The organism is Salmonella sp. 2018103 (assembly GCF_026247685.1).
In the GTDB taxonomy this organism is placed as follows: Bacteria; Pseudomonadota; Gammaproteobacteria; order Enterobacterales; family Enterobacteriaceae; genus Salmonella; species Salmonella enterica.
Map to the genome: position 1 here is coordinate 1,031,410 of NZ_CP111029.1, position 56,188 is coordinate 1,087,597.

At 53.6% G+C, this 56,188-nt stretch carries 58 protein-coding genes and 5 tRNA genes (2 of these 63 running past the window's edge); 30 read left to right on the forward strand and 33 right to left on the reverse strand.

The window, feature by feature from the left end; translation table 11 throughout:
• From hycE to hypF, 8 genes are all read left to right on the forward strand, one after another.
• Positions 1-1,336, forward strand: the 3' portion of a protein-coding gene (gene hycE, locus OLG56_RS04945) for a formate hydrogenlyase subunit HycE (protein WP_001288155.1). It extends 374 nt beyond the left edge of the window; only the last 1,336 of its 1,710 coding nucleotides appear in the window; the start codon falls outside the window, past its left edge; its stop codon occupies positions 1,334-1,336.
• Between the two features lie 9 nt (positions 1,337-1,345).
• The gene (gene hycF, locus OLG56_RS04950; protein WP_000493767.1) at positions 1,346-1,888 is read left to right on the forward strand and encodes a formate hydrogenlyase subunit HycF; all 543 of its coding nucleotides are present in this window, start codon (positions 1,346-1,348) and stop codon (positions 1,886-1,888) included.
• Positions 1,888-2,655 (forward strand): formate hydrogenlyase subunit HycG, encoded by a 768-nt coding sequence (hycG, locus tag OLG56_RS04955; RefSeq protein WP_000067419.1) that lies wholly within the window; start codon positions 1,888-1,890, stop codon positions 2,653-2,655. Before hycF ends, hycG begins: the two co-directional genes overlap by 1 nt.
• Positions 2,652-3,062, forward strand: coding sequence for a formate hydrogenlyase maturation HycH family protein (locus tag OLG56_RS04960; RefSeq protein WP_000003725.1), 411 nt, complete (start codon positions 2,652-2,654; stop codon positions 3,060-3,062). Before hycG ends, OLG56_RS04960 begins: the two co-directional genes overlap by 4 nt.
• Entirely contained in the window at positions 3,055-3,525 is a 471-nt protein-coding gene (gene hycI, locus OLG56_RS04965; protein WP_000132984.1) for a hydrogenase maturation peptidase HycI, read from the forward strand. The genes OLG56_RS04960 and hycI overlap by 8 nt, the downstream gene beginning before the upstream one ends.
• Positions 3,526-3,551: 26 nt before the next feature.
• The gene (locus tag OLG56_RS04970) at positions 3,552-4,361 is read left to right on the forward strand and encodes a hypothetical protein (RefSeq protein WP_061377567.1); all 810 of its coding nucleotides are present in this window, start codon (positions 3,552-3,554) and stop codon (positions 4,359-4,361) included.
• A 200-nt stretch (positions 4,362-4,561) separates the two neighbouring features.
• Positions 4,562-5,107 carry an electron transport protein HydN gene (hydN, locus tag OLG56_RS04975; RefSeq protein WP_001078791.1) on the forward strand — a complete coding sequence of 182 codons (546 nt, stop codon included), beginning with the start codon at positions 4,562-4,564 and terminating at the stop codon, positions 5,105-5,107.
• A 145-nt stretch (positions 5,108-5,252) separates the two neighbouring features.
• Entirely contained in the window at positions 5,253-7,493 is a 2,241-nt protein-coding gene (gene hypF / locus OLG56_RS04980) for a carbamoyltransferase HypF (RefSeq protein WP_207011545.1), read from the forward strand.
• 96 nt (positions 7,494-7,589) lie between these two features.
• Here the strand turns inward: hypF and norW are convergent, their stop codons facing one another.
• Positions 7,590-8,723 carry an NADH:flavorubredoxin reductase NorW gene (gene norW / locus OLG56_RS04985; RefSeq protein WP_061377565.1) on the reverse strand — a complete coding sequence of 378 codons (1,134 nt, stop codon included), beginning with the start codon at positions 8,721-8,723 and terminating at the stop codon, positions 7,590-7,592.
• Entirely contained in the window at positions 8,720-10,159 is a 1,440-nt protein-coding gene (gene norV, locus OLG56_RS04990) for an anaerobic nitric oxide reductase flavorubredoxin (protein ID WP_000026004.1), read from the reverse strand. The genes norW and norV overlap by 4 nt, the downstream gene beginning before the upstream one ends.
• 185 nt (positions 10,160-10,344) lie before the next feature.
• Between norV and norR the strand changes: the two genes are divergently transcribed.
• A complete protein-coding gene (gene norR / locus OLG56_RS04995) occupies positions 10,345-11,865 on the forward strand; it encodes a nitric oxide reductase transcriptional regulator NorR (RefSeq protein ID WP_000010808.1) in 1,521 nt (506 codons plus the stop codon).
• Here the strand turns inward: norR and gutQ are convergent.
• From gutQ to srlA, 7 genes are all read right to left on the reverse strand, one after another.
• The gene (gutQ, locus tag OLG56_RS05000; protein ID WP_001278204.1) at positions 11,862-12,827 is read right to left on the reverse strand and encodes an arabinose-5-phosphate isomerase GutQ; all 966 of its coding nucleotides are present in this window, start codon (positions 12,825-12,827) and stop codon (positions 11,862-11,864) included. The genes norR and gutQ overlap by 4 nt on opposite strands.
• Entirely contained in the window at positions 12,820-13,593 is a 774-nt protein-coding gene (srlR, locus tag OLG56_RS05005; RefSeq protein ID WP_000804536.1) for a glucitol operon DNA-binding transcriptional repressor SrlR, read from the reverse strand. Before srlR ends, gutQ begins: the two co-directional genes overlap by 8 nt.
• Positions 13,594-13,790: 197 nt before the next feature.
• On the reverse strand, positions 13,791-14,150 hold the full coding sequence (gene gutM, locus OLG56_RS05010; RefSeq protein ID WP_000255198.1) for a transcriptional regulator GutM: 360 nt from the start codon (positions 14,148-14,150) through the stop codon (positions 13,791-13,793).
• Between the two features lie 76 nt (positions 14,151-14,226).
• The gene (gene srlD / locus OLG56_RS05015) at positions 14,227-15,006 is read right to left on the reverse strand and encodes a sorbitol-6-phosphate dehydrogenase (protein WP_001077372.1); all 780 of its coding nucleotides are present in this window, start codon (positions 15,004-15,006) and stop codon (positions 14,227-14,229) included.
• A gap of 11 nt (positions 15,007-15,017) precedes the next feature.
• Positions 15,018-15,380, reverse strand: coding sequence for a PTS glucitol/sorbitol transporter subunit IIA (gene srlB, locus OLG56_RS05020; RefSeq protein WP_000111553.1), 363 nt, complete (start codon positions 15,378-15,380; stop codon positions 15,018-15,020).
• An 11-nt stretch (positions 15,381-15,391) separates the two neighbouring features.
• The gene (gene srlE, locus OLG56_RS05025; protein ID WP_023214345.1) at positions 15,392-16,363 is read right to left on the reverse strand and encodes a PTS glucitol/sorbitol transporter subunit IIB; all 972 of its coding nucleotides are present in this window, start codon (positions 16,361-16,363) and stop codon (positions 15,392-15,394) included.
• On the reverse strand, positions 16,360-16,923 hold the full coding sequence (gene srlA / locus OLG56_RS05030) for a PTS glucitol/sorbitol transporter subunit IIC (RefSeq protein ID WP_000573333.1): 564 nt from the start codon (positions 16,921-16,923) through the stop codon (positions 16,360-16,362). The genes srlE and srlA overlap by 4 nt, the downstream gene beginning before the upstream one ends.
• A gap of 252 nt (positions 16,924-17,175) precedes the next feature.
• Here srlA and mltB point away from each other — a divergent pair, with 252 nt between their 5' ends.
• Positions 17,176-18,255 carry a lytic murein transglycosylase B gene (mltB, locus tag OLG56_RS05035; protein ID WP_000476811.1) on the forward strand — a complete coding sequence of 360 codons (1,080 nt, stop codon included), beginning with the start codon at positions 17,176-17,178 and terminating at the stop codon, positions 18,253-18,255.
• 37 nt (positions 18,256-18,292) lie between these two features.
• Here the strand turns inward: mltB and OLG56_RS05040 are convergent, their stop codons facing one another.
• Positions 18,293-18,538, reverse strand: a complete 246-nt coding sequence (locus OLG56_RS05040; RefSeq protein ID WP_001519391.1) for a hypothetical protein — start codon at positions 18,536-18,538, stop codon at positions 18,293-18,295.
• A 194-nt stretch (positions 18,539-18,732) separates the two neighbouring features.
• Between OLG56_RS05040 and pncC the strand changes: the two genes are divergently transcribed.
• The 10 genes from pncC (at position 18,733) to OLG56_RS05090 (ending at position 25,303) form a co-directional block, all read left to right on the forward strand.
• The gene (gene pncC / locus OLG56_RS05045; RefSeq protein ID WP_000132239.1) at positions 18,733-19,230 is read left to right on the forward strand and encodes a nicotinamide-nucleotide amidase; all 498 of its coding nucleotides are present in this window, start codon (positions 18,733-18,735) and stop codon (positions 19,228-19,230) included.
• Between the two features lie 84 nt (positions 19,231-19,314).
• Complete coding sequence (gene recA / locus OLG56_RS05050; protein ID WP_000963150.1) at positions 19,315-20,376, forward strand: recombinase RecA; 1,062 nt, start codon at positions 19,315-19,317, stop codon at positions 20,374-20,376.
• A 116-nt stretch (positions 20,377-20,492) separates the two neighbouring features.
• Positions 20,493-20,993, forward strand: coding sequence for a recombination regulator RecX (gene recX, locus OLG56_RS05055; protein ID WP_001294862.1), 501 nt, complete (start codon positions 20,493-20,495; stop codon positions 20,991-20,993).
• A gap of 235 nt (positions 20,994-21,228) precedes the next feature.
• Positions 21,229-23,859: an alanine--tRNA ligase gene (gene alaS / locus OLG56_RS05060; protein ID WP_207011544.1), complete on the forward strand. Its 2,631-nt coding sequence runs from the start codon at positions 21,229-21,231 to the stop codon at positions 23,857-23,859.
• A 234-nt stretch (positions 23,860-24,093) separates the two neighbouring features.
• Complete coding sequence (gene csrA / locus OLG56_RS05065; protein WP_000906486.1) at positions 24,094-24,279, forward strand: carbon storage regulator CsrA; 186 nt, start codon at positions 24,094-24,096, stop codon at positions 24,277-24,279.
• 303 nt (positions 24,280-24,582) lie between these two features.
• Positions 24,583-24,675: transfer RNA gene (locus OLG56_RS05070), tRNA-Ser, on the forward strand.
• 3 nt (positions 24,676-24,678) lie between these two features.
• Positions 24,679-24,755 (forward strand) — tRNA-Arg (locus tag OLG56_RS05075).
• Positions 24,756-24,816: 61 nt separating this feature from the next.
• Positions 24,817-24,893: transfer RNA gene (locus OLG56_RS05080), tRNA-Arg, on the forward strand.
• Positions 24,894-24,955: 62 nt separating this feature from the next.
• Positions 24,956-25,032 (forward strand) — tRNA-Arg (locus tag OLG56_RS05085).
• Between the two features lie 194 nt (positions 25,033-25,226).
• Positions 25,227-25,303: transfer RNA gene (locus OLG56_RS05090), tRNA-Arg, on the forward strand.
• 6 nt (positions 25,304-25,309) lie between these two features.
• Here OLG56_RS05090 and OLG56_RS05095 read toward each other — a convergent pair.
• Positions 25,310-25,447, reverse strand: a complete 138-nt coding sequence (locus OLG56_RS05095) for a hypothetical protein (RefSeq protein WP_153260283.1) — start codon at positions 25,445-25,447, stop codon at positions 25,310-25,312.
• Positions 25,448-25,686: 239 nt separating this feature from the next.
• Between OLG56_RS05095 and yqaB the strand changes: the two genes are divergently transcribed.
• The 5 genes from yqaB (at position 25,687) to OLG56_RS05120 (ending at position 30,689) form a co-directional block, all read left to right on the forward strand.
• A complete protein-coding gene (gene yqaB / locus OLG56_RS05100) occupies positions 25,687-26,253 on the forward strand; it encodes a fructose-1-phosphate/6-phosphogluconate phosphatase (protein ID WP_001528554.1) in 567 nt (188 codons plus the stop codon).
• A complete protein-coding gene (locus OLG56_RS05105; protein WP_023212479.1) occupies positions 26,250-26,675 on the forward strand; it encodes a YqaA family protein in 426 nt (141 codons plus the stop codon). The genes yqaB and OLG56_RS05105 overlap by 4 nt, the downstream gene beginning before the upstream one ends.
• Positions 26,676-26,751: 76 nt before the next feature.
• Positions 26,752-28,308, forward strand: a complete 1,557-nt coding sequence (gene gshA / locus OLG56_RS05110; RefSeq protein ID WP_061377564.1) for a glutamate--cysteine ligase — start codon at positions 26,752-26,754, stop codon at positions 28,306-28,308.
• Positions 28,309-28,457: 149 nt separating this feature from the next.
• Positions 28,458-28,973 (forward strand): S-ribosylhomocysteine lyase, encoded by a 516-nt coding sequence (luxS, locus tag OLG56_RS05115; protein ID WP_001130194.1) that lies wholly within the window; start codon positions 28,458-28,460, stop codon positions 28,971-28,973.
• Between the two features lie 345 nt (positions 28,974-29,318).
• Complete coding sequence (locus OLG56_RS05120; protein ID WP_000645133.1) at positions 29,319-30,689, forward strand: carbohydrate porin; 1,371 nt, start codon at positions 29,319-29,321, stop codon at positions 30,687-30,689.
• 48 nt (positions 30,690-30,737) lie between these two features.
• Here OLG56_RS05120 and emrB read toward each other — a convergent pair whose 3' ends face one another.
• From emrB to OLG56_RS05180, 12 genes are all read right to left on the reverse strand, one after another.
• Positions 30,738-32,276, reverse strand: a complete 1,539-nt coding sequence (emrB, locus tag OLG56_RS05125; protein ID WP_001187298.1) for a multidrug efflux MFS transporter permease subunit EmrB — start codon at positions 32,274-32,276, stop codon at positions 30,738-30,740.
• A gap of 16 nt (positions 32,277-32,292) precedes the next feature.
• Positions 32,293-33,465 (reverse strand): multidrug efflux MFS transporter periplasmic adaptor subunit EmrA, encoded by a 1,173-nt coding sequence (emrA, locus tag OLG56_RS05130; protein WP_001275603.1) that lies wholly within the window; start codon positions 33,463-33,465, stop codon positions 32,293-32,295.
• A gap of 126 nt (positions 33,466-33,591) precedes the next feature.
• The gene (gene mprA, locus OLG56_RS05135) at positions 33,592-34,122 is read right to left on the reverse strand and encodes a transcriptional repressor MprA (RefSeq protein WP_000378431.1); all 531 of its coding nucleotides are present in this window, start codon (positions 34,120-34,122) and stop codon (positions 33,592-33,594) included.
• 496 nt (positions 34,123-34,618) lie between these two features.
• On the reverse strand, positions 34,619-35,803 hold the full coding sequence (locus OLG56_RS05140) for an MFS transporter (RefSeq protein ID WP_000165775.1): 1,185 nt from the start codon (positions 35,801-35,803) through the stop codon (positions 34,619-34,621).
• A gap of 164 nt (positions 35,804-35,967) precedes the next feature.
• On the reverse strand, positions 35,968-36,963 hold the full coding sequence (proX, locus tag OLG56_RS05145; RefSeq protein WP_001216613.1) for a glycine betaine/L-proline ABC transporter substrate-binding protein ProX: 996 nt from the start codon (positions 36,961-36,963) through the stop codon (positions 35,968-35,970).
• A gap of 69 nt (positions 36,964-37,032) precedes the next feature.
• Positions 37,033-38,097 (reverse strand): glycine betaine/L-proline ABC transporter permease ProW, encoded by a 1,065-nt coding sequence (proW, locus tag OLG56_RS05150; RefSeq protein ID WP_000775021.1) that lies wholly within the window; start codon positions 38,095-38,097, stop codon positions 37,033-37,035.
• Entirely contained in the window at positions 38,090-39,292 is a 1,203-nt protein-coding gene (gene proV, locus OLG56_RS05155) for a glycine betaine/L-proline ABC transporter ATP-binding protein ProV (RefSeq protein WP_000985529.1), read from the reverse strand. The genes proW and proV overlap by 8 nt, the downstream gene beginning before the upstream one ends.
• A gap of 354 nt (positions 39,293-39,646) precedes the next feature.
• Positions 39,647-40,606 carry a class 1b ribonucleoside-diphosphate reductase subunit beta gene (nrdF, locus tag OLG56_RS05160; RefSeq protein WP_000777903.1) on the reverse strand — a complete coding sequence of 320 codons (960 nt, stop codon included), beginning with the start codon at positions 40,604-40,606 and terminating at the stop codon, positions 39,647-39,649.
• A gap of 10 nt (positions 40,607-40,616) precedes the next feature.
• Positions 40,617-42,734, reverse strand: a complete 2,118-nt coding sequence (gene nrdE / locus OLG56_RS05165; protein WP_001543279.1) for a class 1b ribonucleoside-diphosphate reductase subunit alpha — start codon at positions 42,732-42,734, stop codon at positions 40,617-40,619.
• Complete coding sequence (nrdI, locus tag OLG56_RS05170; protein ID WP_001275402.1) at positions 42,734-43,144, reverse strand: class Ib ribonucleoside-diphosphate reductase assembly flavoprotein NrdI; 411 nt, start codon at positions 43,142-43,144, stop codon at positions 42,734-42,736. The genes nrdE and nrdI overlap by 1 nt, the downstream gene beginning before the upstream one ends.
• On the reverse strand, positions 43,141-43,386 hold the full coding sequence (gene nrdH, locus OLG56_RS05175) for a glutaredoxin-like protein NrdH (RefSeq protein ID WP_052942959.1): 246 nt from the start codon (positions 43,384-43,386) through the stop codon (positions 43,141-43,143). Before nrdH ends, nrdI begins: the two co-directional genes overlap by 4 nt.
• A 271-nt stretch (positions 43,387-43,657) precedes the next feature.
• Positions 43,658-44,089 carry a carboxymuconolactone decarboxylase family protein gene (locus OLG56_RS05180; RefSeq protein ID WP_000209816.1) on the reverse strand — a complete coding sequence of 144 codons (432 nt, stop codon included), beginning with the start codon at positions 44,087-44,089 and terminating at the stop codon, positions 43,658-43,660.
• Between the two features lie 88 nt (positions 44,090-44,177).
• On the opposite strand from OLG56_RS05180, the gene pdxR reads away from it, so the two are divergent.
• Positions 44,178-45,512: a MocR-like pyridoxine biosynthesis transcription factor PdxR gene (gene pdxR / locus OLG56_RS05185; protein WP_001138466.1), complete on the forward strand. Its 1,335-nt coding sequence runs from the start codon at positions 44,178-44,180 to the stop codon at positions 45,510-45,512.
• An 83-nt stretch (positions 45,513-45,595) separates the two neighbouring features.
• Here pdxR and OLG56_RS05190 read toward each other — a convergent pair whose 3' ends face one another.
• Positions 45,596-45,922 (reverse strand): ElaB/YgaM/YqjD family protein, encoded by a 327-nt coding sequence (locus tag OLG56_RS05190; RefSeq protein WP_057393284.1) that lies wholly within the window; start codon positions 45,920-45,922, stop codon positions 45,596-45,598.
• 161 nt (positions 45,923-46,083) lie between these two features.
• Between OLG56_RS05190 and OLG56_RS05195 the strand changes: the two genes are divergently transcribed.
• Positions 46,084-46,434 (forward strand): DUF2002 family protein, encoded by a 351-nt coding sequence (locus OLG56_RS05195; protein WP_000281304.1) that lies wholly within the window; start codon positions 46,084-46,086, stop codon positions 46,432-46,434.
• A 34-nt stretch (positions 46,435-46,468) separates the two neighbouring features.
• On the opposite strand, the gene alaE is transcribed toward OLG56_RS05195, so the two are convergent.
• Positions 46,469-46,918, reverse strand: coding sequence for an L-alanine exporter AlaE (alaE, locus tag OLG56_RS05200; RefSeq protein WP_000492669.1), 450 nt, complete (start codon positions 46,916-46,918; stop codon positions 46,469-46,471).
• 899 nt (positions 46,919-47,817) lie between these two features.
• Here alaE and stpA point away from each other — a divergent pair.
• The gene (stpA, locus tag OLG56_RS05205; RefSeq protein WP_001051100.1) at positions 47,818-48,219 is read left to right on the forward strand and encodes a DNA-binding protein StpA; all 402 of its coding nucleotides are present in this window, start codon (positions 47,818-47,820) and stop codon (positions 48,217-48,219) included.
• An 89-nt stretch (positions 48,220-48,308) separates the two neighbouring features.
• Here stpA and OLG56_RS05210 read toward each other — a convergent pair whose 3' ends face one another.
• The 3 genes from OLG56_RS05210 to OLG56_RS05220 form a co-directional block, all read right to left on the reverse strand.
• Entirely contained in the window at positions 48,309-48,488 is a 180-nt protein-coding gene (locus tag OLG56_RS05210) for a GDFGVC terminal motif YodC-like protein (protein ID WP_000494935.1), read from the reverse strand.
• A 78-nt stretch (positions 48,489-48,566) separates the two neighbouring features.
• Positions 48,567-49,094 carry a rhodanese family protein gene (locus OLG56_RS05215; RefSeq protein ID WP_000022011.1) on the reverse strand — a complete coding sequence of 176 codons (528 nt, stop codon included), beginning with the start codon at positions 49,092-49,094 and terminating at the stop codon, positions 48,567-48,569.
• Positions 49,095-49,103: 9 nt separating this feature from the next.
• A complete protein-coding gene (locus OLG56_RS05220; protein WP_000137434.1) occupies positions 49,104-49,403 on the reverse strand; it encodes an ArsR/SmtB family transcription factor in 300 nt (99 codons plus the stop codon).
• A gap of 182 nt (positions 49,404-49,585) precedes the next feature.
• On the opposite strand from OLG56_RS05220, the gene OLG56_RS05225 reads away from it, so the two are divergent.
• Both OLG56_RS05225 and lysM read left to right on the forward strand, forming a co-directional pair.
• Positions 49,586-49,744: a YqaE/Pmp3 family membrane protein gene (locus tag OLG56_RS05225; protein WP_000508175.1), complete on the forward strand. Its 159-nt coding sequence runs from the start codon at positions 49,586-49,588 to the stop codon at positions 49,742-49,744.
• A 99-nt stretch (positions 49,745-49,843) separates the two neighbouring features.
• Entirely contained in the window at positions 49,844-50,293 is a 450-nt protein-coding gene (lysM, locus tag OLG56_RS05230) for a peptidoglycan-binding protein LysM (protein ID WP_000522406.1), read from the forward strand.
• A 21-nt stretch (positions 50,294-50,314) separates the two neighbouring features.
• Here the strand turns inward: lysM and csiR are convergent, their stop codons facing one another.
• The 5 genes from csiR to lhgD form a co-directional block, all read right to left on the reverse strand.
• Positions 50,315-50,992, reverse strand: coding sequence for a DNA-binding transcriptional regulator CsiR (gene csiR, locus OLG56_RS05235; RefSeq protein ID WP_000126152.1), 678 nt, complete (start codon positions 50,990-50,992; stop codon positions 50,315-50,317).
• A 41-nt stretch (positions 50,993-51,033) separates the two neighbouring features.
• Positions 51,034-52,434 (reverse strand): GABA permease, encoded by a 1,401-nt coding sequence (gabP, locus tag OLG56_RS05240; RefSeq protein ID WP_000531288.1) that lies wholly within the window; start codon positions 52,432-52,434, stop codon positions 51,034-51,036.
• 133 nt (positions 52,435-52,567) lie between these two features.
• A complete protein-coding gene (gene gabT / locus OLG56_RS05245) occupies positions 52,568-53,851 on the reverse strand; it encodes a 4-aminobutyrate--2-oxoglutarate transaminase (protein WP_079900279.1) in 1,284 nt (427 codons plus the stop codon).
• Between the two features lie 14 nt (positions 53,852-53,865).
• Positions 53,866-55,314: an NADP-dependent succinate-semialdehyde dehydrogenase gene (gene gabD, locus OLG56_RS05250; RefSeq protein ID WP_001176532.1), complete on the reverse strand. Its 1,449-nt coding sequence runs from the start codon at positions 55,312-55,314 to the stop codon at positions 53,866-53,868.
• Between the two features lie 21 nt (positions 55,315-55,335).
• Positions 55,336-56,188, reverse strand: the 3' portion of a protein-coding gene (gene lhgD, locus OLG56_RS05255; protein ID WP_023212485.1) for an L-2-hydroxyglutarate dehydrogenase. The gene runs 416 nt beyond the window's last position; only the last 853 of its 1,269 coding nucleotides appear in the window; its start codon lies off the right edge, out of view; its stop codon occupies positions 55,336-55,338.

A 56,188-nucleotide genomic window follows, 5' to 3' on the forward strand; every position in this document is an offset into this window, starting at 1 on the left:
CCCGGTCGGTCTGCCGGACGAGCGCCGTCTGGTGCTGCCGGACGACTGGCCGGATGAACTCTATCCGCTGCGTAAAGACAGCATGGATTATCGTCAGCGCCCGGCGCCGACCACCGATGCGGAAACCTACGAGTTCATTAACGAGCTGGGTGACAAGAAAAATAACGTGGTGCCGATTGGCCCGCTGCATGTTACTTCCGATGAGCCGGGCCACTTCCGTCTGTTCGTCGATGGTGAAAACATTATCGACGCCGACTACCGCCTGTTCTACGTCCACCGTGGTATGGAAAAACTGGCGGAAACCCGCATGGGTTATAACGAAGTCACCTTCCTGTCGGATCGCGTGTGTGGTATCTGCGGCTTCGCGCACAGCACCGCCTACACCACTTCCGTGGAAAACGCGATGGGCATTCAGGTGCCGGAACGTGCGCAAATGATCCGCGCTATTCTGCTGGAAGTGGAACGCCTGCACTCGCATCTGCTCAATCTCGGCCTGGCCTGCCACTTTACCGGCTTTGACTCCGGCTTTATGCAGTTCTTCCGCGTGCGTGAAACCTCCATGAAGATGGCGGAAATCCTGACCGGGGCGCGCAAAACTTACGGTCTGAACCTGATCGGCGGGATTCGCCGCGATCTGCTCAAAGAGGACATGATCCAGACCCGTCAACTGGCGCAGCAGATGCGTCGTGACGTGCAGGAGCTGGTGGACATGCTGCTGAGCACGCCGAATATGGAACAGCGTACCGTGGGTATCGGCCGTCTGGACCCGGAAATTGCCCGTGACTTCAGTAATGTCGGCCCGATGGTGCGCGCCAGCGGTCACGCCCGCGACACCCGCGCCGACCACCCGTTTGTCGGTTACGGTCTGCTGCCGATGGAAGTACATAGCGAGCAGGGCTGCGATGTGATTTCTCGTCTGAAAGTCCGTATCAACGAAGTTTACACCTCGCTGAATATGATCGATTTCGGTCTGGATAATCTGCCGGGCGGCCCGCTGATGGTGGAAGGCTTTACCTATATTCCGCACCGTTTTGCGCTCGGCTTTGCCGAAGCGCCGCGTGGTGACGATATCCACTGGAGCATGACCGGCGACAACCAAAAGCTTTACCGCTGGCGCTGTCGTGCGGCGACCTACGCCAACTGGCCGACGCTGCGCTATATGCTGCGCGGCAACACCGTCTCCGACGCGCCGCTGATTATCGGCAGCCTCGACCCGTGCTACTCCTGTACCGACCGGATGACCGTGGTCGATGTGCGTAAGAAGAAGAGCAAAGTCGTGCCGTACAAAGAACTTGAGCGCTACAGCATTGAGCGTAAAAACTCGCCGCTGAAATAAGGAATCGCCATGTTTACCTTTATCAAAAAAGTTATCAAAACCGGCACGGCGACCTCGTCTTATCCGCTGGAGCCGATTGCGGTTGATAAAAACTTCCGCGGCAAGCCGGAACATAATCCGCAGCAGTGCATCGGCTGCGCCGCCTGCGTTAATGCCTGCCCGTCGAACGCGCTGACGGTGGAAACCGATCTCGCGACCAATGAGCTGGCGTGGCAGTTCAATCTTGGCCGCTGCATCTTCTGCGGTCGCTGCGAAGAGGTGTGCCCGACGGCGGCGATTAAACTGTCGCAAGAGTACGAACTGGCGGTGTGGAAGAAAGAAGATTTCCTGCAACAGTCCCGCTTTGCGCTGTGCAACTGCCGCGTGTGCAATCGTCCTTTCGCGGTACAGAAAGAGATCGACTACGCCATTGCGCTGCTTGCGCACAACGGCGACAGCCGCGCGGAAAACCACCGCGAAAGCTTTGAGACCTGCCCGGACTGTAAGCGTCAGAAATGCCTGGTGCCGTCCGACCGTATTGAACTGACTCGCCATATGAAAGAGGTCAGCTAATGAGCAATTTATTAGGCCCGCGTGACGCCAACGGCATTCCGGTACCGATGACGGTGGATGAATCCATCGCCAGCATGAAGGCGTCTCTACTGAAAAATATTAAGCGTTCGGCATACGTTTACCGCGTGGACTGCGGCGGCTGTAACGGCTGTGAAATCGAAATCTTTGCGACGCTGTCGCCGCTGTTTGATGCTGAGCGTTTCGGCATCAAAGTAGTACCGTCGCCGCGTCATGCCGATATTCTGCTGTTTACCGGCGCGGTGACCCGCGCCATGCGCTCTCCGGCGCTGCGCGCCTGGCAGTCGGCGCCGGACCCGAAAATTTGTATCTCTTACGGCGCCTGTGGCAACAGCGGCGGCATCTTCCATGATCTGTACTGCGTCTGGGGCGGTACGGATAAAATCGTCCCGGTAGATGTCTACATTCCAGGCTGCCCGCCAACGCCTGCCGCCACGCTGTATGGCTTTGCGATGGCGCTTGGCCTGCTGGAGCAGAAAATCCACGCCCGCGCGCCGGGTGAGCTGGACGATCAGCCCGCAGAGATCCTGCATCCGGATATGGTGCAGCCGCTGCGCGTGAAGGTGGATCGCGCGGCGCGCCGGCTGGCGGGTTATCGCTATGGTCGTCAGATCGCCGATGATTACCTGACACAGTTGGGGCAGGGCGAGCAGCAAGTGGCGCGTTGGCTGGAAGCGGAAAACGATCCGCGTTTAACCGAAATTGTCACCCATCTCAATCATGTTGTTGAAGAGGCGCGTATCCGATGAGCGAACAGGTGGTGTTCAGTCAACTGAGCCGTAAGTTTATTGATGAGAACGATGCGACGCCCGCCGAGGCGCAGCAGGTTGTCTATTACAGCCTGGCGATTGGTCACCACCTGGGGGTTATCGATTGCCTGGAGGCCGCGCTCACCTGCCCATGGGATGAGTATCTGGCGTGGATCGCCACCCTGGAAGCCGGTAGCGATGCCCGGCGTAAAATGGAAGGCGTGCCGAAGTATGGCGAGATCGTCATCGATTTCAACCATGTGCAAATGCTGGCGCGCGCGTTTGATGAGGCGCGCGCCGCGCAGACCCCGCAGCAGCAAGAATGGAGCAAACTGATGCTCAGTATGCTGCATGACATTCATCAGGAAAGCGCCATCTACCTGATGGTGAGGAGGCTTCGTGACTGACGTTTTACTCTGTGTCGGCAACAGCATGATGGGCGACGACGGCGCAGGCCCATTACTGGCGGAAATGTGCGCGGCGCAGCCGAAGGGGAATTGGGTGGTGATTGATGGCGGCAGCGCGCCGGAAAACGACATTGTGGCGATTCGCGAACTGCGCCCGCAGCGTCTGTTGATTGTCGACGCCACCGACATGGGACTTAATCCGGGCGAGATCCGCATCATCGATCCGGATGATATCGCCGAAATGTTTATGATGACCACCCACAATATGCCGCTCAACTACCTTATCGATCAGCTGAAAGAGGATGTCGGCGAGGTGATTTTTGTTGGTATCCAGCCGGATATCGTCGGGTTTTATTATCCGATGACTCAACCGATTAAGGACGCGGTAAACATCGTCTATCAGCGCCTGGAAGGCTGGCAGGGAAACGGCGGATTTGCCGCGCTGGAAGCGCCGGAGGCGTAAAATGCGCACATATTTAGGGAGAATTTGTGTTACACGGCAAAGGTTGTAAGAAGGACGTGAAGATTATCGTATGGAGCGGACTGCTATTTTTCTGCATCGCCGCGCGCGCACTGGCCACCGATTTTGTCGGTTACCTGCCGATGAGCGACGGTGAATATGCGCAAAAGCGTGCGCTGAAGCCGCTGTTGACCCTGCCTTATTCTGTATCGCCCGACCAGACCTGGCATTTTCGCCAGGTCGGAGTCAGTGGCGTGACGCTACTGCCGGAGCCGAAAAAAGATAACGAATGGCGGATTAGCGGAAAAGACAGAGCCGGTAATTCGTGGGTTGTCCCGGTGGGAAGGCTGATTAATTTGGCGGGTAATGCGCAATTTTATCGCGCTGACCTCGATCGTAACGGCATTCAGGATCTGGTTATCTGGTTGGGCAATCCTGGGTTGGGCCTGGCGCCGAGCGCGCAATACATCATTTTCACCTTTCTCAATAATGGCCGCCCCTGCGTCTTTGAACCGTGGGGGTTTTATACCGCCACCGATACTGGCGTCGATGATTTGCTTGATTTACAGGGCAATGGGCGTACGCAACTGTTGGATATGCAGTTTGACTCAGGCTACTGGATAACCAATTTATATCAGGTGAAGGACGCCCGCTGGCAGCGCGTACACGGCTGGTTTGGCCGGTTGAGTTATCCGGCGCTGACCCGTTTTAATCACTATCCTGGCCGTAAATTAATTATCAAACCTATTGCCGGAAGGAATCCGCAAACGGACGATCTTTCCCTTACGCAGCGCTGTTTAATACGCGGTAACGTATTGCCAGGCGTTAATCAGGATTGATGCCAGTTGCGGTGCAGAGTTGGCTGGCTATCACTGCAAATCTTGACCACCACTGGCGACATTACGTGTCATCGACACTTGTGACGATGACACGTAAATGCTCACGAAAATAGAAATAATATTCTTAAATAACAATGAAATAAAAATTGGCACGATTCGTGTATATATCGGCACATCATCTGTTATTGCTGGAGAATTTGATGAACCGTTTCATCATTGCAGACGCGAGTAAGTGCATTGGTTGCCGTACCTGTGAAGTGGCTTGCGTCGTATCCCATCAGGAAAATCAGGATTGCGCATCGCTGACCCCTGAAACCTTTTTACCTCGTATCCATGTCATCAAAGGCGTGAACGTTTCCACGGCAACGCTGTGTCGCCAGTGTGAAGACGCGCCGTGCGCCAACGTTTGCCCGAATGGCGCCATCAGCCGTGACAAAGGCTTTGTTCATGTGATGCAGGAACGCTGCATTGGCTGTAAAACTTGCGTAGTGGCATGTCCTTACGGCGCCATGGAAGTGGTGGTACGTCCGGTGGTTCGCAATAGCGGCGCGGGGCTGAACGTGCGTGCCGAAAAAGCCGAAGCCAACAAGTGCGATCTATGTCACCACCGTGAAGCTGGTCCAGCCTGTATGGCCGCTTGCCCAACGCACGCCCTCATCTGCGTTGACCGCAATAAGCTTGAACAGCTGAGCGCGGAAAAACGCCGTCGTGCGGCGCTGGATTCAACGGCATCGCTGCTTTTCTGATTTCTGCGATTGCGCGTAGAATACGCCACAAAGCATTGCCGGATGGCGGTATCAATGCCTTATCCGGTCTACGGTCCGTGCGGTTGTAGGCCTGATAAGCGTCGCGCCATCAGGCATCCGGGTTCGATGATGGCGGGAAAATAAGATGGCGATAGACACACCTTCCGGCGTACAGCTACGCATTCGGGGCAAAGTACAGGGCGTCGGTTTTCGTCCTTTTGTCTGGCAGCTGGCGCAGCAGTTGCGATTACATGGCGACGTGTGTAATGACGGCGACGGCGTCGTCGTTCGGTTACTGGAAGAGCCGTCGCAATTTATTGCCGCGCTTTATCAGGATTGCCCGCCGCTGGCGCGCATTGACAGCGTTGAACACGCGTCGTTGATATGGGAGCGCGCACCGACGGATTTCGCCATTCGTCAGAGCGCAGGCGGTTCGATGAACACGCAAATCGTGCCGGATGCGGCGACCTGCCCGGCATGTCTTGCCGAGATGAATACCCCAGGCGAGCGGCGCTACCGTTATCCTTTCATCAATTGCACCCACTGCGGACCACGCTTCACCATTATTCGCGCTATGCCCTATGACCGGCCATTTACGGTGATGGCGGCGTTTCCCTTGTGTCCGGAATGCGACAACGAATACCGCGATCCGTACGATCGCCGTTTTCATGCCCAACCCGTTGCCTGTCCGTCATGCGGGCCGCATCTTGAGTGGCGGAGCCAACATGAACGAGCGGAAAAAGAGGCGGCTTTGCAGGCGGCGGTCGCCCAACTGAACGCCGGAGGCATTATTGCCGTTAAAGGGCTGGGTGGTTTTCATCTGGCCTGCGATGCGCGCAACGATAACGCAGTGGCGATGCTGCGGGCGCGTAAACATCGCCCGGCGAAACCATTGGCGGTGATGTTGCCCACGGCGCAAACGCTGCCGAGCGCGGCGCGTTCGCTGCTGACCACGCCAGCGGCCCCGATTGTACTGGTGGATAAGCAGTATGTACCTTCGCTGAGTGAGGGCATCGCGCCAGGGCTTACGGAGGTGGGCGTGATGCTGCCAGCCAACCCGTTGCAACATCTCTTGTTGCAGGCGCTCAATTACCCGCTGGTGATGACATCCGGCAACCTGAGCGGCAAACCGCCCGCCATCACCAACGAACAGGCGCTGGACGATTTACACGATATTGCCGATGGTTTTTTGTTGCACAATCGCGACATTGTTCAGCGCATGGACGACTCTGTCGTGCGCGACAGCGGCGAAATGCTGCGTCGTTCGCGGGGATACGTGCCGGACGCGATTGCGTTGCCGCCCGGATTTCGCGATGTGCCGCCGATACTTTGTCTGGGCGCGGATCTGAAAAACACGTTCTGTCTGGTACGCGGCGAACAGGCGGTTGTCAGCCAACATTTGGGCGATCTCAGCGATGACGGTATCCAGGCGCAGTGGCGCGAGGCATTGCGTTTGATCCAGTCAATCTACGATTTTACGCCAGAGCGTATCGTCTGTGATGCGCATCCGGGCTATGTTTCCAGTCAGTGGGCCAGTGAGATGCGTCTGCCGACAGAGACGGTGTTACACCATCATGCCCATGCGGCGGCTTGCCTGGCCGAGCATGGTTGGCCGCTGGACGGCGGAGAGGTGATTGCCCTGACGGTAGACGGTATCGGCATGGGTGAGAATGGCGCGCTATGGGGCGGAGAATGTTTGCGGGTCAATTATCGCGAATGCGAACATTTAGGTGGTTTACCCGCCGTGGCGCTGCCGGGAGGCGATCTGGCTGCCAAACAGCCGTGGCGTAATCTGTTAGCGCAGTGCCTGCGCTTTGTGCCGGACTGGCAGGATTACCCGGAGACAGCGGGGCTGCAACAGCAAAACTGGAGTGTCCTGGCGCGTGCCATTGAGCGCGGCGTCAATGCCCCGTTGGCCTCTTCCTGCGGGAGGTTGTTTGACGCGGTGGCTGCCGCGCTTCGCTGCGCGCCAGCATCGCTTAGCTATGAGGGCGAGGCCGCCTGCGCGCTGGAGGCGCTGGCCTCTCAATGCGCTAACGTTGAGCATCCGGTAACGATGCCGCTTAACGGCGCTCAACTGGACGTCGCTGTTTTCTGGCGGCAATGGTTGAACTGGCAGGCCACGCCCGCGCAACGCGCCTGGGCTTTTCATGATGCGCTGGCGTGCGGGTTTGCCACGCTAATGCGCCAGCAGACTACGGCGCGGGGGATAACCACTCTGGTCTTCAGCGGCGGGGTGATACACAACCGCTTACTGCGCGCGCGTCTTGCCTTTTATCTTTCTGATTTTAAATTGTTATTTCCGCAGCGGTTACCAGCGGGCGACGGCGGGCTGTCGTTTGGACAGGGCGTGATTGCCGCAGCGCGAGCATTAAGGGAAGTGTAGGGCACCGGATGGCGGCTGCGCCTTATCTGGCCTGTAAACAGATGCTCACTCGTAGGCCGGATAAGACGCGAAGCGGCGCCATCCGGCATCACAGGCTTATACGGACAACGTTTTCAGCAGTGCAAAGGCCTCTTTCATGCGGTCTTCACTCACCACAAAGGCGCGTAGCTGGCCTTCTCCACTCATGCCTTTGGCAATCATACCGTCAGATTCTGCGGTAATCTGCCAGCTTAAATCGCGGCGCTGAGTTTCTCCCGCCAGATGCAGCGGCAGTTCCGGCGTTTTGACTTTGACCAGCATCGCCGGTAGCTTCAGCGGCGCGTTGCCGCCGAGCAGATTTTTCGCCAGGTACATCGCGCTTAACTGGATCGGTTGCAGGAAGGGCAGCACCTGACCATTGATTTCCGCGCAATCGCCGATCGCATAAATATCCGGGTGACTGGTCTGTAGATAGCTATCCACGCAGACGCCGCGGTTGACGACTACCCCGGCGCGGCGCGCCAGAGCGGTTTCCGGGCGTAAGCCGGTGGCGGCAATCACCGCATCGACCTCAATACTACGCTGGCTTACCAGCGTAGCGCGGATACCGGCTTCGGTTTTCTCCAGTTTTTGCAACTGCGATTTCAGCAGCAGATGCACCCCCATATCGGTCAGGTGATGCTGTAAGCGACTGCTCACTTCCGGTGGCATCAGTGAGGCGAGAAGGCTGGCGGCGTTATCCATCAGAGTTACCGTTTTCCCGGCGCGGCAGAAATCCATCGCTAATTCACTGCCAATGAGACCGCCGCCGACAATCAGCACTCGCTGCGCGTCGCGCAGTTGTGTCTCACAGGCGCGGTACTCCTGCTGGCTATTCAAAGTAAGCATTAACTCACGTCCTGCAATCGGCGGCACAAAGGCTGTCGCCCCGGTCGCCAGTACCAGCTTGTCGTACTGCCACTGCTTATCCTGACTTTTCACCACATGGGCATCGGCATCAATGTCAGCAACCCAGGTATGCGGGAACAGTCGCAGATTAAACTGTTCAGCAAATTCCCCCGCTAACTGGCGGGTGAGATCATCGGCGCGCTGCGACTGGCTGATAACGTGGCTGAGATCGGGCTTGTTGTACTCATCCATACTGTCCGCCGCAATCAGGGTTAACGGCACATGCGCATCTTGTTTACGGATATTTTTGACGAGCTGGCGGGCGGCGAAGCCCGATCCAATAATGATGATCCCCCGACTCATTTTGCCTCCGTCGCCAGTACGTCGAACACGTCTTTACCTAATGAACATTCCGGGCACAGGAAGTTATCTGGCACGTCGCTCCACGGCGTACCCGGCGCGACATCCTGCAACGGCTCGCCCAGCGCAGGGTCGTAAATCCACTGGCATACGCTGCATTGCATTTTAGGGCCGAGGTCTGCGGCGGCGCAGGTTGTGGTTTCTTCGGCTGGCGTGGTTTTCTGTGTGATTTCCGGCAGCGGAGCAAGCGCCCACTGACGCGCGATGTCGCGACCGTGCTGACGGCACAACTCCAGCGCATCCAGATCCGGACGCCATTTCGCTTTCAGGCTCAGGGACATTTCAAAACCGGCATCCTGTAAGCGCGTGGACAGTCGATCCACCGCGCCGCCGCTCCAGCCATGAGAACCGAAGGCGCTGGCGCGTTTGTTGCGAAAGCGCAGGCCGGTCATCTCTTCCACCAGACCAGCGATTTTCGGCATCATCACGTTGTTCATGGTAGAAGTGCCGACCAGCACGCCTTTCGAACGGAAGACGTTGGTCAATATTTCATTTTTATCGCTGCGGGCGACGTTAAAGATTTTGACCGCCACGTTGGGGTCCACTTCATTGATACCCTGTGCGATGGCATCCGCCATCATGCGAGTATTGTTCGACATGGTATCGTAGAAAATAGTGATACGATCTTCCTGATAATCTGCCGCCCATTTCAGATACAGTTCCACGATTTGCGTTGGGTTGTCGCGCCATACCACGCCGTGTGATGTGGCAATCATATCCACCGGCAGGTTGAAGCCGAGGATTTCGGTAATTTTTGGCGTTACCAGACGGCTGAACGGCGTCAGGATATTGGCGTAGTAGCGCTGGCATTGTTCAAACAGTTCGGTTTGGTCCACTTCATCATTGAACAGACGCTCGTCGCAGTAGTGCTGACCAAAGGCGTCGTTGCTGAATAACACCGCGTCGCCGGTCATATAGGTCATCATGCTGTCCGGCCAGTGCAGCATCGGCGTTTCCACGAAGATCAACTGCTTGCCGTTGCCGATATCCAGCGTATCGCCGGTTTTCACCACCTTAAAATTCCATTCCGGGTGATGGTGATGGCCGTTGATAGAATCAATGGCGTTGGCGGTACAGTAGATAGGCGTGTCCGGGATCTGCGCCATCAGTTCGGTCAGCGCGCCCGCATGGTCTTCTTCGGCATGGTTAATGATGATGTAGTCGATGTCCGCGAGGTCGATTTCACTGCGCAGATTTTGCACAAACTCACGGCTAAACTTATGATCGACGGTATCGATCAGCACATTCTTTTCTTCACGAATGAGATAGCTGTTATAGCTGCTGCCGCGCAGAGTTTTGTATTCAGTGCCGTGAAAATCACGAACTTCCCAGTCGCGCTGGCCAACCCAATGAATATTATTTTTAACCAGGATAGACATAACCACCTCAATTCATTCAACGTTTGCAAAAAGTTGTTTTGCTTATTGCAGGTAGTGTGCCAACTTTGCATCTGATTGATTTATATGAAATTATAATAATTTTGTATTTTTGATATAGTCAAAAAGACTATAAATGATGCTGTCAATATGACACTATAGGTTGTCAAAATGACAATGAGGTAACCATGAGTTTTTCCGTGGAGGTATTGGCGGGCATCGCCATTGAGTTACAACGCGGCATTGGGCATCAGGATCGTTTTCAGCGGCTGATTACTACGCTGCGTCAGGTGCTGGCGTGCGACGCCTCGGCGCTGTTGCGTTATGAATCACGACAATTTATTCCACTGGCGATTGATGGCCTGGCGCAGGACGTCCTCGGCAGACGTTTTACCCTGGAAGGGCATCCGCGCCTGGAAGCCATCGCCCGCGCGGGGGACGTGGTGCGTTTTCCGGCTGATAGCGATTTACCCGATCCGTATGACGGGTTAATTCCCGGACAGGAAAGCCTGAAAGTCCACGCCTGTGTTGGTCTGCCGCTGTTTGCCGGACAGAACCTCATCGGTGCGCTGACCCTTGATGCTATGACGCCGGAGCAGTTCGAGGTATTTAGCGATGAAGAACTACGGCTTGTCGCCGCGCTGGCCGCCGGGGCATTGAGTAATGCGCTGTTAATTGAACAACTGGAAAGCCAGAACATGCTGCCGGGGTCGTCAGGCGTGTTTGAACCGATAAAAGAGACGCACATGATCGGCCTGTCGCCTGCGATGACGCAGTTGAAAAAAGAGATCGAGATTGTGGCGGGCTCCGATCTTAACGTGCTGATCGGCGGTGAAACGGGGACCGGTAAAGAGCTGGTGGCGAAAGCTATTCACCAGGGCTCCCCCAGAGCGGTCAATCCGCTGGTCTATCTCAACTGCGCCGCGCTGCCGGAAAGCGTGGCGGAGAGCGAGTTGTTTGGTCATGTAAAAGGGGCTTTTACCGGGGCTATCAGTAATCGTAGCGGTAAGTTCGAAATGGCGGATAACGGTACGCTGTTTCTGGATGAGATTGGCGAACTGTCGCTGGCGCTACAGGCCAAGCTGCTTCGCGTGTTGCAGTATGGCGATATTCAGCGCGTCGGCGACGATCGTAGCCTGCGCGTGGATGTGCGGGTGTTGGCGGCGACCAACCGTGACCTGCGTGAAGAGGTGCTGGCGGGGCGTTTTCGCGCCGATCTGTTCCATCGCCTGAGCGTTTTTCCGCTCTTTGTGCCGCCGCTGCGCGAGCGTGGCGATGATGTGGTGCTGCTGGCGGGCTATTTTTGCGAGCAGTGCCGACTGCGGCTGGGGCTGTCCCGCGTGGTGCTGAGTCCCGACGCGCGCCGCCATTTGCTCAACTATGGCTGGCCGGGCAACGTCCGGGAGCTGGAACATGCCATTCACCGTGCGGTTGTGCTGGCGAGAGCGACTCGGGCAGGGGATGAGGTGATACTGGAGGCGCAGCATTTTGCCTTGTCAGAGGACGTTTTACCCGCGCCGCCTGCGGAAAGCTTTCTGGCGCTGCCAACCTGCCGCAATTTGCGCGAATCGACGGAGAACTTCCAGCGAGAGATGATTCGCCAGGCGCTGGCGCAAAATAATCATAACTGGGCGGCCAGCGCGCGGGCGCTGGAAACCGACGTCGCCAACCTGCATCGGCTGGCGAAGCGTCTGGGACTGAAGGATTAGATAATCCCTGCCTGGTAGAAATCCTGCAGGTTAATGGCGCCGGTGAGTTTGCCGTTTTCATCGACCACTGGCGCGGCGGTAATTTTGCGTTTCATCAGGATCTCTTTGGCGTCAATGGCGCGGCTTTGCGCCTGGAGCGTAATACCGTTGGGCGTCATGGCTTCGCTTACCGGCGTGGTGAGCGCGCCGCCGCCCACCAGCCAGCGACGCAGGTCGCCGTCGGTAAAGACGCCTTTCACAACATGTTGCTCATCGCAAACCGCCACCAGCCCCAGCCCGGTACGGCTAAGTTCCAGCATGGCATCCATCACGCTGGTGGCAAGCATCACCTGCGGTATTGCATCGCCCTGGCGCATCAGGTGATGCACATTATTGAGCAAACGCGCGCCCAGTGCGCCAGCCGGATGCGAACGGGCGAAATCTTCTTCGTTAAAACCGCGCGCCTGCATGACCGCCATCGCCAGCGCATCGCCCATCATTAGCGTATTGACGGTACTGGACGTCGGCGCCAGATGCATCGGACAGGCTTCACGCTCGACGGAAATATCCAGAACGGCTTTTGCCGCTCGCCCCAGCGGAGAGTGAGGTTTACCGGTCATCGCCAGCAGCGCGACGGATTTATCTTCCAGACGCGGGATGATGAGGTCGAGTTCTTTTGCGCCGCCGGAATAGGAGATAAATAACATCACGTCGCGGCTTTCAATCATCCCCAGATCGCCATGCAGTGCTTCCGCCGGATGAACAAAAAAAGCGGGAGTACCGGTACTGGCAAGCGTCGCGGCGATTTTTTTACCAATATGACCTGATTTACCAATACCGGAAACGATCACTTTGCCTTCACAGTGAATAATGATATTGGCGGCGCGGACAAAATCATCGCCCAGACGCTCCGGCAGACGGCTGGCTTCTTGTAGCTCCAGCATTAAGGTCTGACGGCCCGCGTTTAGTAGTGCATCACTCATTGCTTTCTCCGGTTATGATTACTTCAATCCCTTTTGCTTCCAGCGCCTGACGAAATGCCGGATCGATCCCCGCGTCCGTGATCAGTTTGTCGACGGTTTCCAGACTGCACACCACATTGGGGCTTTTACGACCAAATTTTGAGGAGTCCGCCATCAGAATCACCTCGCGTGCTGCATTGCACATTGCGTTACTGACGGTGTAAACCTCATTGAACGTGGTCACACCGACGTTCAGGTCAATACCGTCAGTTCCCATGAAAAGTTTATCAAAGCTGAATTGCTCAAAGGCGTTTTCCGCCAGTTGACCGTGAAACGACGCCGATTTTTTACGGAAGGTGCCGCCGGGCATCAGGATAGTTTGTTCGTTGTCCAGTTCCGATAGCGCGTTAACAATATGGAGGCTGTTGGTCATCACCGTGATGTTGCTAAAACGCGAAAGCAACGGCACCATCTGTAACACGGTACTTCCGGCGTCCAGAATAATGGAATCGCCATCATGGATATATTTCACAGCGGCTGCGGCTATCAGCGCTTTTTTGTGGGTGTTGATAAGCGTTTTGTGATCAATAGGCGGATCGGACTCTTCTTTATTCAACACCACGCCGCCATAGGTGCGGATGACGGTTCCGGCATTTTCCAGAATGACCAGATCTTTACGGATAGTGGTGCCTGTCGTGTCAAAGTACTGGGCCAGTTCTTCAACCGAGCATTTTCCCTGTTTTTGCAGGTGCTCCAGAATCGCGGCCTGACGCTGACGAGGTTTCATAGGCGTGATTACCCTGACTTATGTATTTACCCGTCATACTTCACGCTGCATGTGCGTTGGCTTTCCTCGCTCACCCCGGTCACGTACTGATGTACGCTCCTGGGATTCACTGCGTCGCCGCCTTCCTGCAACTCGAATTATTTAGGGTATTGGTTGCAAAATGATAATTTCGCAAGCTATACGCATTCACAACGAAATTACCCATGTTTCAGTTTAAGCGCCAATGATAGTGCATTCTGCGCGAGCGAATCATGGGGAAAGATCACATCAGGCTGTAATTCATGCAAATGTTTTCCTTGCATTGCGGCAATTTTAACCGGTCTGGCGAATACCGTAAGGCCTTTCATCAATAAAGTGTCCGTCACCCGCTGCTGTTCGTCCAGCGCCACGGCAACCACCACCCGGGGCTTAAAACGCCCGCCGGAGCGTCCGACGCCGACCCGTCCCTGTTGGCTAAGTTTATCGAAAGCCCGATTAAAGCGGGAAATCTGCCAGCCGCCCAGCGCCAGTTGCGCACACCAGGCGATAACGGCGACGGTAATCAGAGTGGAAACCATAATGTGCTCCTGTTGTTTTGCCTGATGGCGGCGTAACCGTCTTATCCGGCCTACGGCGCCATCCGGCAATTCACGGTCAGAACATCACTTGACCGCCGGTTACGTTGATCGACTGCCCGGTGCAATAAGACGCTTTCGGGCTGGCATAAAATAGCAGCATGTTCAGCACATCCTGATAATCACACCCGCGTTTGAGCGGTACCTTATCAATGTAATACTGCTCCACCTCGTCGGGCTTAATGCCCAGTTTAGTGGCGTATTGCGGCAGCAGTGACTGGAACATCGGCGATTTCAACAGGTTGCCGAGCATCAACGAGTGTACGGTAATGCCGTATTCCGCCAGATCCAGCGCCAGAGACTGGGTTAACCCCACGCCGCCGAATTTCGCCGCGCTGTAGCCGGAGTTGTGTTTACTGCCCACTTTGCCGGATTTAGAGTTAATCTGAATAATGCGCCCCTGAATGCCGTCGCGGATCATCAGGCGGGAAAACTCCCGGGCGCAGAGGAAATAGCCCACCAGATTCACCTGTAGCGAGCGGTCAAAATCGCCCAGCTGGAAATCGCTGATAAACGCCGCTTTGGCGATACCCGCGCTGTAAACCAGCAGATCGACGCGCCCGAAAATCTCGTCTACGCCGCGGGACAGCGCCAGCACGCTCTGCTCGCTGGTAGCGTCAGCGCCAAAACCGTACGCCATACCTTCGCCAAAATCGGCGTTAATTTCCTGGGCGACATTCGCGGCTTTATCGCTTTGAATATCAACGACCGCCACGCGGTATCCTTCTTCTGCAAGCCCACGGCAAAGGAATGCCCCCAGGGTCTGGCCTCCGCCAATGACAACGGCAACTTGATTCATGTTTTTTCTCCTTAAGCGACAAACGTCAAAATACAGCCCGGCGCGATATCGTCCGGTACAGGCCCCGCAACGTGTACGGTGCCGGGAAATTCCGCTTCACGCAGACCATCGAAGCGCAAAGTGATATGCCCCAGTTCACGCAGGTTTTGCTCGGCTACGCTGCCGACCGCCGTGACCGGATAGCAATGTTGGCCCAATTCACACCGCGCGCCAGGCTGCAGCGCGCCGGTCAGTTCGCCATGACAATGGATGAAGCAAAATTCTTCGATATCCGCCGGCGCGCCTTCCCGAAACGTAATCAGCATCTGTTCGCCGAGCGCCTCCTTCGCGCTCTGGCCGATACGGGTGATGGTGGTTTGATAAATCACGCTCATGTCTGAACCTCTTATTGATAGATAAAGCCGGAAACAAACCAGGCGATAAGTACCGTGGGCGCGCCAGTCAGGAAGCGTCCGACCAGCACGGAAGGTACGCCGACGCGAACGGTGTCTTGTTTCGCTTCCGCCAGTGACAGGCCGACCGGGATAAAGTCGCAGGCCGCCTGCGCGTTAATCGCGAACAGGGCGGGAAGCGCCAGATGCGGGGGGATATTGCCCAGGCCTATCTGAACGCCGATCAGGACGCCAATGACCTGAGCGATAACCGCGCCAGGGCCGAGAAAGGGCGACAGCAGTGGGAAAGAGCAGATCAATGCCAGCGTCACCAGCCCCAGTGGATGGCTGGCTAATGGCGCCAGACCGTGGGCGATCCAGTCGCCAAGACCTGAGGCCATAATGATGCCGATCAGCGCCGAAACGAACGCCATAAACGGCAGGATTGTTTTCAGGACCGTATCAATGGTGTCGCGACCGGACTGGAACAGTACCGCCACGGCGGAGCCCATTCCCATACCGACTTTTGCCAGCAGCCCGTCGCTCTGCTCGGTGATTTTTTTGCTGGTGTCGTAGTCACGTCCTATTGTCGTTTTGGCAGGCTGAGGACTGGCAGGCGTTTCGCCGACAAGAGTAATGTTTTCTTCTTTTACGCCGGAGACATAAATATCCTCAACAATATACTGCGCCAGTGGGCCGGACTTACCCGTCGAGTGAATATTAATGGTTGGAATCCGGCGTTTCGGATAGATACCGCAGCGCAGCGTACCGCCGCAGTCGATAATGGCCGCGCCGATCTCCGCTTCCGGTGGTTCGCCTTCTTTAAAGCCGTCCACCGCTTGCCAGCCTGTTAGTTGCGCCAGTTTGTCGACGATCGCCGGGCGCGTACCGGCTGTGATATAGACGATCTTTTTGCCTGGCGTAACGTCCAGTTCAAGCGGGCCGCCCCAGCCGCCGGCGCCTTTCTCAATACGAACCCGTGTCATGATACCGCTCCTGTCAGATGAACTTTCTGCTCAAGTTGAATCCCCATTTTTTTCTCAAAAATAGCGGTGGTGAGATCGGTGACCCAACCGCGGAAGAAGTTCGTCACCAGACCTACCAGCAGATAGCTCACCGCGAGCGGGCCGAGAGGAAGTCCTAACGTGGTGAGTCCGCTGGCGATACCCAGATAAACAAACAGTTCGCCGGGATTGATATGCGGAAACAGACCGTTCATGGAGTGACAGCTATAGGAGGCCGCCGCGTAATAGCTCGGCTTGTACTTCTCCGGCATAAAGCGTCCCAGACTCAGGGTCATCGGATTACAAAAAACAAATGTCCCGATACACGGTAAAAGCAGGTAACGAGATAGCGGATTTCCGGCGCAACGTTGGGCAAAACGCTCAATACGCTGCTGGCCGATAAAATTGATGAGCGCATTCATGATAACCAGCAGGCTTATCAGTAGCGGAAGAATACCTGTCACCATACCGGTAAACACCTCTCCGCCTTTCTGGAATAACCCGATGAACCACTCCGCACCATGTGTAATGGTTTCGATCATTGTTCTCTCCTGTAGGGTTTTTAGTTTTCTTGCTAATTTCCTATTCATTTTAATCATGTTGAAAGATTCAAAAGTGTTATTGTGATCTCAAAATAAAAGAAAAATATTTTAAGTTGAAAGTTTGTGGGGTGGGGGAGCAGATACAAACTGAAAAGAGGAGAAAGGTGATTTATTCTCTTGTGCCGCTTCCTTGTGCGGCGGGGGATGCTTTACCATACTTCTTCCTGGCTGAATTTGTTTAATGGATGTCTCATGTTCAAGCGTCGTTATGTAGCGTTACTTCCACTTTGCGTATTGCTTGCTGCCTGTAGCAGCAAGCCAAAATCTTCCGAGACTCAAGCGACGACGGGCACGCCTTCCGGCGGCTTCCTGCTTGAGCCGCAGCATAACGTCATGCAAATGGGCGGCGACTTCGCCAACAACCCTAATGCGCAGCAGTTCATTGATAAAATGGTCAGTAAACACGGTTTCGACCGTCAGCAACTGCAGGAGATCCTCTCGCAGTCTAAAAGACTGGATTACGTCCTGCGTCTGATGGACAGACAAGCGCCGACCACTCAGCCGCCCGCTGGACCAAATGGCGCCTGGTTGCGCTACCGCAAACAATTTATTACGCCGGATAACGTGCAAAACGGCGTCGCGTTCTGGAATCAGTATGAAGACGCGCTGAACCGCGCCTGGCAGGTATACGGCGTACCGCCGGAAATCATCGTGGGGATTATCGGCGTGGAAACCCGCTGGGGACGTATCATGGGGAAAACGCGGATTCTGGACGCGCTGGCGACGCTGTCATTTAACTATCCGCGTCGGGCGGAATATTTCTCCGGCGAGCTGGAAACCTTCCTGCTCATGGCGCGCGATGAGCAAGACGATCCGCTCAATCTGAAAGGTTCCTTTGCGGGCGCGATGGGCTACGGCCAGTTTATGCCGTCTTCCTATAAAGAATATGCGGTCGATTTCAATGGCGACAATCACATCAACCTTTGGGACCCGGTTGATGCCATCGGCAGCGTGGCGAACTACTTCAAGGCGCATGGTTGGGTGAAAGGCGATACGGTTGCGGTGCCGGCGAATGGTCAGGCGCCTGGGCTGGCGAATGGTTTCAAAACAAAATATAGCCTCTCTCAGCTTGCCGCCGCAGGCTTAACGCCGCAGCAATCGTTGGGCAATCATCAGGAAGCCAGCCTGCTGCGTCTGGATATCGGTACGGGCTACCAGTACTGGTACGGCCTGCCGAACTTCTACACCATTACCCGATATAACCACAGCACGCATTATGCGATGGCGGTTTGGCAACTGGGCCAGGCGGTAGCGCTGGCGCGGGTGCGCTAATTTACGCTTAGGGAGGGGAGCACCCCCTCCGCTATTATTATGGCTTTTTGGGCTGATTCTCTGCCTGCAAGTGGGATATCTTCTTTGATAGTGCCAGACTATATCCCAGACATCCCAGGCCTAAGATAATTTGACCGCCATCATACGGTTCAAAATAGCCTGACGACAATATATTCAGTACTCCCATTCCTAATGAACATACTCCACCCACAATTAACCACAGCCGTAGTTGACAGGTTTGTTTCAGTTTGTGCTGTGTGCTTTCCGTTTTTTTGAGTGACATCCTTGCTTTGTCTCCGTGCGTGTAAATTTAGCAACATGGTACTGCTATTTAGTCATGTGCTACCTCTTTCATTCTGCATAAATAACCTGCTGGCATTTTTTCGGAATCCGACTCGTAAAATCGACTGCTCGTCCCCATCTCTGGTGAGAAAGTGCTATCTTGTGCGGCAAGATTTCTAACTGACAGAGGTCATGATGACTGACAGTGAACTGATGCGGCTTAGCGAGCAGGTCGGGCTGGCGTTAAAAGCGCGCGGGGCGACCGTAACGACAGCAGAGTCCTGTACCGGCGGCTGGCTGGCGAAAGCCATTACCGACATCGCCGGAAGCTCCGCCTGGTTTGAACGCGGCTTTGTCACCTATAGTAATGAAGCCAAAGCGCAGATGATTGGCGTGCGTGAAGAGACTCTGGCGCAGCATGGCGCGGTCAGCGAACCCGTAGTGGTCGAAATGGCGATCGGGGCGTTGAAGGCCGCTCGCGCCGATTTTGCTGTCGCTATTAGCGGAATTGCCGGGCCGGATGGCGGCAGTGAAGAAAAGCCGGTTGGTACGGTGTGGTTTGCTTTCGCCAGCGTCAGTGGAGAAGGGATTACGCGTCGGGAATGCTTCAGCGGCGACCGTGAATCGGTGCGTCGACAGGCGACGACGTACGCGCTACAAACCCTGTGGCAACAATTTCTACAAAACACTTGATACTGTATGAGCATACAGTATAATTGCTTCAACAGTACGAATTCACTATCCGGTTCAATACCAAGTTGCATGACAGGAGTAATAATGGCTATCGACGAAAACAAACAGAAAGCGTTGGCGGCAGCACTGGGCCAAATTGAAAAGCAATTTGGTAAAGGCTCCATCATGCGTCTGGGTGAAGACCGTTCTATGGATGTGGAAACTATCTCCACCGGTTCGCTTTCACTGGACATCGCACTCGGTGCGGGCGGTCTGCCGATGGGGCGTATCGTCGAAATTTACGGGCCGGAATCTTCCGGTAAAACGACCCTGACGCTACAGGTGATTGCCGCTGCGCAGCGTGAAGGTAAAACCTGTGCGTTTATCGATGCGGAACACGCGCTTGACCCTGTTTACGCACGCAAGCTGGGCGTCGATATCGATAACCTGCTCTGTTCTCAGCCGGATACCGGCGAGCAGGCGCTGGAAATCTGTGACGCGCTGGCGCGTTCAGGCGCGGTGGACGTCATTGTGGTCGATTCCGTAGCGGCGCTAACGCCGAAAGCGGAAATCGAAGGCGAAATCGGCGACTCTCACATGGGCCTCGCGGCGCGTATGATGAGCCAGGCGATGCGTAAGCTGGCGGGGAACCTGAAACAGTCCAACACGCTGTTGATTTTCATCAACCAGATCCGTATGAAGATTGGCGTGATGTTCGGCAACCCGGAAACCACCACCGGCGGTAACGCGCTGAAATTCTACGCTTCTGTTCGTCTTGATATCCGTCGTATTGGCGCGGTGAAAGAGGGCGATAATGTCGTGGGTAGCGAAACGCGTGTGAAAGTGGTGAAAAACAAAATCGCCGCGCCGTTTAAGCAGGCCGAGTTCCAGATCCTCTACGGCGAAGGCATCAACTTCTATGGCGAACTGGTTGATCTGGGCGTGAAAGAGAAGCTGATCGAGAAAGCGGGCGCATGGTACAGCTACAACGGCGAGAAGATTGGCCAGGGCAAAGCGAACGCGACTACCTGGCTGAAAGAGAACCCGGCGACAGCGAAAGAGATCGAGAAAAGGGTTCGTGAATTACTGTTGAGTAATCAGAATGCCACGCCCGATTTCGCCGTTGACGATAGCGAAGGCGTTGCAGAAACCAACGAAGATTTTTAATCATCAGGTGATGGTGGGTCGGACAAAACGAAGCCGCCATTCAGCAAAACGTTAAATTACCATCAAGGGCTGCATTTATGCGGCCCTTTTGGCATTTCTCCCTGTTAAGGTTTTTTATGAGTGAACCCACATCGCGCCGTCCCGCTTATGCTCGTCTCCTTGATCGTGCGGTACGTATTCTTGCTGTCCGCGATCACAGCGAGCAGGAATTACGGCGTAAACTCTCCGCGCCGGTGATGGGCAAAAATGGGCCGGAAGAGATTGATGCGACGGCAGACGATTATGAACGCGTGATCGCCTGGTGCCACGAACATCACTATCTTGATGACGAGCGCTTCGTGATGCGCTTTATCGCCAGTCGTAGCCGCAAAGGCTATGGCCCGGCGCGTATTCGCCAGGAGTTGAATCAGAAAGGCATTTCCCGTGAATCGACTGAAAAAGCAATGCGAGAATGTGAAATTGACTGGAGTGAAATGGCACGTGAACAGGCCATTCGCAAATATGGCGAGCCGCTCCCTTCAAACTTTTCAGAAAAGGTTAAGGTACAGCGCTTTTTGCTCTATCGCGGGTATCTGATGGACGATATCCAGCAAATATGGCGAAATTTTGCAGATTGAGCGCATACGGGATTTTACTTCCCGGTAAAGAAAACTTATCTTATTCCCACTTTTTCCGTCTGGACGCGGGTTGCTTAACGGCGAACAGCGTCTGCGACGAATATTCCTTAAATACACAAAATCATTCAAGCCGCATCAAAGCGGCAAGTGAGCCTCGGGAACGCGTGACCGGGAAACTCGCAGCCAACGCAGAGGCGGCCTGAAGGATGAAGTGTAGCTTGATTTCAGGATAATTATGAGCAAGAGCACCGCTGAGATCCGTCAGGCGTTTCTCGACTTTTTCCATAGTAAAGGGCATCAGGTAGTTGCCAGCAGTTCCCTGGTGCCTAACAATGACCCCACTCTGTTGTTTACCAATGCCGGGATGAACCAGTTCAAGGATGTTTTCCTTGGGCTCGATAAACGTAATTATTCCCGTGCAACCACTTCCCAGCGTTGCGTACGCGCGGGGGGTAAACACAACGATCTGGAAAACGTCGGATACACTGCACGTCACCATACTTTCTTCGAAATGCTGGGCAACTTCAGCTTCGGCGATTACTTCAAACACGACGCCATTCAGTTCGCATGGGAATTACTGACCGGTGAAAACTGGTTTGCTCTGCCAAAAGAGCGTTTATGGGTCACCGTCTATGAAACCGACGACGAAGCCTATGAGATCTGGGAAAAAGAAGTCGGCATCCCGCGCGAGCGTATCATCCGTATCGGCGACAATAAAGGCGCGCCATACGCATCGGATAACTTCTGGCAGATGGGCGACACCGGTCCCTGCGGTCCGTGCACCGAAATCTTCTACGATCATGGCGACCACATCTGGGGCGGCCCTCCGGGAAGCCCGGAAGAAGACGGCGATCGCTATATTGAGATCTGGAACATCGTCTTTATGCAGTTCAACCGTCAGGCTGACGGGACGATGGAACCATTGCCGAAACCGTCTGTAGATACCGGTATGGGGCTGGAGCGTATTGCCGCGGTACTGCAACACGTTAACTCTAACTATGACATCGACCTGTTCCGCACGTTGATTGAAGCGGTAGCGAAAGTCACCGGTGCCACCGATCTGGGTAATAAATCGCTGCGCGTTATCGCCGACCACATCCGTTCCTGCGCATTCCTGGTTGCCGATGGCGTGCTGCCGTCGAATGAAAACCGTGGCTATGTGCTGCGTCGCATTATTCGTCGCGCGGTGCGTCACGGCAACATGCTGGGCGCGAAAGAGACCTTCTTCTACAAGCTGGTTGGGCCGCTGATTGAGGTAATGGGCTCCGCAGGCGAAGAGTTGAAACGTCAGCAGGCGCAGGTCGAGCAGGTTCTGAAAACGGAAGAAGAGCAGTTCGCCCGTACGCTGGAGCGCGGTCTGGCGCTGCTGGATGAAGAACTGGCGAAATTGCAGGGTGATACCCTGGACGGCGAAACCGCTTTCCGTCTGTATGATACTTATGGTTTCCCGGTCGATTTAACGGCGGACGTCTGCCGTGAGCGCAATATCAAAGTCGACGAAGCCGGTTTTGAAGCCGCCATGGAAGAGCAACGCCGTCGCGCGCGCGAAGCTAGCGGTTTTGGCGCGGACTACAACGCGATGATCCGCGTTGATAGCGCTTCTGAATTTAAAGGTTATGACCATCTGGAACTGAACGGCAAAGTGACTGCGCTGTTTGTCGATGGTAAAGCGGTTGAAGCGATTAACGCGGGACAGGAAGCGGTTGTCGTGCTGGATCAGACCCCATTCTATGCGGAATCAGGCGGTCAGGTTGGCGATAAAGGCGAGCTGAAAAGCGCTGGATTTACTTTCGCTGTGGACGACACGCAAAAATATGGTCAGGCGATTGGTCATATCGGCAAATTGTCTGCGGGCGCTCTGAAAGTGGGCGATGCGGTACAGGCTGACGTAGATGAAGCGCGCCGCGCACGTATCCGTCTGAACCACTCCGCCACGCACCTGATGCACGCGGCGTTGCGCCAGGTGCTTGGGACACACGTTGCACAGAAAGGTTCGCTGGTTAGCGATAAAGTGCTGCGCTTCGACTTCTCGCACAATGAAGCGATGAAGCCGTCGGAGATTCGTCAGGTTGAAGATTTGGTGAATGCGCAAATTCGCCGCAACCTGCCGATTGAAACGAACATCATGGATCTCGACGCGGCGAAGGCGAAAGGCGCCATGGCGCTGTTTGGCGAGAAATATGACGAACGTGTACGCGTTCTGAGCATGGGCGATTTCTCTACCGAACTGTGCGGCGGTACTCACGCCAGTCGTACCGGTGATATCGGTCTATTCCGTATTATCTCTGAGTCCGGCACCGCAGCGGGCATTCGTCGTATTGAGGCGGTAACCGGTGAAGGCGCTATGGCCACCGTTCATGCGCAAAGCGATCGCTTAAACGATATTGCGCATCTGCTGAAGGGCGACAGCCAGAATCTGGGCGACAAAGTGCGTGCCGTGCTGGAACGTACACGTCAGCTGGAAAAAGAGTTGCAGCAGTTGAAGGACCAGGCCGCAGCGCAGGAGAGTGCAAATCTTTCCAGTAAAGCGGTCGATCTCAACGGCGTGAAGCTCCTGGTCAGCGAGCTTGCTGGTATTGAGCCGAAAATGCTGCGAACCATGGTTGATGATCTGAAAAATCAACTGGGGTCTACCGTTATCGTACTGGCAACGGTTGTTGAAGGTAAGGTTTCTCTGATTGCGGGCGTGTCGAAGGATGTGACCGACCGGGTTAAAGCAGGGGAATTGATTGGTATGGTCGCTCAGCAGGTGGGCGGTAAGGGTGGCGGTCGTCCGGACATGGCGCAAGCCGGTGGTACGGATGCGGCAGCTCTGCCTGCAGCGTTAGCCAGTGTACAAGGCTGGGTCAGCGCAAAATTGCAATAATTATAAGCGTTCGTTGGCGCCGCAGCCCGTGCTGCGGCGTTTACGTCAACGCTATCGACAACGATAAAGTCAGGTTGAAGTTTTGTATATCGGCTAAACTTAGGTTTAACAGAATGTAATGCCATGACTGCTTACACCTAAGGTGTTTGTCATCGCTTACTTTTTGGCGTTATATGATGGATAATGCCGGGATACAGAGAGACCCGACTCTTTTAATCTTTCAAGGAGCAAAGAATGCTGATTCTGACTCGTCGAGTTGGTGAGACCCTCATGATTGGCGATGAGGTCACCGTGACAGTTTTAGGGGTGAAGGGCAACCAGGTGCGTATTGGCGTGAACGCCCCGAAAGAAGTTTCTGTCCATCGTGAAGAGATCTACCAGCGTATCCAGGCTGAAAAATCCCAGCAGTCCAGTTACTAAGGTTTTCGCGTCTCACTTTTCGGGTGAGACGCAGCCTCTCTTCTCGCTCGCCCTCGTTGTCCCTTCATGACTTTTTTCAACCCCACTGTTGATATGGTGCGCTTTTGGCGGCCAGCGTGTCATCAAATTATCTGTTGATAAAACACTCTTTTTGGCTTTTTTACAGACTAATTGAGCGTGAAGTGTGCAAACGATAAAAGCTCTGGAAAAATTGTTTGACTTATAAGTCCCAGAAAGTAATATGTGCGCCACGCAGCGACGATGAGCAGAACAAGTTCTTCGAAGCACTCGTAAGAGGCGTGTGGTGAGGTGGCCGAGAGGCTGAAGGCGCTCCCCTGCTAAGGGAGTATGCGGTCAAAAGCTGCATCCGGGGTTCGAATCCCCGCCTCACCGCCATTTGCATCCGTAGCTCAGCTGGATAGAGTACTCGGCTACGAACCGAGCGGTCGGAGGTTCGAATCCTCCCGGATGCACCATCTCTTACTTGATACGGCTTTCCCGCGGTATCAAAATCTGCAGTAAAGTAAGTTTCCCGATGCATCCGTAGCTCAGCTGGATAGAGTACTCGGCTACGAACCGAGCGGTCGGAGGTTCGAATCCTCCCGGATGCACCATCTCTTACTTGATACGGCTTTCACCGCGGTATCAATATCGGCAGTAAAGCAAGTTTTCCGATGCATCCGTAGCTCAGCTGGATAGAGTACTCGGCTACGAACCGAGCGGTCGGAGGTTCGAATCCTCCCGGATGCACCATATTCTCCGTACTTTCAGTGATGAAGATACGGATAAGATAGCGGTAATCACCGCTGGCACCAGGAAGGATAACGTTGCATCAGCAACGGCGCCGAAGGGCGAGCCGTAAGGCGAGTAATCCTCCCGGATGCACCATCTTATTTAGTGTGGCAGTAAATGCGACATCAAATCTTGTAGTAAACATCATTTCCAATGCATCCGTAGCTCAGCTGGATAGAGTACTCGGCTACGAACCGAGCGGTCGGAGGTTCGAATCCTCCCGGATGCACCATATTCTTCATACTTTCAGCGATGAAGATGCAGATAAGATAGCGGTAATCACCGCTGGCACCAGGAAGGATAACGTTGCGTCAGCAACGGCCCGAAGGGCGAGCCGTAAGGCGAGTAATCCTCCCGGATGCACCATATTCTCCATACTTTATTCTCCATACTTTCAGCGATGAAGATGCAGATAAGATAGCGGTAATCACCGCTGGCATCAGAAGGATAACGTTGCGTCAGCAACGGCCCATAAGGCGAATAATCCTCCCGGATACGTTACTGCCCTGCAATCGCTTTTCCCCTTATCCTGAACATACCTCTTCATCTCTATTAGCGACAAAATCAACCAATTGCGATAAAGTACTGTCTGGTTATTCGGTTTGCGAGAACACGATGTACGCACGTTATGCTGGTTTGATTTTTGATATGGACGGTACTCTCCTGGATACCGAACCCACGCATCGCAAAGCGTGGCGTGAGGTTTTGGGGCGCTATGGTCTTCGTTTTGATGAACAGGCAATGGTCGCGCTTAACGGTTCGCCAACCTGGCTTATCGCCCAGTCAATCATTGAGCTTAACCATGCCGATCTTGATCCCCTGTCACTGGCGCGTGAGAAAACCGACGCGGTAAAAAGCATCCTGCTGGACTGCGTAGAACCACTGCCGCTGGTTGAGGTGGTTAAAGCGTGGCATGGGCGGCGCCCCATGTCGGTCGGTACCGGTAGCGAAAGCGCTATCGCGGAAGCCTTGTTAGCGCATCTGGGGCTGCGTCGTTATTTTGATGCGGTTGTGGCGGCAGATCACGTACAGCATCACAAACCCGCGCCTGACACCTTCCTACTGTGCGCCCAGCGGATGGGCGTCATGCCGACGCAGTGCGTGGTATTTGAAGATGCCGATTTTGGTTTACAGGCGGCGCGGACGGCGGGAATGGATGCCGTGGATGTTCGACTATTGTGAGTGACGGACTGTCGCTCCTGTCTCTGTTTGCCAGTAGTTTTCTCAGCGCAACGCTGTTACCCGGTAATTCTGAGGTGGTTTTGGTTGCTATGCTGGTCTCCGGCGTCAGTCATCCCTGGGTCTTAGTCTTAACAGCAACAATGGGTAATAGCCTTGGAGGGGTAACTAACGTTATTCTTGGGCGTTTCTTTCCGCTGCGCAAAACGTCGCGCTGGCAGGAAAAAGCGACTGGCTGGCTAAAGCGTTATGGCGCAGCCACACTATTATTAAGCTGGATGCCGGTCATCGGTGATTTGTTGTGCCTGTTAGCGGGATGGATGCGCATCCCGTGGGGGCAGACGATCTTTTTTTTGTGTCTTGGTAAGGCGCTGCGCTATGTTGCGCTCGCAGCGGCGACGGTTCAGGGCATGATGTGGTGGTAATAATTGTAGGTTTGGCATGTATGGCCGCCATTACAGTTATGCTTATTAAAACGATTTGGACAGGCGGGAGGTCAATTTGATCCCGGACGTATCACAGGCTCTGGCCTGGCTGGAAAAACATCCTCAGGCGTTAAAGGGGATACAGCGCGGGTTAGAGCGCGAAACGCTGCGTGTCAATGCTGATGGCACGCTGGCGACAACAGGTCATCCTGAAGCGTTAGGTTCAGCGCTGACCCATAAATGGATTACCACGGATTTTGCAGAAGCCCTACTGGAGTTTATTACGCCAGTCGATGGCGATATCCAGCATATGCTCACCTTTATGCGCGATCTCCATCGGTATACGGCCAGGAAACTGGGCGATGAGCGGATGTGGCCATTAAGTATGCCCTGCTATATTGCGGAAGGGCAGGACATAGAGCTGGCGCAGTACGGCACATCAAATACCGGGCGCTTTAAGACGCTCTATCGCGAAGGGCTGAAAAATCGTTATGGCGCCTTGATGCAAACCATCTCCGGCGTACATTACAATTTTTCATTACCGATGGCGTTCTGGCAGGCGAAATGCGGCGTTACGGAAGGCGAAGCGGCAAAAGAAAAAATTTCTGCCGGCTATTTTCGTCTGATTCGCAACTATTACCGTTTTGGCTGGGTCATCCCCTATCTGTTTGGCGCGTCTCCGGCCATTTGTTCCTCTTTCCTGCAAGGAAAGCCAACCACATTACCGTTTGAAAAAACAGACTGCGGTATGTACTACCTGCCGTATGCGACGTCGCTGCGTTTGAGTGATTTGGGCTATACCAATAAGTCGCAAAGCAATCTCGGAATTACGTTTAACGATTTGCATGAGTATGTGGCAGGTCTGAAGCGGGCGATTAAAACCCCTTCCGAGGAGTACGCGCGGATTGGTGTGGAAAAAGACGGTAAGCGGCTACAGATTAACAGCAACGTTCTGCAAATTGAAAATGAGCTGTACGCGCCCATTCGTCCCAAGCGCGTGACGCGCAGCGGCGAATCGCCTTCTGACGCGCTTCTGCGTGGTGGTATTGAGTATATTGAAGTTCGTTCTCTCGATATTAATCCGTTCTCACCGATCGGCGTAGACGAGCAACAGGTGCGCTTCCTCGATCTGTTTATGGTCTGGTGCGTATTGGCCGATGCGCCGGAAATGAGTAGCGATGAGCTGTTATGTACGCGTACAAACTGGAATCGCGTTATTCTGGAAGGGCGTAAGCCGGGCCTGACGTTAGGCATTGGCTGTGAAACTGCGCAGTTCCCGCTGCCCAAAGTAGGGAAAGATCTCTTCCGCGATCTGAAACGCGTGGCGCAAACGCTGGACAGTATCCAAGGGGGAGAGGAGTATCAAAAGGTGTGTGATGAGTTGGTCGCCTGCTTTGATAATCCTGAACTGACATTCTCCGCCCGGATCTTACGGTCTATGATTGATGAAGGCATTGGCGGCACCGGGAAAGCGTTCGGTGAGGCTTACCGTAATCTGTTACGCGAAGAGCCGCTGGAGATTTTACAGGAAGAAGAGTTTATTGCTGAACGTGACGCTTCAGTACGTCGTCAGCAGGAGATTGAGGCGGCGGATACCGAGCCGTTTGCCGCGTGGCTTGCAAAACACGCCTGACCCAAAAGAAAAAGGCCACTCACGGAGTGGCCAAAATTTCATCGCTGAAAACAGGGATGATGATAACAAATGCGCGTCTTTCATATACTCAGACTCGCCCCGGAACAAAGAGTTCAGTTTATTTTTAAAAAATTATCGGAGGTGACTAAATGCCATTATTAGATAGCTTCGCAGTCGATCATACCCGGATGCAAGCGCCGGCGGTCCGGGTTGCAAAAACGATGAACACCCCGCATGGCGACGCAATCACCGTGTTTGATCTGCGTTTTTGCATTCCGAACAAAGAAGTGATGCCGGAAAAAGGGATTCATACGCTTGAGCATCTGTTTGCTGGCTTTATGCGCGACCACCTCAACGGTAACGGCGTTGAGATTATCGATATCTCGCCGATGGGCTGCCGTACCGGTTTCTACATGAGCCTGATTGGCACGCCGGACGAGCAGCGTGTTGCCGACGCGTGGAAAGCGGCGATGGCGGATGTGCTGAAAGTGCAGGATCAAAACCAGATCCCGGAGCTGAACGTTTACCAGTGCGGTACGTATCAGATGCACTCGCTCAGTGAAGCGCAGGACATTGCCCGTCATATTCTGGAGCGTGATGTGCGCGTGAACAGCAATAAAGAGCTGGCGCTGCCGAAAGAAAAGCTGCAGGAACTGCATATTTAGTCTTATTGGTAAGCGGTTCCAGTATTTAAATTAACCCCGGTTTATGGCCGGGGTTTTTTATTGCTTAATATAATTTACGTTTATTATATTTGCGGCGAGAATACATTTTAAATTAAGTAATGCCTGGCCTGTTAAATAATAAAATGTGATCTGGTAAACAGAAAAGGCGGATAACTCACGATGCCAGAGTGTATTGATCACATAAACTAAAAATCATAAATAATTAATAGAAAAACATAATGGAATGCGCCAGATATCCAGGTAATAACAAGACTCTACTAATAGCCGGTCGATGGGGTTTTTAGCAAATCTTATCTGGTATACATCAAACTTAAGGGATAAAAAATGAAGGCTAAATATTTGGCGCTGATGATCGGTGCTTGCTTTTCTCATAACCTTTGGGCAGCGAATAATATCACTATTGAGCAGCGTCTGGCTGAACTGGAGCAACGTGTTGTTAATGCTGAAAAACGGGCATCCGATGCCGAGGCGCAAATTCGCTCGCTGAAACAGCAGCAGGTCGCCGCTACGCCGACGGTGAATGTCCAGTCCGCCGAGCCCATTGCAGCAGATAAAACGCCGCCGAAGCTGACCTTATCCGGATTCAGCGATATTAAGTTCTATGGCGATGTCGAATTTAATATGGATGCGGCAAGCCGTTCCGGTAGCCTGACCTCGATGAGAACGTCAGCGAATAAAGATTGGGCATCAGGAACCAATGAACGCTGGGATATTAACGGACGCCTGTTGCTGGGCTTTGATGGCTACCAGCGGCTGGACAACGGTAATTTTGCCGGATTCTCTGTACAGCCTCTGGCGGACCTGACCGGAAAAATGAACCTTGATGATGCCGTTTTCTTCTTTGGTCGTGAGAATGACTGGAAAATTAAGGTTGGTCGTTTTGAAGCCTACGATATGTTCCCGCTGAATCAGGATACGTTTATTGAATATTCGGGGAATACAGCGAACGATCTTTACAGTGACGGTTACGGCTATATCTATATGATGAAAGAAGGGCGGGGACGTAGTGACAGTGGGGGTAACTTCCTGCTGAGTAAAACCATCGACAACTGGTATTTCGAAGTTAACACATTGCTGGAAAATGGCAGTACGTTATATACCGAGAAGCAGTACCACGGAATGGATTTAAGCAACGATAAAAATGTGGCTTACGTCCGTCCGGTTATCGCCTGGCAAAACGGGCGTTTTTCAACGGCGATAGCGATGGAAAGTAACGTCGTTAACAACGCCTATGGCTATTATGAGAATGGGAAGTGGATCGATCAGTCAGATCGTACGGGCTATGGTTTTACCATGACCTGGAATGGTCAAAAAACTGACCCGGAAGATGGCGCAGTGATTAACCTGAATACCGCCTATATGGATGCGACCGATGAGACAGATTTTACCGCTGGGGTGAATGCGCTGTGGCATCGATTTGAACTGGGTTATATCTATGCGCATAACAAAATCGAAGCCTTCAATGCTACTAATATCGATGCCGTTTGTGAGGACGATTGCTGGATCACCGATCCCGGCAATTATGACATTCACACTATTCATGCCTCATATTTATTCCCCAACGTGATGGATATGAAAAACTTTAACATCTACCTCGGTGCCTATGCTTCATGGGTAGAGGCCAATCCGAATAATGGCGATAACAGTGAAGATGCGCGTTACGGCGGGCGTCTGAGATTCAAATATTTCTTCTGATTGTTGGTCTACTAAAAAAGGGATCCGCAGATCCCTTTTATCAGATAGTTAGTGCGCGCCGCCACCGCCGCCGCCCGCACCGAAGGGCGGTTTGGCGAACCACACCAGGCCGAGCAGCACCAGGAAGATCCCCGCCGACATCCAGAAGATTTCGTTGGCGGAAATAATCAGCCCCTGATTCGTGATTTGCTGGGCTATCCAGCCTGACGCCTGTTGGTGCGTCATCCCTAAGCCTTCCAGTTTATCGTACATAGCCTGAGCGTTTGGATTATACGCTGTAACCGACTCCGTGAGCTGAGCATGGTGTAGCGACTCACGATCGGTCCACATAGTGGTGGTAATCGAGGTGCCAATGGAGCCCGCCAGCGTTCGCGTGAAGTTCGACAGGCTTGATGCCGCCGCCAGCCGTTCTGGGGGTAACCCGGAGAGCGTAATGGTGGTCAGCGGCATAAAGAAGCAGGCGACGGCAAATCCCTGAATAAACTGCGGCCATGCGGAAGCGCCGAAATCCATACCCGGTTCGAACGTCCAGGCGCGCCAGTAAAAACAGACGGCGTACATAATGAAGCTGAATGTGACCAGCCTGCGCATATCCAGTTTATGCGCGAAGCGTCCGATAATCGGCGATAAAATTACCGGAATAATGCCGACTGGCGCAGACGCCAGACCTGCCCACGTTGCGGTATAGCCGTACACCTCTTGCAAAAGCTGCGGCAGTAGAACAATGGCGCCGAAATAGAGCATATAGGCAAGGCTGATGCACAAGCAGCCAATAGTGAAGTTACGCGATTTAAAAAGAGAAAGATCGACGATAGGGTGATCGTCGGTCAGTTCCCAGACGATCAGGAAACTGATGGCGATGACGGCGACCACGGTCAGGATGATAATTTCCTGCGAGGAGAACCAGTCCAGCTCTTTACCGCGATCGAGCATAATTTGCAGGCTGCCGATGCCAATCACCAGTAACGCCAGCCCGACGGCGTCAATACGTCGCCGTTCGGTATGCGTTTCACGTCCGCGCAGCGTGTGTAACGTCATCAGGACGACGGCGATGCCAATCGGAACGTTGATGAAGAAAATCCATCCCCAGTGGTAATTATCACTGATGTAGCCCCCCAGAATCGGGCCGCAAATCGGCGCGACAATGACGGTCATTGACCAGAGCGCCAGCGCAATGGAGCGCTTTGCAGGCGGATAGTTATTCAGCAACAGGCTTTGCGAGAGCGGAATCAGCGGCCCGGCGACCACGCCCTGCACCACGCGGAAGAAGATCAGCATATTCAGGCTGCTGGATACGCCACAGGCCCAGGAGGCCGCGGCAAAGGCGACCGTCGACCACATGAACAGTTTGACTTCGCCAAAACGTTTCGCCAGCCAGCCGGTTAAGGGAATCGAGATAGCGTTCGCCACCCCGAAAGAGGTGATAACCCATGTCCCCTGGCTTAGGGAAGAACCCAGGTTCCCGGCGATGGTCGGAATCGCCACGTTGGCAATGGTGGAGTCCAGCACCTGCATGAATGTCGCCAGCGACAGCGCGATCGTCATGATGACGAGCTGCGCGCCCTCCAGCGGTTTTTGCTGTTGCATCACACGCACCTCAGGATTAACCCGCGTTAGCCTGTACGATGTCGTCGATCAGTTTATTGACCGGCGCGAGATTAATTTCGCGTGCGTTACTTTCGGCAACCGGCGTCGTTCGTACCTGGCTGGCCAGTACCTGACCGTCGCGATTAGCGGTATCCACGGTGACCAGCGTCGATAAACCAATACGCAGCGGATGTTGTTCTAACTGGCGGGCGTCCAGTTCGACGCGTACCGGCAGACGTTGAACCACTTTAATCCAGTTACCCGTCGCATTTTGCGCGGGCAGCAGGGAGAAGGCGCTGCCTGTTCCCATATCCAGACCGACGACTTTACCGGTGTATTTTACGTCGTCGCCATAAATATCAGTAATCACCGTCACTGGCTGCCCAATGCGCATATTCGCTAATTGGGTCTCTTTAAAGTTAGCGTCCACCCACAGATCGGTTGCAGGCACGACGGCCATCAGCGGCGTGGTGGGGCTGATCTGCGCGCCAGGCTGGACGGCGCGGCGGGAAACATAACCGGTCATTGGACTGACGATGCGAGTACGCTCCAGCGCCAGCCAGGCGTTACGCACTTCGGTCGCCGCTTGTTGAACCGCAGGCTGATCTTCCAGATTACTGTTGAGTATCATTGCCTGGTTGGCATTGTACTGTTGAATGGCGACATCCAGCTGTGCCTGCGCGCTGGCGACGGCATCGCGGGCGTGTTGCAGTTCTTCACGGCCAATAAGATTGGCATTACCCAGCGGCACACGACGGTTAAGGTCGCTTTGCGCTTGCGCCAGGGCGGTTTTTTGCACGTCGATATTCGCCTGCAACTGCTTGCTGTTAATCATCAACTGGTGCGTCTGGCGCACGCTGGAGGCCAGCGCCGTTTTGGCTTTTTCAAACGCTTGTTTGGCGTCAGTCTGATCGAGCGTGACCAGAACATCGCCCTCTTTTACAAAGTCGGTGTTATCAGCCCAGACTTTCGTCACGCTGCCTGACACCTGCGCCATGATTTGAACCTGGTTCCCTGCCACGTAAGCATCATCTGTCTCTTCAATATGACGCAATACTAAAAACCAATAAATTCCATATGCCACGGCAATAATAACAAAGAGCAAGGTAAGAAGTAGCAGCGCTGTTTTGCGTTTGCCTTTCTTCTTAGCCGGTTGCTGCGGGGTTTGGATCTCCGCATTTGCGCTCATGTTGTTCTCCACGATCTTATTATTCACATCGGCTGAGCCGACCTGTTGTCAGAAAGGCCAGCAGTAACGCGTGCCGGCCTGTCCGCTTTCCTGTTATTAATCTGGATTTTTGAGCGGGTCGGCGCTTTAGCGCAGCGCCTCAAGAACAGTGCCTTCCTGCTCCATTTGATCAAGACGCGTCAGGAGTTTACGAGTGATGTGCTCAAGTTGATCTTTTTCGGCAGTGCTAAGTGATGACCAGAGTTGATGCAGACAATGATGCTGAGGTGGAAGCACTTCTTGCAAAAATGCCTGGCCTTTCTCCGTTAATTGCAGATGCAGGCAACGGCGGTCGTTATCGCTCTCACGACGCTCAATCCAGCCGCGTTTTTCCAGCTCATCTGCAATGCGTGTCGCATTGGTGCGAGATGAACCCAGCGCGCAGCTTAATTCAGACGGCTGAATACTGTGGTTTTCCTGAGACTCCAGCGTAATCAACGCCATAAACAACGTCTCGTTAATCCCTTGAGCCTTCAGCATTTTATTGCGGTTTTCCAGGAGCTTGCCTTGCATGTGCATACAAAGACGAGTCAAAAGAATTTCCTGGTAAGGAAAGTCTTCGTGACGGCTGGCGCGAAATTTTAGCATTTGTTCAATGGGCGTAAACGAACTATCCATTTGGGCATGACCTCATTAATTTCAGCCGATATAGTAACGACAGTGACAAATAAAGTAAATGTATTATTAATACAAAATCATTCTTTCAGGCTATAAAGCAACCAATGATACGCAGACTGAGACGCCAGCGGGAACATTGGGCCCGGTAAAGCGCCGCCTGCGGCAAATCCAGGAATGACGAGAAAAGCGTGAGTGCCTGCATGAAAAAATCAGGAGAGAACGATAAGCGGGAGGGGCGAAAGCCGGGTAAACGGCCTTACAACCCGATGCAAAAGCCACCGGAATATCACGGATAGCTATCGGTGAACGACCTTCGAATCCTTGAACGGGCGCTATTGGCCTGGGAGCAGATGGGGATGCAGGGCTTTCCATAGAATTATATTATTCTTCACCGGTATAAAAATAACCATGATAAATGAATAGCATAACCTTAACAGACTGGGGAGCTCCTTAACACCCTAAGGAGCTTAAACAAAGGTAAACGCTCACTATCCGCTTAATTTACGGCTTCCTGTCGGTGAAAACCTCGCCACCAGACCAGTAAATTAAGTAAGGCTACCGTGACACCCGCCAGACAAACGCCGGCCCAGCCGGCATGTTGCCAGGCGGAGGCGGAAATCAGCGACCCTGCAGCGCCACCGATAAAGTAGCTGGTCATATAGCCGGCGGTGAGCCGGTTACGCGCATCCGGATGCAAACGATAGATGACCGTCTGATTGGTGATATGTACCCCCTGAACGGTGAGGTCCAGTACCAGAATGCCAATAATCAGCGCCAGTACCGAGGTGTGCCCAAGCCAGATAGCCAGCCAGGAGAGTAACAGCAGCAGTAAGCCGAACGTGGTGGTGAGGTGAGATTTACCTTTATCGGCAAATCCGCCCGCCGGACGCGCGCCTAAAGCGCCGGCGGCCCCCGCCAGGCCAAACAGGCCAATCATCCCCTCGGAGTAGCTAAACGGCGGCGCGGCGAGCAAAAAGGCCATTGATGTCCAGAGGATGCTGAAATTAGCAAAGGTCAGACAGCCCAGCAGCGCGCGGGTACGCAGCAGCTTATCGTGAATAAACAGGCTGAATACAGAACCCAACAGTTGCGGGTAATTAAGATGGGTGTCGGATTTGAGCTTTGGCAGTCCGCGCCACAACGCGACGGCCATCAGCGCCATCAGTGCCGACGCTACCCAAAATACGGTGCGCCAACCGCCGAGGTTTGCCAGCAGTCCGGCGACCGTTCGCGCCAGCAGGATCCCCAGCAACAGGCCGCTCATAATGGTGCCGACCACTTTACCGCGGGTGGCGGGCGTCGCAAGCGTGGCGGCCAGCGGAACCAGAATCTGCGCCACCACGGAGAACAGTCCGGTTAAGGTCGTTCCGAGTATCATCATGCTAAGCGACTGACTGCTGGCGGTGATCAGCATTCCGCCAGCCGCCAGCAACGTCATGGAGACAATCAGCGTTCGGCGTTCAAACATGTCGCCGAGCGGCACCAGAAACAACAGGCCAGCGGCATAGCCCAACTGCGCGGCGGTAACGATAAACCCTGCGGAGCTGGCGGAAAGCGAAAAGTGATGCGCGATGGTATCAAGCAGCGGTTGGGCATAGTAGTTGCTGGCGACCGCCAGACCTGTGGCCACAGACATTAAAACGATCAGCGCCGGGCTAAGCCCATGAGTGGGTTTCGTCATGATGGTAATCGTGATTCAGATAATTATTTCCTGGGAAAACAATCATAGCGGATGTTGATGAATAAAGGGGAACGGTGACGTGATGAATCGTGCGCTTTGAGGAGAGATTGCGTTGGCCGGATAGCGGCGCATGAACTGCGCCTTATCCGGCATAAAAAACGATCTTATTTCTGCGCGGCCAGCGCTTCTTTCACCCAGCCGTCAAACTGCTGCTGGTGGGCGTTGATCCAGCCGTCCACATGGCCCTGAACATCGGCTTCAGACGATTTACCGGCATGCATCATGGCGTTCTGCGCGTTGATATCCGCCAGCGGCAGCTTCATGATGGCGAACAGTTTCGCCGCCGCCGGGTTTTTCTCCGCCCATGCCTTATTGGCGACAATATGCATGGTATTAACCGGGAACCCATAGTTCGCGCCGTTCGGCAGTTTAGTATCAATATTTTTCTGTTCGCCCGGCAGGGAGGAGAACGGCACCTGTAGCCAGACGACATCTTTACCCGGCTTCATTACGTCGCTCACCCAGTACGGGGTCCAGGTGTAATACAGCACCGGCTTGCCTTCTTTAAAACGGGTAATGGTATCAGCCATCATCGCCGCATAGTTACCGTGGCTGACCTCAACGGTTTTTTGCAGATCAAACGCTTTATTCTGGTGATTGATCACGGCTTCGCAGCCCCAGCCCGGCGAGCAGCCCATCATGTCCGCTTTGCCGTCGCCATTGGTATCGAAGATTTTGGCGATTTTCGGATCTTTTAGCTGAGCGATATTGGTGATGTTGTACTGCTCGGCGGTTTTTTTATCGATCAGATAGCCCTGCGCAGCGCCGGAGACGAAGACACCCTCGCGGTAAAACTTTTTGTCTCCGCCTGCTGCGGCATACATATCATCATGCAGCGGCTGCCAGTTCACGGCGGTAAACGTCGCATCGCCAGAGGCGATGGAGGTATAGCCTACGTTGTAATCGACTTCACTCGGCTTATTTACGGTATAACCCAACTTTTCCAGCGCCCGGCTGACCAGTAACGTCTGGAAGGACTCTTCAGAAATCGTGCTTTGGATTGGTTGGACGGTAATGCCTTTGCCAGGCAGGTCGGCAGCGAAAGCGCTGGCGGTGACAAGGGTGGCAAACGCTGAGGCAAATATCACAGTATGTCGCATCGTTGTTCCTTTAATTATGGTAGGGAGTTGTAAGCCCGGTAAGCGCAATGTCACCGGGCGTCAGGAGAGTTACTTAACGAAAGGGCGGGTGATTAGCCCAACAGGACCGGTGGTATACCAGCGACGGTTACCGCGGCTACGCGAGTCGCGCCCGACGGCCTGCGTCAGACGGTCCAGAATGATGGCGAGAATCACAATGCCGACGCCGCCCACGGTTGCCAGCCCCATATCAAGACGACCAATGCCGCGTAATACCATCTGGCCAAGCCCGCCGACCGCAATCATCGAGGCGATGACGACCATCGAGAGAGCCAGCATCAGCGTCTGATTAACGCCTGCCATAATGGTGGGCATCGCCAGCGGTAACTGCACTTTGAACAACATTTGGCGCGGGCTGGCGCCGAACGAGCGCGACGCTTCAATTAAGTCGGCAGGCACCTGGTTAATGCCCAGGATCGTCAGGCGTATAATCGGCGGTAGAGCAAAAATAATCGTCACCACCACGCCCGGCACGTTACCGATGCCGAATAACATGACAATCGGCACCAGATAGACAAACGCGGGCGTGGTCTGCATCGCATCCAGCAGCGGACGAACTATTTTGGCTGCGCGCGGGCTGCGCGCCAGCCAGATTCCCATCGGTAATCCGATCACGACGCAGAACAACAGGGCGGTCAACACCAGCGCCAGGGTAATCATCGCCTGCGACCAGGCACCGATCGCGCCGATCGCGATCAGCGATATCAGCGTTGCGATCCCCATGCCCACGCCGGAAACCTGCCAGGCAATCAGCGCAAAGAGAATAATCGCCACAGGGGCGGGCATTCCCAGCAGCAGTTGCTGAAAGCCGTTAAGAATGTAATCCACCGGCACACGAATCCCCTGAAAAAGGGGACGGAAATGGGTGACGACCCAGTCGATTCCCTCTGTGACCCAGCTATCCAGCGGGATCAGCGTCTTATGGAACGGGTCCAGAAGAGAAAAGTGTTCAGGGGCTGGCGCGGGCGCGCTGTTCAACCAGTCGGTACTGCCGCCGTCCGTGGCTACGCCTGCCGGTGTTCCCCAGGCATCAGCCGTTTGCGTCGTAGTATCGGCCACCTGTGCGGTATCCCACGGATTCGTTTGATCAGCCATTGTTACCCCCCTCGCGATCTAAAGCCTGTAGCAACATACGTTTTGAAATAATGCCAACATACTGGTGTTCTTCATCGACAACCGGCACCGCGCAGGGCGCCTGGCCGACGTGAGAGAGCAACTCGCTGAGTGGGGTTTGCGCATCAACGACTAAAGGGTCGTCGATAAGCGCCGCTTCAATCCCTTGCGCCTGGCTTAATGCCGCTTTTAATGAGTCGATGGACACGACGCCCACGAATTTATTGCCACGCTCAATGACGTAACCATATTCACGGTCTTCATCCTGTAATAATTTCAGTGCCGAACGGGGACCAAAACCTGGCGTTTTACGAATTAATCCGACCGGACTGCGACGGGCAATATCTTTGGCGCTAAAGACCTGACTAATATCCACGCCACGGAAGAACGTGCGGACATAATCATTTGCCGGATTATTCAGGATCTCATCCGGCGTACCAACCTGTACGACCTCGCCATTTTGCATAATGGCAATCCTGTCGCCAATACGCATAGCCTCATCAAGATCGTGGGAAATAAAGACAATGGTGCGCTGATGTTTCGCCTGTAATTTCACCAGCTCATCCTGCATTTCGGTACGAATTAATGGATCGAGGGCGGAAAATGCTTCATCCATTAATAAGATATCAGGGTTGATTGCCAGCGCGCGGGCAAGCCCAACACGCTGACGCATCCCACCGGAAAGTTCATCCGGGTAGGCGTGAGCGTAATTCTCAAGCCCTACCTGACGCAAGGCGTCCAGCGCTTTTTCGCGACGCTCTTGCGCCGCGATGCCCGCTAATTCCATACCGAATGCCGTATTATCCAGCACGGTCATATGCGGCATGAGCGCAAATGACTGGAAGACCATCGCAATCTTTTTCCTGCGCACCTCGCGAAGCTCAGCGTCTGATATTTTGGCAATATCAACACCGTCAATCAGTACCTGCCCGCGGGTGGGTTCAATCAGGCGATTGAGAAGGCGTACCATTGTGGATTTACCCGAGCCGGATAATCCCATGATGACAAATATCTCGCCTTCTTCAATGGCCAGACTGGCGTCTTTAACGCCAAGCGATAGCCCCGTTTTTTCCAGTATTTGCTCTTTCGATAGTCCCTTTTCAATATATTTGAAGGCACGCTGCGGATGCTCTCCAAATATTTTATACAGATTCTTCACTTCTAATTTAATTGCCATGCAATAGAATGATTCCTGTTATTTACTTATGTCGATATGTTACCTGATAGAAATAGTTACCTTTTTCTACCCTAACATACTCAGAATCTGAGACAACCCTGAATTTGCTTCTGGCATGAATATTGCGAGGTTCTATCGGCTGTGATTTCCCATGATATAAGGGCTGAACGCGAATGGAGAGGGAGAGATATTTTTTGGGACAACCAGCAAAAATCCACCTGAATTGGGGGAATCCAGGTGAATAATCTCACTCGTATTGAGTGTAGGACATGTTGTAATATTTGCGCGATTTAACCCGCTATTGCTTGAAATAAAGGCATGGGGAATGTAACGTTATTTCCCATGCCCGTAAGGTTAAAAATTCCAGTCTTCGTCTTCGGTTTCGACTGTTTTCCCCATCACATAAGATGAACCTGAGCCGGAAAAGAAATCATGGTTTTCGTCGGCATTCGGCGAGAGCGCGGCAAGGATTGCGGGATTCACGTCTGCCATCTCCGGCGGAAATAATGCCTCATAACCCAGGTTCATTAAGGCTTTATTGGCGTTGTAGCACAAGAAGGCTTTGACGTCGTTAACCCAGCCGGTTTCCGCATATAACGCTTCTGTGTAGCGGATTTCGTTGTCGTACAGTTCCATCAACAAATCCAGCGCGAAAAGCTTTAACTCTTCACGCTCGATTGCCGATAGTTTTTGTAGCGCTATCTGATACTTATAGCCAATATAATAACCGTGAACCGCTTCATCGCGAATGATTAAACGAATCAGGTCGGCAGTGTTCGTGAGCTTACCGCGGCTGGAGAAATACATCGGCAGCCAGAAGCCGGAATAGAACAGAAAAGACTCTAAAAAGACGCTGGCAATCTTTTTCTTTAGCGGTTCATCGCTGACGTAATGAGCCAAAATAATCTGCGCCTTACGCTGAAGCGGCGGGTTTTCTTCGCTCCAGGCGTAGGCGGCATCAACCTCTTTTGTCTGGCACAGCGTGGAAAAAATAGAACTGTAAGAGCGGGCGTGTACCGCTTCCATAAAGCTGATGTTCGACAGTACTGCCTCTTCATGCGGCGTGATGGCATCTGCCATTAACGACGGCGCGCCTGCGATGTTCTGGATAGTGTCAAGCAGCGTAAGACCCGTAAACACGCGAATGGTGAGCTGCTGTTCGGCGGCGCTCAGCGTCTGCCAGGCCGGAATATCATTCGATAACGGCACTTTTTCCGGCAGCCAGAAGTTACTGGTCAGCCGGTTCCACACCTCCAGATCTTTGTCGTCCTGGATCTTGTTCCAGTTGATGGCGCTAATACGAGATAATTTCATATGGCTTTCCTTATAGCGCGCAGGATACGCAGCCTTCAATTTCAGTACCTTCCAGCGCCAACTGGCGAAGCCGGATGTAATACAGTGACTTAATACCTTTTCGCCAGGCATAGATCTGCGCTTTGTTGATATCGCGGGTCGTGGCGGTATCGGGGAAAAACAGGGTGAGCGACAGTCCTTGATCGACGTGGCGCGTGGCCTCGGCATAGGTATCAATAATTTTTTCCGGACCGATATCGTAGGCATCCTGATACATGTCCAGATTTTCATTGGTCATAAACGGCGCGGGGTAATACACACGCCCGGTTTTGCCCTCTTTGCGAATCTCAATTTTGGCCACAATCGGATGAATGCTGGAAGTCGCATGATTAATGTAAGAAATCGAACCGGTCGGCGGCACCGCCTGCAAATTTTGGTTATAGATGCCATAGCGCATCACATCGTCGCGCAGCTTTAGCCACATTTCTCGTGTGGGCAGCGTAATGCCGCTGCGGGCAAATAGCGCCCTGACTTTCGCCGTTTTCGGTTGCCAGTCGTCCTGTAAATACTGCGTAAAATAGTCGCCGCTGGCATAGCGCGACTGCGCAAATCCGGCGAAGGTTTTGCCGCGTTCGCGGGCCAGCCGCATTGAAGTATGCACGGCATGCCAGGTAATGGTGTAAAAATAGAAATTGGTGAAATCCAACGCCTCCGGCGAACCGTAGGCAATGCCTTCTCTCGCCAGATAGCCATGCAGATTCATCTGGCCCAGACCGATGGCATGAGAGGCGGCATTACCGGCGGCTATTGAGGGCACGCTGCGTATATGGCTCATGTCCGACACCGCCGTCAGGCCGCGAATAGCGGTTTCTACGGTACGACCAATGTCCGGTGAATCCATGACGTGAGCGATATTCAGCGAGCCGAGATTGCAGGAGATGTCATGCCCGATGTGGGTATAGTCAAGGTTATCGTCGTAACGGGAGGCGCTATTGACCTGTAAAATTTCCGAGCACAGATTGCTCATATTAATGCGACCAGCAATGGGATTCGCGCGGTTTACCGTATCTTCAAACATGATGTAGGGATACCCGGATTCGAACTGAATCTCCGCCAGTGTTTGAAAAAAGTCACGGGCGTTAATATAGGTTTTACGCACGTGTGGATCGGCAATTAATTCATCGTACCGTTCGCTAATGGCGATATCGCCAAACGGTTTGCCGTAGCGTCGTTGTACGTCATAGGGCGAAAAGAGCGCCATTTGCGCGTTTTCTTTCGCCAGCCGGAAGGTGATATCCGGGATCACCACGCCGAGAGAGAGCGTTTTGATCCGGATTTTTTCGTCAGCATTTTCCCGTTTGGTATCCAGAAAACGCAGAATATCCGGGTGGTGCGCATGGAGATAAACCGCGCCGGCCCCCTGGCGCGCGCCAAGCTGGTTGGCATACGAAAATGCGTCTTCCAGCATTTTCATCACCGGGATCACGCCGGAAGACTGATTCTCAATGCGTTTGATCGGCGCGCCCGCCTCGCGCAGATTGGAGAGTAAAAACGCGACGCCGCCGCCGCGTTTGGAGAGTTGCAGCGCCGAATTCACCGCTCGCCCGATCGACTCCATATTGTCTTCGATACGGAGCAGGAAGCAGGAGACCAGTTCCCCACGCTGCTGTTTACCGCAATTTAAAAAAGTCGGGGTAGCGGGCTGAAAGCGACCAGAAAGCATTTCATCGGTCAGTTGGGTGGCCAGCGTTTCGTCACCCTGCGCCAGCGTCAACGCCACCATAGTCACCCGATCTTCAAAGTGTTCCAGATAACGTTTGCCGTCGAAGGTTTTCAGCGTGTAACTGGTATAGAACTTCCAGGCGCCAAGAAACGTCTGGAAGCGAAAGCCGCTGGCATGGGCGTGCTCGAACAGGCGGAGGACGAAGGCGCGGTCGTAACGCGCGAGGACAGCGTCATCGTAATACCCTTCCCGAACCAGCGTCTCCAGACGTTCATGCTGGCTGGCAAACGTCACGGAATGCGGGCGGACGTGGGCGGCAAAGAAGGCGTCGATCGCCTGCTGGTCCTTGTCGAACTGAATATGGCCTGCTTTATCATAAAGATTCAGCATCGCGTTCAGGGCGTGGTAATCCATGGTTTCCTGCATTACGCGCTCCGGGATAGTTGTTGCCAAAATTCATTTACTCCTTTTCGGACGTTATCGATGTCGCGTTGTGTGCCCATGAGCTCAAAGCGGTACAGCCAGGGAACGCCGCATTTTTGTGCTATCACATCGCCAGCGCATCCCCAGGCATCGCCGAAATTGCGATTACCGGAGGCGATAACGCCGCGAATGCGCGCCCGGTTGTGTTCATCATTTAAAAAGCGGATCACCTGTCGCGGCACCGCACCGGCCATCCCGCCGCCGCCGTATGACGGCACAACCAGAATGTACGGTTCGTCTACCTGAATTCGCTCCCGTTCATTGAGCGGAATACGCGTGGCAGGCAGCCCCAGACGCTGCATAAAACGGTGCGTATTTTCAGAGCTGCTGGAGAAGTAGACGAGCGCGCTCATGCGTTTGCCGCGTGGGGTGTCGGGTGCAGACGGTTAATCATGTCCGGGCGGAAGCCAGACCAGCTCAAATCGCCCGCCATCACCACCGGTAATTGACGAAATCCTTGCGCCCGGAGCGTATCCGCTGCATCCGGCACCAGATCGACGTTCACCATCTTAAATTCAAATCCACGGCTTTCCATCGCCCGCTTTGTGGCGTGGCACTGAACACAGTTATTGCGAGTGTAAATAGTAATGCTCATGATTCGTATTTCCATTTAAAATGAGAAAACGGCGCGATGAAACGCGTCGGATTGTCGTGTGTTGATACAGGAAATACTAGATGTAGTTGAATTAATATTCAACCATACAAGATATGGGAATTTTCGATTGATTTTAACGTCGCTGATGAACGCAGCGGGGTAGGGGCGGCATGGCTAATTTTTGCCGGATGGCGGCGTGAACGCCCGATCCGGCCTGCAGGTTCACGCATAACAGAGTTGGCTGACATCAGCGCCATCCGGCAACAATGCGTCACATTCGCATACCGATCGCCAGACGGTTAAAGCAGTTCATTAAACCAATAGCGAAGGTCAGATCACTGATTTGACGCGCGCTGAAATGATCGAGCAGCGGCAGGTAAACATTATCTTCGGCGTGGGTTTCAGCAATATGCGTCACCGATTCCGCCCAGGCTAACGCCGCGCACTCTTGCTCGCTGAAATGGTGGCTTACCCGCCATCCTGCCAGCGCATCTAATTTAGCTTGATTTACGCCAGCCTTACGCAACGCTTTACTGTGCATCTCCAGGCAAAATGCACAACCATTTATTTGCGAAACACGCAGGTAAATCAGCTCCATCAGCGTGGGGTCAAGCGTGCTCTTTTCCAGCGCGTTTTTCGCCTGCACCAGAGCGCTGTAAACCTCCGGGCTCAGTTCATAATAGGGTTGGCGTAACGTCGTCATCATGTGTCTCCTCGTGTTGATGACGAGCACTGTAGCACTATAATGGTCTGTAAAAGAGAGCCATATTTTTACAGAAAAAGCAGACCATATGCCGCGCTATCAGCACATCGCTCGTCAGTTAAAAACGGCCATTGAGCAAGGAGAACTCGCGCCCGGAACGCGTTTGCCTTCCAGCCGGACGTGGGCGCAGGAACTGGGCGTTTCTCGCGCCACGGTGGAAAATGCCTATGGCGAGCTGGTGGCGCAGGGCTGGCTGGAGCGACGTGGCCAGGCAGGCACGTTTGTGAGCAACGCTCTACGGTTTGAGACGGCGCCGCCGATACCCGCTGTTTTTGCCGGAGAAAGTCCGGAACCGAAACCCTTTCAGATGGGGTTACCGGCGCTGGATCTCTTTCCGCGCGAGAAGTGGGCGCGAGTGATGGGGCGTCGGTTGCGCACGCAGACGCGCTTCGATCTGGCATTAGGCGACGTCTGCGGCGAGGCGATTTTGCGCCAGGCGATAGTCGATTACCTGCGGGTTTCGCGTAGCATTGAATGTCTGCCGGAACAGGTATTTATTACCTCCGGATATGCGGATTCTATGCGGCTGATCCTGCGTACATTGTCTGTGCCGGGAGACAGCATGTGGGTGGAAGATCCCGGCTTTCCGTTAATTCGCCCGGTGATAACGCAGGAGGGGATTACGCTGGCGCCGATTCCGGTCGATGCCGATGGGCTGAATGTCGCGGCGGGGATGCGGGATTGCCCGCAGGGGCGCTTTGCATTGGTGACGCCCGCCCACCAAAGTCCGTTGGGGGTAGCGCTGTCGTTAACTCGCCGACGGCAACTTCTGGCATGGGCGGCGAATGTGCAGGCCTGGATTATTGAAGATGACTACGACAGCGAATTTCGTTATCACGGTAAACCGCTTCCGCCGCTCAAGAGTCTGGATGCCCCGCAGCGAGTGATTTACGCCGGAACGTTCAGTAAGTCGCTCTTTCCGGCATTACGTACCGCCTGGCTGGTGGTGCCGATAAAGCAGATTGAGCATTTCCGCCAGCAGGCGTCGCTGATGCCCTGTAGCGTACCGTTGTTATGGCAGCACACGTTGGCTGATTTTATCCGTGATGGTCATTTCTGGCGGCATCTGAAAAAGATGCGCCAACATTATGCTCAGCGACGGTTATGGATTGAAGAGGCGCTGGCAGAACAGGGATTTGTCGTGACATTACAGAAAGGCGGTATTCAATTGGTTATTGAGGTTGAAGGCGATGATAAAGCGCAGGTAGCGAAAGCGAATCAGGCCGGACTGGCGGTACAGGCGCTAAGCCGTTGGCGAGTGGTTTCGTCAGGAAAGGGGGGCATTTTACTGTCGTTTACCAATATTACTTCCGCTGGCATGGCGAAACAGGTCGCATGGCAGCTGCGACAGGCGATACAGTAACCGTTTCGCCGAATGGCGCGACCTGGGCCTGCGGCAATGATGCAGGCCCAATAAAGTATGTCGCCATCCGGCAGCGCACGTCGTTAGCGACGCAGGCTAAGCAGCGCCCCGATAAAAATCCCTACCGCTGCGGCGGTTCCTACGCTACACCAGGGTTTTTCATGCACAAACGTATCCGCGCACCCCATCGCATCACAGGCGGCTTGTTTTACGCGAGTACGACCCTGCATCCGCGCCCGGGTCTCTTTCAACAACGCCTGTGCTTTACGTCGCGCAGCCTCGGCTTCGTCTTTCGCATCGCTTCCCCAGGATTTAAGGACATCTTCCAGACTGTCGGCTAATCGATTGACATCATTCTGAATATCCTGAACACCATCATCGACGTCGTTTCGGTTCGGTTTGTTAAGCATATGATCCTCCATTGATTTCGATGTAGCTTTCAGTGTAGTTCATATTTTTACCTGCTGAGGCTTGTTACGGCGATATCATGCGTTTCTGGACTTTTCTGAAAGCGTTGATAACGCGCTATCGGGTAAGGTAAGCCCGCAGTAAAAGAGAATGAGGATAAAATATGTATTTACGACCTGACGAGGTGGCGCGGGTACTGGAAAAGGCAGGGTTTACCGTCGATGTGGTGACGAATAAGACGTATGGTTATCGACGCGGCGAGAATTATGTTTATGTTAACCGCGAGGCGCGTATGGGGCGTACCGCGCTGATCATTCACCCCAGATTAAAAGACCGTAGCTCATCACTGGCTGACCCGGCTTCGGATATTAAAACCTGCGATCACTACCAAAATTTTCCGCTCTATTTAGGCGGCGAGACCCACGAACATTACGGTATTCCCCACGGCTTTAGCTCCCGAATAGCGTTAGAACGTTATCTGAACGGGCTTTTTGGCGACGAAAAAAGCGACTAAAAGCGCGACTGGCAATGCCAGTCGCGACGTTAACTTATGCCTTAGCCTGATGATAGCTGCTCACTTTAAACAGGCGACGACAATAATCCAGGAAGTAGCCATAAACCGCGCCCATTAACATTGAAACAACAATGTTTGAACTCACGGCGGCCACTATCTGATGCCAGCCGGCGCCGACGGTCAGCAAGATGATAATATAAACGGGTGACTGAAAGGTGACATAAGCCAATACATCCGCCAGGTTTTTGGCCCATCCCGCCGGGCTTGCCTTACGCGCGACGCGCATAATCAGATCGCGGTAAACGCCGTATGGCCATGCAATCAAAATGTTGACAGGTATCGCCACCAGCCTGGAAGAAAGCGACTGCTCAAAGCTCATTCCGGAGAGGAATATCTCGATCAACATGTTCACAACAGAACAGTAAACAACCATCGCAAACGTGTCTGCTACGGCATGACGCAAGCGTGACTGTGGAGAGAACATGTTAATGCTCCTTGTAGCGTATCGATCAGAATGAGGTGATGGTTGGTAGTGAAATCATAAAGCACTTTTGTCTTTGCATAGAGTATATCCCTATATAATAACTATCAACTAGTGTAATATTTTTATTTATAGGCTTTTTGTCGATAAAATACTCTACGATTGTGTGTTTTTTGCTCGCGGCGAGATTTTCGTTGTTGTTAGTCATTAATTACTTTTAAATCAATGTATTATAATGCATTGTTTTTCTGGCGATTTTCAGCCACATTCCAAATGTTGTCAGATGCGATCTATTCTCGGCTAACGGCACGCGCTCTACTTTTCTCAGCATAATTATAGCTATTGCAGGGTGATTTTTAGCATAAAGCTCTGATGATAATTTTTGAATGGTTAATCTCTTATTATGATGAAATATTCACTTCTGTATAAGGTCAGCCACCGTGAGGGTCACCGTGGCTACTGAGATACGCAATACGCTATATATTCTATGGATTTCGAATTGCTTAAAGGCGGCAAGAGAGTGAGTCACCAGGAGCATAGATAACGATGTGACTGTGGGGAGCGGCAAATCTGCCGGGAGCAGATTTGAACGTCGCGTGCGACGGCCCGTCAGGGCGAGGCCCATGGATGGGCCGGGTAATCCGTAGCCAACACATAAGCAACTTGAAGTATGAAGGGTATAAACAGCTGAACGGGAAACCTACAGATATACCGTAGGCAGAATAACCTGAAACACACAGGGGGTAATGAATATAACCTTCTGGTTAACAGATTAATATAATTAATCGAGTTATACTGAGTATATCTGTATGAACTTTAGGATCTGGAAATATAATCAATAATCGCATACAATACCGCCTGTAATAGTTTTTTGTTTTCTGCGTTAAAAGGTTTTTATTGATATGAATTTGATGTTACAGAACTTAAATAATATCCGCACGCTGCGTGCTATGGCTCGCGAATTCTCCATTGACGTTCTTGAAGAAATGCTCGAAAAATTCAGGGTTGTCACTAAAGAAAGACGCGAAGAAGAAGAATTGCAGCAACGCCAGCTTGCCGAGAAGCAGGAGAAAATTAATGCCTTTCTGGAGCTGATGAAAGCAGACGGTATTAACCCGGAAGAGTTATTTGCCATGGATTCAGCAATGCCGCGTTCTGCTAAAAAGCGCCAGCCGCGTCCGGCAAAATATCGTTTTACTGATTTCAATGGCGAAGAAAAAACCTGGACCGGACAAGGTCGTACGCCTAAACCGATTGCCCAGGCGCTGGCGGCGGGGAAATCTCTGGATGATTTCTTAATCTAATCACGGATAACCTTTAACGGATGGCGCTTCGTTTCCTGTCTCTATTAACCGGGACTCAGGGAACGTTGCGCCATGCTCATTCTGATAAATCAGCACACGCCAAAATCGCCCTCTTCGCAATAGGGGGTGACATCTTCCGCTTTGAGGATCAATTTTTCGCCCTGCTCATTGCTGGCCTGTACCGCGACAATATGATCCTCGTTGACTTCAATCACTTTCAGTTTCGGCCCCCCCATTCGGGGCTGTACAAAATCGCCTGGTGTGAACATCACGCCCTCCTGTTGAACAATGCTATAAACCCGCCTTCAGTCTACTACACACTTACCGACGCGTGGTGAAGGTACCGCTTAATGAGTACGGGTATTCCAGGGCATTTTTTCCAGTAGTCGCGCCATTCCGCAGAAGCCGGTCATGCCTGCCAGCATTAACCCGGCCCCGACAAAACCGCTAATGAGGAAAAAGCCGCCGTGGACCGTATAGCCCAGAATCACCCCAAGCAACGTCAACCCGCCGGCGGCGATTTGCACCTGACGCATCAGCGGCAACGGTTGCGATTTGTCTTCTGTGACGGGCAATCCTGCCGCTTTCCATCCGTCGATACCGCCTTCCAGTAGACTGACCTGAGCAGGGGCGGCAATGGCCTGTAGTTTTGCTGCATTGCTGCTGGTTCGTTTACCTGACTGACAGTGAAAAATAATCTGTTCCGCTCGCAGGTTGGCGGGCAAATCGCCCTGTTCAAGCCGGGAGAGCGGCGCCAGTTGCGCATGTGGAATATGCTCGCGCAGATATTCATCGGCGTCGCGCACATCAATCAGTTTCGCGCCTTGCGCTATCAGCGCTTGCGCCTCACGGGGGGAAACTATCCCAATGGACATCGTGCCTCCTTATGGACAATAGAGATTCTTTAACGTGGCGATAATCGTATTAACCGCCTTATTTTTAATGAAATAGTGAATGCGCTGGGCATCGCGTTGACTATCAATCAGCCCTTCTTCCCGCATCCGCGCCAGATGTTGCGATGTCGCGGAGGGGCTTAGCCCGGTAATGCGCGCCAGTTCGCCTGCGCTGGTTTTTGGCGAACCGCAAAGCATACATAAAATCAGTAATCTTTTTGGGTGGCTCATCGCTTTGAGCAGGGCCGCCGCCTGTTCTGCGCTGGCCTGAAGTTGTTCAAGCTCTGTCATAGTTATTTAAGCATTTTCTAAATTTAGTTAATTCTAAAATAAACGTCAACCTGATGCCAGCGTAAAAAGCGTAAAGGAGGGTAAAAGCGCGGCGCGCGACTGGCAGGCTCAGGTAAACTGACTATGCTTAGAGATAAAATCTCTTTTTAAACAATGACTAATTTTGCTTGTATGGAGTGTATATGGGTTTCTGGAGAATTGTATTTACGATTATTTTGCCTCCGCTCGGCGTACTTTTAGGAAAAGGGTTCGGTTGGGCATTTATCCTTAATATCCTGCTGACATTACTCGGATATATTCCGGGGCTTATCCACGCATTTTGGGTTCAGATGCGTCATTAATTACCGGCCACCGGCGGCGCATAAGCGCCGCTTATCAGGATAACCTCATTCCCTCTGCTACACTTTTCTTTGTGTGTATTTTTGACAAGCGAGGTGAATATGGGACTTTTCAATTTTGTAAAAGATGCAGGTGAAAAACTCTGGGACGCGGTAACCGCTAATCATGATAAGGACGATCAGGCGAAAAAAGTCCAGGAACATTTAAATAAAACGGGAATACCCGACGCTGACAAAGTGAATGTGCAAATTGCGGATGGAAAAGCGACAGTGACGGGTGATGGGCTGAGTCAGGAGGCAAAAGAAAAAATTCTGGTTGCCGTGGGGAATATCGCCGGGATTAGCAGCGTTGACGATCAGGTTAAAACCACGACGCCAGCGGCTGAAAGTCAGTTTTATACCGTAAAATCAGGCGACACCCTGAGCGCTATTTCAAAGCAAGTGTATGGTAACGCCAATCTGTATAATAAAATCTTCGAGGCAAATAAACCGATGCTGAAAAGCCCGGAAAAAATATATCCGGGACAAGTGTTGCGTATTCCTGAAGAATAATGGCTATCAGGCCGCGCCAGGCTACATTTTTCCTGCCATCGCCTGGCGAATAATGGGAATCGGCGTCAGCAAATGCTGACGCATTAATTCGCTGGCGCGTGCCGCCTCGCGCGCCAGTATCGCTTCGGTTAGCGTGTGATGCTGAATATGTTTATCTTCCAGCATCTCGACGGACAGAACGGTTTCACGTAACCAAATAAAGCGGTAGCGGGCCGCCAGGTCAAATAAGCGTTCACGCATCTGTAGCAGATAGTGGGAGCCGCACCCGGCGACAATGGCGGAATGGAACGCCTGGTGGCGCTGGTCCCATTCATCGAGCATATGTTCACTGGCATCGCTGGCTTCCAGTTTACTGAGCATATGCGCTCGCGCCAGGATCTCCGCCTCCCACGCATCATCGCCGCGTTCAATCGCCAGGCGTACCAGCATCGCTTCCATATTGGCGCGCGCGTCAAAAATATCGAGGAGTTCCGCCTCTGACATGGATGCCACGCGATAGCCTTTTTGATTCACCACGGTGACCAGCCGTTCCGCCACCAGTTGCGACAGCGCCTCGCGCAGCGGCCCTACGCCGAGCGCATAGCGGGCGGTTAATAAACTCATCCGCAGTTTCTCATCCGGCTGATAAGTGCCGCGAATAATGTCATTTTTAAGCCAGCGATAGCCATCTATGGCCGTCGGTTGGGAAAGGGCGGTCATCTTTTACTCCTGAGAAGCTTCCCGGCTGACGCCGGGAATAACTAACGTAGGTTTTGCAGGGGGGCTTTTTGCCACCTTATCAGTTTTTTCCAGCGAGACATAATGGGTACAGTACCTATTATGCCCAGCCCTAACAGCCCCGTCGAAATGACTTCTAGTTGTTGTGCCGGTCGAAACAGCATCACCACCAGGACAAAGCAGATAAAGCCGATAACCAGCCAGGTGAGCCACGGATAAAGCCACATTTTCAACTTAATTTCTCCGCCCTGCGCCAGCAGAATTTTACGCATCCGCAATTGCGAAATCGCAATCACCAGATAGACCAACAGCGCGATGGCGCCGGAACTGTCGATAAGAAATTTAAACACTTTTGCCGGGGCGTAATAATTGACGACAACGGTTAAAAACGCCGCGCCGGTAGAGAGGAGAACCGCCACCCAGGGCGTTTTGCTACGGTTAGTTTTTCCCATTATCGCAGGCGCATCGCCGCGGCGGCTAAGGGAATAGAGCATCCGGGAGGCGGTATATAATGCGGAGTTCAGACAACTGGTCACCGACAACAAAATCACGCAGTCCATAATGAATTTTGCGTGCGGAATATGAAGCAGCTCCAGTACCGAACGGTACGAACCTACGCTTTTCAGACCCGGCATATTCCACGGGATCAGCGCCACCACCACAAAAATGGAACACAGGTAAAAGATGGAAATTCGCCAGATAACAGAATTGGTGGCGCGTACGATATGTTTATCCGGCGTATCGGATTCCGCGGCAGCAATAGTGACGATTTCCGCGCCCATAAAAGAGAACATGGTGATCAACATGGCGCTTAACACCGCGCCGAAGCCGTTAGGCATAAAACCGCCGTGATCCCATAGCCGGGAGATACCGCTTACCTCGGCATATGGATAAAAACCGCTAATCGCCGTCGCGCCCAGCGCGATAAACGCCAGGATAGCAATCACTTTACATAGCGCCAGCCAGAATTCGAATTCGCCGTAATTTTTGACGCTCAATAAATTGCTTCCAGTTAAGGCAAGCGTAATCACTAATGAAAATAGCCACACCGGAATACCCGGTATCCATGAATTCAGAATAATGGCGGCAATATTGGCCTCCAGCGGAATAACCAGCACCCAAAACCACCAGTATAACCAGCCGATGGTATACCCGGCCCAGGGGCCGATCGCTTTATCCGCATAGGTGGAAAAAGAACCGGTATCCGGCGTGGCGACGGCCATTTCAGCCAGCATTCGCATAATCATGACGACTAAAAGTCCTGCGAACAGATAGGCCAGCAGTACCGCAGGGCCGGCCTCCGCAATCGCCACGCTGGAGCCGACAAACAGGCTGGCACCGATGACGCCGGCGATCGATAACATGGTGACGTGGCGTGATTTCAGCCCGCCCCCTAATGCATGTGATTCTGACAATTGCCCCATCCTAAAACCTCTTTATTGTTATTGCGCTCGTTTACCGGATGGCGCCTGGCTTAATTATTCGGCCTACAATCGAAACGGTTTTTGTAGGCCGGATAAGACAGTTACGTCGCCATCCGACGCTGCTTATTGGACATTACGCTTGTTTCGCCTCATCAAAGCACTGGGCGATAATCTCCAGGCCTTGCCGAATCTGCGAGGCCTCAATAGTGAGTGGAACGAGGATGCGCAAGATGTTGTAGTAAGGACCGCAGGAGAGCAGAATTAACCCTTTCTCGCGGGCGCGGGCCACAATGTCGGCGGTCAGAGTCGCGTTCGGTTTGCCGGGGTCGCCATTTTCGAACAACTCAATGGCGATCATGGCGCCCAGTCCGCGCACGTCGCCAATCTCACGGTGCGTTTCCGCTATCTCCATCAGGCCATCGCGCAGCGTTTTGCCAAGCGTATTTGCCTTTTGCAGTAGATTTTCCTGCTCGAAAATGTCCAGTACCGCCAGCGCGGCGGCGCAGGCAATCGGGTTTCCGGCATAGGTGCCGCCCAGACCGCCCGGCGCGATAGCGTCCATCACGTCTGCCCGGCCGGTAACGCCTGCCAGCGGAAAGCCGCCGGCGATCGATTTCGCAAACGTGGTAATATCTGCCGCAACGCCCATCTGTTCCATGGCGAACAGCGTACCGGTCCGGCCCGCGCCGCTTTGCACTTCGTCGGCAATCAACATAATGCTGTGTTGGTCGCATAGCGCGCGCAGTCGCTGCATAAACGCGGGAGAGGCGGCGTAAAATCCGCCTTCGCCCTGTACCGGCTCAATAATAATGGCGGCGATATCTTCCGGCGCGGCATCATTTTTAAAGATGCGCTCAATGCTGGCGATCGCATCGTCGTCGCTGATGTTGTGTAGCGGGCAAGGATAAAGCGCGCGGTAGACATGGCCTGGCATCAATCCCATACCAGCAGAGTACGGGTGTACTTTCCCGGTCAGAGAGAGCGTGTAGTGGGTACGACCGTGGTAAGCGCCGCTAAACGCGATAGCGCCGCTGCGTTTTGTCGCCGCGCGGGCGATTTTCACGGCGTTTTCAACCGCTTCTGAACCGGTCGTGACCAGCAACGTTTTTTTGGCGAAATCGCCTGGTACCTTCTGGTTCATGCGTTCGCACAACGCCAGGTACGGTTCATAGGCCAGTACCTGAAAACAGGTATGCGACAATTTCTTCAACTGCGCTTCGACCGCTGAAACAATGCCCGGATGTAAATGACCAGTGTTCAGGACGGCAATGCCGCCCGCGAAATCGAGATACTCACGGCCTTCGACATCCCAGACCCGACAATTTTCCGCCCGCTCGGCGAAAATCGGGTGAATCTGCCCCACGCCGCGAGGAACGGCGTTATGACGGCGCTGCATTAAAGCGTGATTGGTATTCATTAGCGACTCTCCTGTTAAAGGCCGATGCACATATATTTGATTTCTAAATAATCTTCGATGCCGTATTTGGAACCTTCACGGCCTAATCCGGAGGCCTTAATACCGCCGAAAGGCGCGACTTCGTTGGAGATAATGCCGGTATTAATACCGACGATGCCGTATTCCAGCGCTTCGCCGACGCGGAAAACGCGGCTTAAATCGCGTGCATAAAAATAGGCTGCCAGGCCGAACTCGGTATCGTTAGCCTGCCTGATGACATCCGCCTCGTCGCTGAAGCGGAACAGAGGCGCGAGCGGCCCGAATGTCTCTTCTTTGGCGACTTTCGCGTTATCAGGAACATCCGCCAGAATGGTCGGTTGAAAGAAGTTGCCGCCCAATTTGTGCGCTTCACCGCCCGTAATGACGCGGGCGCCTTTTTCCAGCGCATCGGCGATATGCTCCTGGACTTTCGCCACGGCTTTTTCATCAATCAGCGGCCCGATAGCAACGTCGGCTTGCAGGCCGTCGCCGACCGCGAGCTTATTTACCGCCTGGTTGAGTTTTTCCGCAAAACGATCGTAAACGCCGTCCTGAACATACAATCTATTGGCGCAGACACAGGTCTGCCCGGCGTTGCGAAACTTCGAAGCCAGCGCGCCTTCGACGGCTTTATCCAGATCGGCATCGTCAAAGACGATAAACGGCGCATTGCCGCCCAACTCCAGCGACACTTTTTTAATGTCTTTGGCGCATTGTTCCATTAGCTGGCGGCCAATCTCCGTCGAGCCGGTAAACGACAGTTTGCGTACCAGCGGGTTGCTGGTCAGCTCGCCGCCGATATCGCCTGCCGAACCGGTAACGACGTTAAATACGCCTGCGGGAATTCCGGCGCGCCGGGCCAGTTCCGCCAGCGCCAGCGCGGAAAACGGCGTCTGGCTGGCGGGTTTGAGTACCATTGTGCAGCCTGCGGCCAGCGCGGGGCCGGCTTTACGGGTGATCATAGCCGAGGGAAAGTTCCACGGGGTAATCGCGGCGGTGACGCCGATGGGCTGCTTAATCACCAGCAGCCGTTTATCGGCCTGATGACCTGGAATCGTGTCGCCATAGATACGTTTCCCCTCTTCGGCGAACCATTCAATAAACGAGGCGGCGTAGCTAATTTCGCCTTTCGCTTCCGCCAGCGGTTTGCCCTGTTCCAGCGTCATCAGACGCGCCAAATCGTCCTGATGTTCCATCATCAGATTGAACCAGCGACGCAGGATATTGGCTCGCTCTTTGGCGGTGAGCGCGCGCCAGGCGGGCAGGGCGCGATTGGCGGCGTTGATGGCGTCGCGCGTCTCTTCCGCCCCCATTTTGGGCACATTGCCGAGCGGTTTCCCGTTGGCGGGGTTGCTCACGGGGATGACATCGCCGCCGCGCGCGTCGCGCCAGTCGCCATCGATAAAGGCCTGCTGGCGGAACAGGGTAGAGTCGTTAAGTTGCATAATTGCTTCCTGTCTGAAGGGTTAACGGGTAAATGCGGCGTGTAGTGCGTCCACGCTGCGTGCCGCACGCAGCGTACGTCCGGGGTTGCTTTGGCTTTCGCGTAGCGCCTGAACTTTGCTGACGATATGCGCGCCGATAGGTATCGCTGATGTCGCCGCCGGGGAGGGGGCGTTACAGGTGTGAATGGAACGCGGCGTCGTGACAAACAGAAAATCATCAATCAGTTTGCCGTCCGGCGAAACCGCCTGCGCCCGCACGCCTGCCGGCCAGGGCTGGAGATCGTTGACGGTCAGGCTGGGGCAATACTTTTGTACTCGCCGCAAATAGCCACTTTTGCACAGCGAGTTTTTCATCTCGCCCAGTCCGGAAAGCAGATGGTTTTGCAGTACGCGACGGATGCCGGCGGAGCGAAAAATCTCCAGAGTGTCGGTGAAGGAAACGTCGCGCTTACGGTAGCCTTCGCGTTTAAGCGCCAGCACCGCATTCGGCCCGACCGTGACGCTGCCGTCGATCATGCGGGTAAGATGGACGCCGAGAAACGGCATTGCCGGATCGGGGATCGGGTAGATCAAATGGTTAACGATCCGGTTGTGTCGCGGGGCCAGACGAAAGTACTCGCCGCGGAAAGGGCAGATAATAAAACCGGGCTCCACGCCCAGCATTTTGACCAGCCGATCCGCCATCAGCCCTGCACAGCCGATAAGCGTAGCGGTTTCGATTTCTCGACCTTGCGAGGTGCGAATAACAACGCCAGCGGCATGTTCTGTTAGCGCGCTGACCTCGGCATGGTAGATGATCTCGCCGCCTTTGGCCTGAAAGCGGTTCGCCATGGCCGTCGCGACATCGCGATAGCTGACAATTCCGCTGGAAGGG

Excerpts from the sequence above, each read along its gene's own strand:
- hycF (WP_000493767.1), top strand. The coding sequence starts at position 1,346 with ATGTTTACCTTTATCAAAAAAGTTATCAAAACCGGCACGGCGACCTCG.
- hycG (WP_000067419.1), top strand. The coding sequence starts at position 1,888 with ATGAGCAATTTATTAGGCCCGCGTGACGCCAACGGCATTCCGGTACCG.
- OLG56_RS04960 (WP_000003725.1), top strand. The coding sequence starts at position 2,652 with ATGAGCGAACAGGTGGTGTTCAGTCAACTGAGCCGTAAGTTTATTGAT.
- hydN (WP_001078791.1), top strand. The coding sequence starts at position 4,562 with ATGAACCGTTTCATCATTGCAGACGCGAGTAAGTGCATTGGTTGCCGT.
- hypF (WP_207011545.1), top strand. The coding sequence starts at position 5,253 with ATGGCGATAGACACACCTTCCGGCGTACAGCTACGCATTCGGGGCAAA.
- norW (WP_061377565.1), bottom strand. The coding sequence starts at position 8,723 with ATGAGTCGGGGGATCATCATTATTGGATCGGGCTTCGCCGCCCGCCAG.
- norV (WP_000026004.1), bottom strand. The coding sequence starts at position 10,159 with ATGTCTATCCTGGTTAAAAATAATATTCATTGGGTTGGCCAGCGCGAC.
- norR (WP_000010808.1), top strand. The coding sequence starts at position 10,345 with ATGAGTTTTTCCGTGGAGGTATTGGCGGGCATCGCCATTGAGTTACAA.
- gutQ (WP_001278204.1), bottom strand. The coding sequence starts at position 12,827 with ATGAGTGATGCACTACTAAACGCGGGCCGTCAGACCTTAATGCTGGAG.
- srlR (WP_000804536.1), bottom strand. The coding sequence starts at position 13,593 with ATGAAACCTCGTCAGCGTCAGGCCGCGATTCTGGAGCACCTGCAAAAA.
- gutM (WP_000255198.1), bottom strand. The coding sequence starts at position 14,150 with ATGGTTTCCACTCTGATTACCGTCGCCGTTATCGCCTGGTGTGCGCAA.
- srlD (WP_001077372.1), bottom strand. The coding sequence starts at position 15,006 with ATGAATCAAGTTGCCGTTGTCATTGGCGGAGGCCAGACCCTGGGGGCA.
- srlB (WP_000111553.1), bottom strand. The coding sequence starts at position 15,380 with ATGAGCGTGATTTATCAAACCACCATCACCCGTATCGGCCAGAGCGCG.
- srlE (WP_023214345.1), bottom strand. The coding sequence starts at position 16,363 with ATGACACGGGTTCGTATTGAGAAAGGCGCCGGCGGCTGGGGCGGCCCG.
- srlA (WP_000573333.1), bottom strand. The coding sequence starts at position 16,923 with ATGATCGAAACCATTACACATGGTGCGGAGTGGTTCATCGGGTTATTC.
- mltB (WP_000476811.1), top strand. The coding sequence starts at position 17,176 with ATGTTCAAGCGTCGTTATGTAGCGTTACTTCCACTTTGCGTATTGCTT.
- OLG56_RS05040 (WP_001519391.1), bottom strand. The coding sequence starts at position 18,538 with ATGTCACTCAAAAAAACGGAAAGCACACAGCACAAACTGAAACAAACC.
- pncC (WP_000132239.1), top strand. The coding sequence starts at position 18,733 with ATGACTGACAGTGAACTGATGCGGCTTAGCGAGCAGGTCGGGCTGGCG.
- recA (WP_000963150.1), top strand. The coding sequence starts at position 19,315 with ATGGCTATCGACGAAAACAAACAGAAAGCGTTGGCGGCAGCACTGGGC.
- recX (WP_001294862.1), top strand. The coding sequence starts at position 20,493 with ATGAGTGAACCCACATCGCGCCGTCCCGCTTATGCTCGTCTCCTTGAT.
- alaS (WP_207011544.1), top strand. The coding sequence starts at position 21,229 with ATGAGCAAGAGCACCGCTGAGATCCGTCAGGCGTTTCTCGACTTTTTC.
- csrA (WP_000906486.1), top strand. The coding sequence starts at position 24,094 with ATGCTGATTCTGACTCGTCGAGTTGGTGAGACCCTCATGATTGGCGAT.
- OLG56_RS05095 (WP_153260283.1), bottom strand. The coding sequence starts at position 25,447 with ATGGAGAATATGGTGCATCCGGGAGGATTACTCGCCTTACGGCTCGCC.
- yqaB (WP_001528554.1), top strand. The coding sequence starts at position 25,687 with ATGTACGCACGTTATGCTGGTTTGATTTTTGATATGGACGGTACTCTC.
- luxS (WP_001130194.1), top strand. The coding sequence starts at position 28,458 with ATGCCATTATTAGATAGCTTCGCAGTCGATCATACCCGGATGCAAGCG.
- OLG56_RS05120 (WP_000645133.1), top strand. The coding sequence starts at position 29,319 with ATGAAGGCTAAATATTTGGCGCTGATGATCGGTGCTTGCTTTTCTCAT.
- emrB (WP_001187298.1), bottom strand. The coding sequence starts at position 32,276 with ATGCAACAGCAAAAACCGCTGGAGGGCGCGCAGCTCGTCATCATGACG.
- emrA (WP_001275603.1), bottom strand. The coding sequence starts at position 33,465 with ATGAGCGCAAATGCGGAGATCCAAACCCCGCAGCAACCGGCTAAGAAG.
- mprA (WP_000378431.1), bottom strand. The coding sequence starts at position 34,122 with ATGGATAGTTCGTTTACGCCCATTGAACAAATGCTAAAATTTCGCGCC.
- OLG56_RS05140 (WP_000165775.1), bottom strand. The coding sequence starts at position 35,803 with ATGACGAAACCCACTCATGGGCTTAGCCCGGCGCTGATCGTTTTAATG.
- proX (WP_001216613.1), bottom strand. The coding sequence starts at position 36,963 with ATGCGACATACTGTGATATTTGCCTCAGCGTTTGCCACCCTTGTCACC.
- proW (WP_000775021.1), bottom strand. The coding sequence starts at position 38,097 with ATGGCTGATCAAACGAATCCGTGGGATACCGCACAGGTGGCCGATACT.
- proV (WP_000985529.1), bottom strand. The coding sequence starts at position 39,292 with ATGGCAATTAAATTAGAAGTGAAGAATCTGTATAAAATATTTGGAGAG.
- nrdF (WP_000777903.1), bottom strand. The coding sequence starts at position 40,606 with ATGAAATTATCTCGTATTAGCGCCATCAACTGGAACAAGATCCAGGAC.
- nrdE (WP_001543279.1), bottom strand. The coding sequence starts at position 42,734 with ATGCAGGAAACCATGGATTACCACGCCCTGAACGCGATGCTGAATCTT.
- nrdI (WP_001275402.1), bottom strand. The coding sequence starts at position 43,144 with ATGAGCGCGCTCGTCTACTTCTCCAGCAGCTCTGAAAATACGCACCGT.
- nrdH (WP_052942959.1), bottom strand. The coding sequence starts at position 43,386 with ATGAGCATTACTATTTACACTCGCAATAACTGTGTTCAGTGCCACGCC.
- OLG56_RS05180 (WP_000209816.1), bottom strand. The coding sequence starts at position 44,089 with ATGACGACGTTACGCCAACCCTATTATGAACTGAGCCCGGAGGTTTAC.
- pdxR (WP_001138466.1), top strand. The coding sequence starts at position 44,178 with ATGCCGCGCTATCAGCACATCGCTCGTCAGTTAAAAACGGCCATTGAG.
- OLG56_RS05190 (WP_057393284.1), bottom strand. The coding sequence starts at position 45,922 with ATGCTTAACAAACCGAACCGAAACGACGTCGATGATGGTGTTCAGGAT.
- OLG56_RS05195 (WP_000281304.1), top strand. The coding sequence starts at position 46,084 with ATGTATTTACGACCTGACGAGGTGGCGCGGGTACTGGAAAAGGCAGGG.
- alaE (WP_000492669.1), bottom strand. The coding sequence starts at position 46,918 with ATGTTCTCTCCACAGTCACGCTTGCGTCATGCCGTAGCAGACACGTTT.
- stpA (WP_001051100.1), top strand. The coding sequence starts at position 47,818 with ATGAATTTGATGTTACAGAACTTAAATAATATCCGCACGCTGCGTGCT.
- OLG56_RS05210 (WP_000494935.1), bottom strand. The coding sequence starts at position 48,488 with ATGTTCACACCAGGCGATTTTGTACAGCCCCGAATGGGGGGGCCGAAA.
- OLG56_RS05215 (WP_000022011.1), bottom strand. The coding sequence starts at position 49,094 with ATGTCCATTGGGATAGTTTCCCCCCGTGAGGCGCAAGCGCTGATAGCG.
- OLG56_RS05220 (WP_000137434.1), bottom strand. The coding sequence starts at position 49,403 with ATGACAGAGCTTGAACAACTTCAGGCCAGCGCAGAACAGGCGGCGGCC.
- OLG56_RS05225 (WP_000508175.1), top strand. The coding sequence starts at position 49,586 with ATGGGTTTCTGGAGAATTGTATTTACGATTATTTTGCCTCCGCTCGGC.
- lysM (WP_000522406.1), top strand. The coding sequence starts at position 49,844 with ATGGGACTTTTCAATTTTGTAAAAGATGCAGGTGAAAAACTCTGGGAC.
- csiR (WP_000126152.1), bottom strand. The coding sequence starts at position 50,992 with ATGACCGCCCTTTCCCAACCGACGGCCATAGATGGCTATCGCTGGCTT.
- gabP (WP_000531288.1), bottom strand. The coding sequence starts at position 52,434 with ATGGGGCAATTGTCAGAATCACATGCATTAGGGGGCGGGCTGAAATCA.
- gabT (WP_079900279.1), bottom strand. The coding sequence starts at position 53,851 with ATGAATACCAATCACGCTTTAATGCAGCGCCGTCATAACGCCGTTCCT.
- gabD (WP_001176532.1), bottom strand. The coding sequence starts at position 55,314 with ATGCAACTTAACGACTCTACCCTGTTCCGCCAGCAGGCCTTTATCGAT.